Genomic DNA, 53745 nt, shown 5'->3' on the forward strand with positions numbered 1-53745 from the left:
CGCGGATGTCGTCGGGCAGGGGCTCGGCCAGCAGCAGGCCGAGGTTGGAATTGAGCTCGTCGACGTCGCCCATGGCCTGCACGCGCAGGTGGTTCTTGGGCACGCGGCTGCCGTCGGAGAGGCCGGTCGTGCCGTCGTCGCCGGTGCGGGTGGCGATCTGGGAGAGGCGGTTGCCCATGTGGCGGTCTGCAAGGGTTGGGAGGCCGCCATTGTCCTCAGTGGCGTCTGCCGCTGCGATGGAAGCCGGGCTTGCGCGCCGGCGCGGCGTGCGGGTGCAGGCCGGGGTTCTCGGGCAGCTGTTCGACGAGGGGGCCGGCCCGCGGGGGCTCTTGCCCGGCCTGTGGCTGGCCCATCAATTCACGCCAGCGGGCCACCAGCATGTCGAAGCGCAGGGCGCCGAGCGCGATCAGCGCGACGGCCAGGATCAGCAGCAGCCAGGTCAGGGTCATGGAAGTTGCTCCCGGTGTGGACAGCCCGATGCTGGCACCGTCGGCGCCGCGCTGCAACACAATCGGCTGATCTGCATCAGGAGACCCGCCGATGAACGCGCCCGCCCACCCCGTCGCCGTCGCGCCGCCGCTGCCTGAAGGCCTGCTGTCCGCGCTGCATGCCGAATTCGCCGGGCGCTGCTCGACGGCCCTGGCCGTGCGCGAGCAGCATGGCCGCGACGAGTCCGTCTTCGACATGCCGCCGCCGCAGGCCGTCGTGTTCGCCGAGAGCGAGGCCGAGGTCGCGCGCGTCGTCGCGCTGTGCGCGGCCCACCGTGTGCCCGTCATCCCCTATGGCGCGGGCTCGTCGCTGGAGGGCCATCTGCTGGCCGTGCGCGGCGGCATCAGCCTGGACGTGTCGCGCATGAACCGCATCCTGCGCATCGCCGCCGAGGACCTGACCGTGACCGTGCAGCCCGGCGTCACGCGCAAGGCGCTGAACGAGGCCTTGAAGCACGAGGGTCTGTTCTTCCCCATCGACCCCGGCGCCGACGCCAGCCTGGGCGGCATGGCCGCCACGCGCGCCAGCGGCACGAACGCGGTGCGCTACGGCACGATGCGCGAGAACGTGCTGGGCCTGCGTTTCGTCAATGCGAACGGCGAGATCGTGCGCAGCGGCTCGCGGGCGAGGAAGAGCAGCGCCGGCTACGACCTGACGCGCCTGCTGGTCGGCAGCGAAGGCACGCTGGGCGTCATCACCGAGCTGACGGTCAAGGTGCATCCGCTGCCCGAGGCCGTCTCGGCGGCGATCTGCTTCTTCCCCGGCATCGACGCGGCCGTGCGCACGGCCATGCAGATCATCCAGATCGGCGTGCCCATCGCGCGCTGCGAGCTGCTGGACGCGAACGCGCTGCGTGCCGTCAACGCGCACGACAAGCTGGGACTGAAGGAAGCCTCCATGCTGCTGATGGAGTTCCACGGCAGCGAGGCCGGCGTGGCCGAGCAGGCGGCCGTCGTGCAGGACATTGCCGCCGACCATGGCGGCGAGGCCTTCGAATGGGCCACGACGCCCGAGGCGCGCACGCGGCTGTGGACGGCCCGCCACCATGCCTATCTGTCGGGCCTGCAGATGCGACCGGGCTGCCGCGCGGTGACGACGGACACCTGCGTGCCCATCTCGCGCCTGGCCGAGAACATCAACGCGTCCATCGATGAGGTCGAGGCCGCCGGCCTGCCCTATTTCATCGTCGGCCATGTCGGCGACGGCAATTTCCACATGGCCTATCTGCTGGACCCGGCCAAGCCCGACGAACTGGCGACGGCCGAGCGCCTGAGCGCGCAGATGGTGGCGCGGGCGATTGCGCTGGAGGGTACCTGCACCGGCGAGCACGGCATCGGGCTGCACAAGCAGGGCTTCCTGCTCGACGAGGCGGGGCCGGAGGCCGTGGCGATGATGCGGGCCGTGAAGGCGGCGCTGGATCCGCTCGGCATCTTCAACCCGGGCAAGGTCTTCGCCTCCACAAACTGAACGAGGCCGAAGCCGGGCCGGATTCCTAAACTCGGCCGGATGGACAGCACCACCGCTCCCTGCGCGCTGCGCCGCTTCGACGACCTGCCCGGCCCGCGCGGCCTGCCGGTGCTCGGCAATCTGCTGCAGATCGACTCGCCGCGGGTGCACCAGCAGGTCGAGGCCTGGTGCGAGGAGTTCGGGCCGCTGTTCAAGCTCAGGCTGGGCAAGCGGCGCGTCGTCGTCGTCGGCGACCATGAGCTGATCGGCATCGCGCTGCGCGACCGGCCGGATGGCTTCCGGCGCACGCAGAGGCTGGAGGACGTGGGCCGCGAGATGGGGCTGAGCGCGGGCCTGTTCGCGTCCAACGGCGAGGTCTGGAAGCGCCAGCGCCGCATGGTCATGGCCGGCTTCGACCCGGTGCATGTGAAGCGCTACTACCCGGCCCTGCTGCGCGTGGCCGGGCGCCTGGTGGGGCGCTGGCAGGACGCCGCCCGCGCGGACCGCCGCATCGAGCTGCAGGCCGACCTGATGCGCTTCACGGTGGACGCCGTGGCCGGGCTGGCGTTCGGCGAGGACGTGAACACGCTGCAGTCCGACGAGGACATCATCCAGCGCCACCTGAACCGCATCTTCCCGATGCTGTCCAAGCGCCTGTTCCTGCCGCTGCCGATCTGGCGCTGGTGGCCTTCGGCCGAGGACCGCGCGCTGGTGCGCAGCGTGGCCGAGATCGATGTCGCCGTGCAGGGCTTCATCGCCAAGGCGCGGGCACGCCTGGCCGCCGACCCGGGCCTGCACCGCGAGCCGGGCAATCTGCTGGAGGCCATGCTGGTGGCGGCCGACGAGCCCGGCAGCGGCATCGACGACGAGCAGGTGGCCGGCAATGTGCTGACGATGCTGCTGGCCGGCGAGGACACGACGGCCAACACGCTGGCCTGGCTGATCTGGCTGCTGTCGCGCCATCCCGCGGCCCTGGCCCGCGCGCGGGCCGAGGTGGACGGCGTGCTGGCCGGCGCGGCCCTGCCGGACCTGGAGCAGCTGGGCCGGCTGGACTTCGTCGAGGCTTGCGCCCACGAGACGATGCGGCTGCGCCCGGTCGCGCCCATCAACACGATGCAGGCCGTGCACGACACGCAGGTCGGCGATGTGGCGGTGCCGGCCGGCATGATCGTCATGGCCGTGATGCGGCGCGATGCCGTCAGCGAGCGCCACTTGCGCGATGCGGCCGAATTCGACCCCGACCGCTGGCTGGCCGACGCCAGGCAGGCCGGCGCGGCCAAGCGCCTGTCCATGCCCTTCGGCGCCGGGCCGCGCATCTGCCCGGGGCGCTATCTGGCGCTGATGGAGATCAAGCTGGCCTGCGCGCTGCTGCTGCGCCATTTCGACATCGCCGCCGTCGACACGCCCGACGGTCAGGCGCCGCGCGAGCGCCTGCAGCTGGCCATGGGGCCGGTGGGGCTGTCGATGCGGCTGGGCCTGCGCGGCTGAGCGGCCGACCCGGGGATTCGGCCGGCGCGCCATGCGGCCCGCCCGGATTGCCCACAATCCGCCCGTTCCAACCGTTCCGAGGAGAACAAGCGATGTTCAACCACATCATGGTCGGCAGCAACGACATCGAGCGCAGCAAGCGCTTCTACGACGCGGTGCTGGCCGTGCTCGGCGCCCCCGCGGGCTTTCCGAACACGGGGCCCAAAGGCCACCAGCGGGTGTTCTACCGCCATGCGGGCAACAGCTTCGCCATCAGCCAGCCCATCAACGGCGAGCCGGCCTGCCATGCCAACGGCGGCACCGTCGGCTTCAAGTGCGAGTCGGCCGAGCAGGTCAAGACCTTCCACGACGTGGCCGTGGCCCACGGCGGCCAGCCCATCGAAGAGCCGCCGGGCCTGCGCGAGAGCGCGATGGGCGCCATGCACCTGGCCTATGTGCGCGATCCGGACGGCAACAAGCTCTGCGCGGTCTACCGCGTGCCCAAGACCTGAGAGCTTGAGACGCTTCGTTGCGCGCCTAAGCGTCCGCGCCCCGGCGCGCCGCACAGTGACGGGCATCGCAACAGGAGCCGCCATGCCCGCCATCACCTGCTTCATCCGCTACGAGATCGATCCCTTCCAGCGCGAAGCCTTCCGCCGCTACGCCGGCAACTGGGGCCGCATCATTCCCCGCCTCGGCGGCCGGCTGCTGGGCTACTGGCTGCCCTGGGAGGGTACGAACGACGAGGCCTGGGGCCTGGTCGGCTTCGACTCGCTGGCCGACTACGAGGCCTACCGCGCGCGGCTCAAGGCCGACCCCGAGGCGCGGGCCAACTTCGAGTTCGCGCAGCAGCAGCGCTTCATCCTGCGCGAGGAGCGTACTTTCTGTGAGGATGTGCGCCCATGATCGCCGTCATCTTCGAAGTGCAGCCCACGGCCGAGGGCCGTCAGGCCTACCTTGACCATGCCGCGGCCTTGAAGCCGCTGTTGGAGCGCATGGACGGCTTCATCTCGGTGGAGCGCTTCCAGAGCCTGGCGCAGCCGGACAAGCTGCTGTCGCTGTCCTTCTGGCGCGACGAAGAGGCCGTGCGCGGCTGGCGCGAGATGGAACGCCACCGCGAGGCCCAGGCGGCCGGCCGCGGCGGCTTGTTCGCCGACTACCGGCTGCGCGTCGCCCATGTCGTGCGCGACTACGGCCTGAACGAGCGCGAGCAGGTGCCGGGATGAGCGCGGAGCCGCGTCTTGCGCGCGTTGCCGCGGCCATTGCCGACCCCACGCGGGCACGCACGCTGGCCCGGCTGCTCGACGGCCGCCTGCACACGGCCGGCGAGCTGGCCGCGCATGCGGGCGTCAGCGCCGCGACCATGTCGGCCCATCTGAAGCTGCTGGTCGACGAAGGCCTGGCGCGCGTGCGCCCGCAGGGGCGGCATCGCTACTTCGGCCTGGCCGATGGCGACGTGGCCCATGCGCTGGAGGCGCTGCTGCGCGTGGCGGACCGCCGCGACGGCGGCGACGAGCCGGCGGCCGACCTGCGGCGCTGGCAGCGGCCCGCGATGCGCGGCCTGCGCCATGCGCGCAGCTGCTATGGCCATCTGGCCGGCGAGCTGGGCGTTCAGTGGCGCGAGACGCTGCTGGCCAGGGCCTGGGTGAAGGCGGCGCCGGACGGCCGCTACGAGCTCAGCGAAGCGGGGCGCGAGGCCCTTGCCGAGCTGATGCCCGAGGGCTTCGCCGCGACGGGGCGGGTGCTCTACGACTGCGTGGACTGGTCCGAGCGCCGCGACCATTTCGCGGGGCCGCTGGCCGTCGCGTGGCTGGACGCGATGGTGGACAAGGGCTGGCTGCGGCGCAGCGCGGCGTCGCGCGAGCTGGCGCTGACGCCGGTCGGAACGCTGAAGCTGAAGGCCTGCGCGGATCTCGTCTAGGGATTCGCCTCGGTGCCGGCGGGCCGGAGCTGCCTAAGATCGGCCGGCCGCGCTTGCATGACGGGTGCGGCGCTTGTCGAGCTTTCTCCCTGCAACCCTAGGAACGAGAGGTTTTCATGCTGCATTACCTGTGGATGTTCATCGTCGGCGTCGTGGTCGGCGCGATTGCCCGGTTCATCATGCCGGGCTCCGAGCATCTGGGCCTGCTGATGACCGGCGTGCTGGGCATCGCGGGCTCCTTCGTCGGCGGCTTCATCGCGCGCCTCTTCAGCCAGCCGGCCGATGGCGCCATCGTGCACCCCGCGGGCCTGATCCTGTCCGTCGTCGGTGCCCTGATCCTGCTGTACGTCTGGAACCATTTCGTGCACTGAAACAGAACCCGGCCCGGCGGATACGCCGGGCCGCAAGACCCCGGTATTCAGCCCACCTGGGCCGGCACGTTCCAGCGCCGCGTCACGTCGCCGCGGCCGTTCACGCTTTCGAGGTTGACGGCAAAGCCCCACAGCCGGCCGACGTGCTTCAGCACTTCCTGCGCGCTGTCGTGCAGCGGGCGGTTCAGGTGCTGCTGGTGGCGCAGCGTCAGCGACCGGTCGCCGCGCAGGTTCACGTTCCAGACCTGGATGTTGGGCTCGCGGGTGGACAGGTCGTACTGGCGCGACAGCGCCTGGCGCAGGTGGCGGTAGCCGCCTTCGTCGTGAATGGCGGAGATCTCGTACTCGTTCTTGGTCTCGTCGTCGAGGATGGCGAAGAGGCGGAAGTCGCGCATGATCTTCGGGCTCAGGTACTGGCCGATGAAGCTCTCGTCCTTGAAGTTGCGCATCGCGTGGTCGAGCGTGGGCAACCAGTCGCAGCCGGCGATGTCGGGGAACCAGGCGCGGTCCTCGTCGGTCGGGCTCTCGCAGATGCGCTTGATGTCGGTGTACATCGCAAAGCCCAGCGCATAGGGGTTGAGGTTGGCGCCCGGCTGCTGGTAGATGACATTGGTGTGGGACTTGAGCCACTCGATCATCATGCCGTCCGACAGATAGCCGTCGTCGTACATCTGGTTCAGCAGCCGGTGGTGCCAGAAGGTGGCCCAGCCCTCGTTCATGACCTGGGTCTGGCGCTGCGGATAGAAATACTGCGCGATCTTGCGCACGATGCGGACGATCTCGCGCTGCCAGGGCTCCAGCAGCGGCGCGTTCTTCTCGATGAAGTAGAGCAGGTTTTCCTGCGGCTCGTCGGGGAAGCGGCGGCTCTCGGCCGCCTCGTCGGGGCGGTCGGGCTTCCTGGGCAGCGTGCGCCAGAGGTCGTTGATCTGCAGCTGCGCGTGGTGCTCGCGGTCCTTCAGCCGCGCACGCTCCTCGGCCAGCGACAGCTTGGCCGGCCGGCGGTAGCGGTCCACGCCGTGGTTCATCAGCGCGTGGCAGCTGTCCAGCAGCGCCTCGACGGCGTCCAGCCCGTGGCGCTCCTCGCAGTCGGCCACGTAGTTCTTCGCGTAGACGAGGTAGTCGATGATGGACGAGGCATCCGTCCACATGCGGAACAGGTAGTTGCCTTTGAAGAATGAGTTATGTCCGTAGCAGGCATGGGCGATGACCAGGGCCTGCATGGCCAGCGTGTTCTCCTCCATCAGATAGGCGATGCAGGGGTCTGAGTTGATGACGATCTCGTAGGCCAGACCCATCTGGCCGCGCTTGTAGCTGCGTTCGGTGGCGATGAACTCCTTGCCATAGCTCCAGTGGCGGTAGTTCACCGGCATGCCGACCGACGCATAGGCGTCCATCATCTGCTCGGCGGTGATGACCTCGAGCTGGTTGGCATAGGTGTCCAGGCCGAAGCGCTCGGCGGTCTTGCGGATGACCTCGTGGTATTCGTCGATGAGCTCGAAGCTCCAGTCGTTGGGCGAAGGCAGGGGCTGGCTCGGCCGCGCCTGCAACGGCTTCATCTGGCGCAGCGGCTGGCGCTGGCGGCGCTCGGTCACGCCGGGCGGCGGCACCGCGGCACGCTCGATCTGACGGCGATCCTCCTTGCAGCTCATGCCGCGGCCCCCTCTTTCTTGAACAGCTCGCGGAAGACCGGGTAGATCTCGGACGCCTCGACGGCCTTGCGCATCGCGAAGTGGCCGACCTCCTCGCTGAGCTTCTGGTATTCCTCCCAGAGGTTCTGCTCGGGCTCGGCCACCTGCACATAGGCGAAGTAGCGGCACAGCGGCAGCAGCTTGTCCTGCAGCAGCTCGCGGCAGCGACCGCTGTCGTGGTGCCAGTTGTCGCCGTCGCTGGCCTGCGCGCCGTAGATGTTCCACTCGGTCGGCGAGTAGCGCTCGCGGATGATCTGCTCCATCAGCACCAGCGCGCTGGACACGACGGTGCCGCCGGTCTCGGTCGCGTGGAAGAAGTTCTGCTCGTCCACCTCCTGGGCCTGCGTGTGGTGGCGGATGAAGACGACGTCGATCTTCTCGTAGTGCCGCGTCAGGAAGAGGTATAGCAGGATGAAGAAGCGCTTGGCCAGGTCCTTGCGGCCTTCGTCCATCGAGCCGGACACGTCCATCAGGCAGAACATGACGGCGCGCGTCGTCGGCACCGGGATGCGCACGCGGGCGCGGAAGCGCAGGTCGATGGGGTCGAGGAAGGGGATGGCGTTGATGCGCTCGCGCAGATGCTGGATGCGCGCGCGCGTCTCGGCCAGCAGGCGCGGTGTCTCGGGGCGGTCTTCCTTCAGCAGCTCCTGCTCGCGGGCTTCGAGCTCGTGCAGTTCGCGGCGCTTGTCCATGCCCAGCGCGATGCGGCGGCCGAGGGCGCCGCGCATGGAGCGCACGACATGCAGATTGGTGGGCGTGCCGTCGGACACGAAGCCGGCGCGCTGCGAGCGCCACTCAGGCGTGTCGGCCAGCGTCGTGCGGGCGAGGTTGGGCAGGGCCAGGTCCTCGAAGAAGACCTGCATGAATTCTTCCTTGCTGAGGTGGAAGACGAAGTCGTCCTCGCCCTCGCCCTGGTCGCTGGCCTGGCCGCCTCCGCCCTGCCCGCCTTGTCCACCCTTCGGCTTGGCGATGCGGTCGCCCTTCACATACTCCTGGTTGCCCGGCCGCACGACCTCGCGGATGCCGCCGTCGCCATGGCCGAAGACGGGTTCGCTGAGGTCGCGCTTCGGGATGTGCACGTCCTCGCCGCGCTCCATGTCGCGGATGCCGCGGCCGTCGACCGCGCGCTTCACCGCCTCGCGGATCTGCTCCTTGTGGCGGCGCAGGAAGCGCTCGCGGTTGCCGATGGACTTGTTCTTGCCCGACAGCCGTCTATCGATGATTTGCTGAAGCGACATCGAGCGACCTGCTTTCTGCTCAGCTGGACTTGCGCACCCTCAAATACCACTCGCACAACAGCCGCACCTGCTTGGCCGTGTAGCCCTTGTCCACCATGCGCTGCACGAAGTTCTCGTGCTTCTTGGCGTCCTCGGCGCTGGCCTTGGCATTGAAGCTGATGACGGGCAGCAGCTCCTCGGTGTTGGAGAACATCTTCTTCTCGATGACGGTGCGCAGCTTCTCGTAGCTGGTCCAGTTCGGGTTCTTGCCGGCGTTGTTGGCGCGCGCGCGCAGCACGAAGTTGACGATCTCGTTGCGGAAGTCCTTGGGGTTGGAGATGCCGGCGGGCTTCTCGATCTTCTCGAGCTCGGCGTTCAGCGCCGCGCGGTCGAAGACCTCGCCGGTGTCGGTGTCGCGGTATTCCTGGTCCTGGATCCAGTAGTCGGCATAGGTCACGTAGCGGTCGAAGATGTTCTGGCCGTACTCGCTATAGCTTTCCAGGTAGGCGGTCTGGATCTCCTTGCCGATGAACTCGGCGTAGCGCGGCGAGAGCTGCTCCTTGATGAAGCCGACGAACTTCTCCTCCTGCTCCTTGGGGAACTGCTCGCGCTCGATCTGCTGCTCCAGCACGTACATCAGGTGCACCGGGTTGGCGGCCACCTCGGCCGGGTCGAAGTTGAAGACCTTGGACAGGATCTTGTAGGCGAAGCGGGTGCTGATGCCGCTCATGCCTTCGTCGACGCCGGCGTAGTCGCGGTACTCCTGGTAGCTCTTGGCGCGCGGGTCGGTGTCCTTCAGGTTCTCGCCGTCGTAGATCTGCATCTTGGAGTACAGCGACGAGTTCTCAGGCTCCTTCAGGCGCGTCAGCACCGCGAACTGGCTCATCATCTTCAGCGTGCCCGGCGCACACTTGGCCTCGGCCAGGGACGAGCCGCGGATCAGCTTCTCGTAGATCTTGACCTCCTCGCTGACGCGCAGGCAGTAGGGCACCTTGACGATGTAGACGCGGTCGAGGAAGGCCTCGTTGTTCTTGTTGTTGCGGAAGGTCTTCCACTCGCTCTCGTTGCTGTGCGCGAGGATGATGCCGTCGAAGGGAATCGCGCCGAAGCCCTCGGTGCCCTTGTAGTTGCCCTCCTGCGTGGCCGTCAGCAGCGGGTGCAGCACCTTGATGGGCGCCTTGAACATCTCGACGAATTCGAGCAGGCCCTGGTTCGCCAGGCACAGGCCACCAGAGTAGCTGTAGGCGTCGGGGTCGTCCTGCGCATAGGTCTCGAGCTTGCGGATGTCGACCTTGCCGACGAGGCTGGAGATGTCCTGGTTGTTCTCGTCGCCCGGCTCCGTCTTGGACACGCCGATCTGCTTGAGCACGCTCGGGTAGCGCTTGACGACCTTGAACTTGCGGATGTCGCCGCCGAACTCGTCGAGGCGCTTCACGGCCCAGGGGCTGAGGATGCGGTTGAGGTAGCGGCGCGGGATGCCGTAGTCGCGTTCCAGCAACGGGCCGTCCTCGACGAAGTCAAAGAGGCCGAGCGGGCTCTCGTTCACCGGCGAGCCGGCCAGCGAGTAGAAGGGCACCTGCTCCATCAGCTGCTTGAGCCGCTCGGCGATGGAGCTCTTGCCGCCGCCGACCGGGCCGAGCAGGTAGAGGATCTGCTTCTTCTCTTCGAGCCCCTGGGCTGCGTGGCGGAAGTAGGAGACGACCTGCTCGATCGCTTCCTCCAGCCCGTAGAACTCGGCGAAGGCCGGGTAGATCTTGATCGTCTTGTTCGCAAAGAGGCGCGACAGCCGCGGGTCGTTGCGCGTGTCGAGCATCTGCGGCTCGCCGATGGCCTGCAGCATGCGCTCGGCGGCCGTCGCGTAGGCGAGGGGGTTCTTCTTGCACTCGGCGAGGTAGTCCTCCAGGGAGAGTTCCTCGACCTTGCTGCGCTCGTAGCGCGCTGCGAAATGGCTGATGACGTCCATGCCGACCTCCTGCGGTTTGAACTCCACAGGGCGCGAGCACGATCCGTGCCCGGGCTGGCTGGGGGGTTCTGATCGCGCCTCAACTGCAAGGCGTCATCAGAACTCTCCGCTCGGCTTGCCGCCAGCGTGCTGCCGCCGGCGACAGGGCGGTCTCAAGAATAAGCCGCCCTACACCCACCAACAAACGAGCTCGGCTTTTCGTTGACAGGTGCCGGTCCAGCATACGCCCGCCGGCCAGGCAAGACCTGGCACTTTTCGGGCAAACCACACGAACGTGGGGGCCTTGTGGCCGTGCGCAGACAGGCCTGCGCAAGGGCCGGTTTCAGCCGCCGCGCAGCCGGTCGAGGATGCCCGAGAGCGCGTCCAGCGAGTCGAAATGGATGGCCAGCTCGCCGCTCTGGCCGCCGCGCTTGCTGCGCTTCTTCACGCGCACCTCGACGGTGGCGCCGAGGGCGTCGGCGAGTTCCTCTTCCAGCCTCAGCACGTCGCGGCTCTTGTCGCCCTTCACGCGCAGCAGCGGCGCCTGGCGCGCGGCGCCCTGGGCCTTGGCGACCAGCTTCTCGGCCTCGCGCACGCTGAGCTTCTTGGCCGCGATCTCGCTGGCCGTCGTGATCTGGGCGGCGCCTTCCAGCGGCAGCAGCGCGCGGGCGTGGCCCATGTCCAGGTCGCCGGCCATCAGCATGTTCTGCACCGGCGTGCTGAGGTTGAGCAGGCGCAGCAGATTGCTCGCCGCGCTGCGCGAGCGGCCGACGGCCTGCGCCGCCTGCTCGTGCGTGAGGCCGAACTCGTCGGTCAGGCGCTTCAGGCCCTGGGCCTCTTCCAGCGGGTTGAGGTCCTCGCGCTGGATGTTCTCGATCAGCGCCATCGCGGCGGCGGATTCGTCCGGCACGGCCTTCACCAGCACCGGCACCTCGCGCAGGCCTGCGAGGCGTGCCGCACGGAAGCGGCGTTCGCCGGCGATGATCTCGTAGGCCACGCCGCCATGAGGCGCGATCGGGCGAACCAGGATCGGCTGCATGATGCCCTGGGCCTTGATGCTCTCGGCCAGCTCGTACAGCGAGCCCTCGTCCATGCGCGTGCGCGGCTGGTATTTGCCGGCCTGCAGCTGTTCGAGCTTCAGCGTGCCGGGCGCGCCGTCGCGCTCGGGCGCGGGGGTGTCGCTGACTTTGGGGCCGAGCAGGGCTTCGAGGCCGAGGCCGAGGCCTTTGGGTTTCTTGGTCGCCATGGGCGCGGATTGTCCTTCAGCGCCTGGCGAGCTCTTCCAGCAACTGGCGGCCCTCGGACCAGTCGCCCAGGCCGGACTCGGCGTTCAGGTGGCCGCGCGGGCCGGCCATGACGACCTGCGAGCCCCAGTCCTGGGCCATCTGCAGCGTGCGCTCGGCCGCGCCGTAGGGGTCGTCGCTGCTGATGACGGTGATGCTGGGGAAGGGCAGGCGCGGGCGGCGGATCGGGCGCCAGTTGTGCAGCTGCGGCGGCATGGCCTCGTGCTCGGTGTCGGGCGGCGCGACGAGCAGGGCGCCCTTCACGCGCGCCGTGTGTTTCGAGTGCTCGGCCCAGCTGGCCACCAGCTGGCAGCCCAGCGAGTGGGCCACCAGCACGGCCGGCGCGTCGTCCTGCAGCAGCACCTCGTCCAGGCGCGCCATCCAGTCGCCGCGGCGCGGCCAGTCCCAGTCGTGCTGCTCCACGCGCTCGTCGCCGTGCAGGCGTTCCCAGCGGCTTTGCCAGTGGTCGGGGCCGGAGTTCTGCCAGCCGGGGAGAAGCAGTACGCGCTCTGACTTCATGGTTTGCCCTTATCCTGCACAGTTGGATTTTCAGCCAGTGGAGCAGCGGCGATGACGTTCAAGGTGTTTGTGGATGGCCAGGAAGGCACGACGGGCCTGCGGATTCACGACTACCTCGCGGCGCGGCGCGACATCGAGGTGCTGAAGATCGCCACCGACAGGCGCAAGGATCCCGCCGAACGCGCCCGCCTGCTGAACGCGGCCGACGTGGCCTTCCTGTGCCTGCCGGATGCCGCCTCGCGCGAGGCGGCGGCCATGATCGACAACCCCAACACCTGCCTGATCGACGCCAGCACGGCCCATCGCACGGTGCCGGGCTGGACCTTCGGCCTGCCCGAGCTGGCCAAGGGCCAGCGCGAGGCCATCCGCGCGTCCAAGCGCATCGCCAACCCGGGCTGCCACGCCAGCGCCTTCATCCTGGCCGTGCGCCCGCTGGTGGACGCCGGCCTGCTGCCGCGCGAGGCGGCCGTCGGCGCCACCTCCATCACCGGCTACTCGGGCGGCGGCAAGAGCATGATCGCCGAGTACGAGCAGCAGCCGCTGCCGGCCCCTCTGCAGGCGCCGCGGCCCTACGGCCTGGCGCTCAAGCACAAGCACCTGCCGGAGATGATGGCCCACACCGGCCTGGCCACGCCGCCGGTCTTCATGCCCATCGTCAGCAGCTTCTACAAGGGCCTGGCCGTCAGCGTGCCGCTGCAGCTGGGCCAGCTCAAGCAGGGCACGACGCCGGAGCAGGTGCAGGCCGCGCTGGCCGCGCACTATGCCGGCGAGCGCTTCATCGACGTGAAGCCGCTGCGCGACGCGGCCACGCTGGAGAGCGGCTTCTTCGACGTGCAGGCCTGCAACGACACGAATCGCGTCGACCTCTTCGTGTTCGCATCGGACACGCAGCTGCTGCTGATGAGCCGCCTGGACAACCTCGGCAAGGGCGCCAGCGGCGCGGCCGTGCAGAGCATGAACGTGCACTTGGGCGTCGAGGAAAGCCTCGGCCTGGTCTGAACGTGAAAGGTGGCGTTGCGCGGGAGCGTGGCGTCGCGATACTGCGGTCCGTCTCGACGACTTGAGGACCGCTCCGTGGGCAAGACCCGAACGCTGCCCGAGCACGCGCAGCTGCTCGAAGGCGTGCGCATCGCCAGCGCCGGCAACGCGCTCGGCGTGCCGCTGGCCGGCATGGACCCGCGCTCGCGCCAGAGCATGGCCCAGCAGGCGCTGCGCTGGACCTATGTGCTGCGCTCGCGCCAGCGCTGGGTGCGCGACGCCAAGGTGCGCGAGCAGCACCAGGCCCTGGCCCGCGAGACGCTGATCGACAAGCTGGGGCTGGACGACCACGAACTGCAGGCCCTGGGCCGGGCGCCGATGCTGGTGGTGCGCGTGCCCTACCAGCACGAGGCGGTCTGCTGGGAGGGCCGCATCTTCCCGTGGGAATACGTGCTGGCCGCCGCCACGCGCGAGCAGCGCCGCAGCGCCGCCGAGGGCCTGCGGGCGCTGACCATCATCCGCGAGCTGCAGGTGCAGCACGAGGTCGAGGGCCGCTGGCAGCCGCTGCCGCGCCAGGCCGTCGTGCTGCCGCCCTGGAAGGCGCTGCGCGTGCTCTTCGTCAACGCGCTGCCGACCGAACTGGGCGAGCGCTGGACGGTGGAGGGCGAGCTGAAGAACCTCGCCGCCGCGCTGCCGCCCGAGGTGCCCGCGCCGCGCGTGCTGAACTATCCCAGCCTGCAGGAGCTGGCCGCCGAGCTGAGGCAGCGGCCGCCGCATCTGCTGCACTTTGCCGGCATGGACAGCCACCAGGGCCTGCGCGAGCTGGGCACGCTGCTGGGTAGGGCGGCGCTGGTCGACGCGCCCGATTCGGACGAGGCCGGCGCGTCGAGCCGCGTGCAGCCCATCGACGAGCTGCTGGCCGATTCGCACCGGCTGCTGGACGGCCTGCTGCTGCGCGGCGCCGGCGGCTACCCGCAGCTCGTGCACGCCCAGGCGCTGGCCCGGGCCGTGGCCGAGGCCGTGGGCCCCACGCCGCCCTATCTGACGACGCTGAATGTGTGGAACAGCGCCGCGCGCCTGGCCCCGATGCTGATCGCCGAGGGCGCGACGCGGGCGGCCCTGGGCTTCCAGGACGCCTTCGACGACTCGCTGGCCGAGTACGCGCTGGTGCAGCTGCTGCGCCAGCTGTTCGCCGGCGGCTTCGACCTGCCGGCGGCCTTCCGCAGCGCCTGGGAGGAGGTGAGGGCCCTGCCCGAGTCCGTGGACGCGACCGGCGTGACGCTGTGGCTGGACGGCCCGGTCTTCGTCGACGCCGCCACCCGCGCCGCCCACGAGGCCCGGGGCCATGCGCTGGCCGCGGCCGAGGTCGCCGCGCCGGCGCCGGCCTCGCCCGAGGTGCGTTGCGCGATCGAGCCCTTCCCCGAGCTGAACTATGCGGTGCTGCACAACGCCCAGCCGCTGTTCAAGCGCTTCGTGCTGAGCTGCGACGCGCCCGCCGCGGCCGAGCCGCTGGACATCGAGGTGGCCGTCCACATGGGCGACGAGGAGGCGCGCTTCGAGCGCCGCGTCGTCATGCAGCACGAGCGCGAGAACCTGACGAAGGACATCCATGTGCCGCTGACGGCCGACGTGGCCCGCGGCGTGCACGAGGCCATCAACACCAGCCTGCAGGTGCGCGTGCGCCAGGGCGGCGCGCTGCTCTACCACGACAGCCACCGGCTGCGCCTGCTGCCGGTGGACCAGTGGCGCGACAACCGTCGCGACGGCCAGTGGCTGCCCTCCTTCGTGCTGCCGCGCGACCCGGCCGTGGTGCGTGCGGTGTCGCAGTCGCAGCGCTACAACCGCGTGCTGCGCGACGACCCCACGGCCGGCTTCGAGGGCTACCAGTGCGTGCCCGACGGCGCCGTGGCGGCGGACGGCCGCATCGACGAGGAGCTGCTGCGCGGCGTGGACCGCCAGGTCGAGGCCATCTGGGCCACGCTGCTGCACGACTGGCAGCTCGGCTACGTCAACCCGCCGCCCAGCTACAGCCGCCAGCTCGACTCGCAGCGCCTGCGCATGCCCTCCACCGTGCTGGCCGACCGTGCCGGCACCTGCATCGACCTGGCCCTGCTGTTCGCGGCCTGCCTGGAGCTGGTGGACATCTACCCCGTCGTCTTCCTGCTCGACGGCCATGCGCTGCCGGGCTGGTGGCGCCATCCGTCCTTCCGCGAGGCCTATATGCAGATGACCGGCAACTACAGCGGCGCCGTGCAGGCCGATGCCGGCGGCAGCTCGGCCGCCAATGCGCAGACGGTGCCCTGGCATGCCGGCCGCGCCAGCTGGGACGAGGTGCGCCAGCTGATCGCCGAACGCAAGCTCGTGCCCATCGAGACCGTGCGCCTGACCGAGCACTGCGGCTTCGTCGAGGCCATCGAGGCCGGCGTCGACGCGCTGAACGACCGCGCGGACTACGACTCCATGCTGGACATCATCACCGCGCGGCAGCGGCAGATCACGCCGTTGCCGCTGCTGAGGGATGAGCCATGAACAGCGTCGCGAGCCAGGCCCTGTGGGCCCAGGTCGGCGAGCAGTTCGACGTGCCCGCGCCCGGCGGCGACGCGACGCGCGCGCCCATCCAGCAGCGCCGCCGCCGCGGTTTCGACCCGCGCGCCGCCGACGGCCGCGCCGCCGTGCGCCTGGTGCGCGACGATGGCCTGCTGCGCTGGGTCTACGAGCCGCCGCTGCGCCAGCTCGGCACGCAGGGCCGCCGCGGCTGGCGCAGCTACAGCGCCGAGTCGCGCGAGACGGTGCAGCGCATCGCCTTTCCCGAGCTGGGCGAGAACGCCGTCACGGCCGGCCTCGTCAAGCTGGACCGCCACCTCAACCCCGTGCTCGCCGACCTGGCCGCGCCGACCGACGGCCTGCGCCGCTGGGACGGCCAGGCCTGGGCGCCGCTGCCCGCCGGCTTCCTGGCCGGGCTGAGCGGCCGGGTGCTGGTGCTGGTGCACGGCACCTTCAGCGCCAGCGCGATGTATGCGAAGGAGTTCAACGCGACGGCCGAGGGCGAGGCCCTGCTGCAGCGCCTGGCCGACGCGCGCGGCGCCTACGCCGCCGTGCTGGCCTTCGACCACCCGACGCTGTCCGTCGGGCCCTGGCTGAACGCGCTGGCCCTGCGCGACGCGCTGAGCCCCTGCCCGGCCGAATTCGACTTCGTCGGCCACAGCCGCGGCGGCCTCGTCATCTCCTGGCTGCTGCGCATGGCGCCCGGGCTGCGCGCGCGCCAGGCCCTCTTCGTCGGCGCGCCGCTGGCCGGCACCTCGCTGGCCGCGCCGGACAAGCTGCGCCAGGCCCTGGACACGCTGGCCAGCTTTGCCGACGCCGTGGCCGAGGCGGCCTCCCAGGCCCGCAAGATCGCCCCACCGGGCCTGGACGCGCTGGCCCTGGGCGTGGGCGGCCTGGCCTGTGTGCTGGGCAAGGTGCTGCAGCTCGGCGCCCGCACGCCGCTGGCCGACGCGGGCGTCGGCCTCGTGCCGGGGCTGCTGGCGATGGGGCGGGTGGACAACAACCTGGAGCTGGCCCAGCTCTGGCCGCTGCAGGGGTCGGCATCGGGCGTCGACATGCGCGCCATCGGCGGCAGCTTCCGGCCCGCCGAGGTCAACGAGCCGCTGTGGAAGCTGTGGAAGCGCGTGACCCACGTCAAGGGCCAGGCCCTGTACTACGGCGCCGACCTGATCTTCGACCAGCCCAACGACCTCGTCGTCGACACCGCCGCGATGAACCGGCTCGGCCCGCTGACGCTGGCGGCGCCGCAGTGGGAGGACCTCGGCGTCAGCGCCGAGACCCACCACACCAATTATTTCCAGGACCTGCGCGTGCTGAACTGGCTGGACCGGCGCCTGCGCTGAGCCCGCGGGCCGGCCCGGTCTACGATCTGCGGCGCAATTGCCCTCCCCCGCTACGTTGACGACCCCAGGAGCGCAGAACCATGTCGCGCAATCCCGGCCTCGAGGAACTCATTCACGACGAGCTTCGCGCCGTCGCGGGCATCACGCAGAAGTCGATGTTCGGCGGCCGGGCCTGGCTGCTCCACGGACATCTCCTGTGCGGTGCGCGTTCCGACGGCTTGCTGGTCCGGCTCGGCAAAGGCGGCGATGCCTGGGCGCTCGGGCTGGACGGTGTCCAGCCCATGCTGTCGCGCGGCAAGGCCATGGCCGGCTGGGTCCGCGCGGATGGCGGGGTCTGCGGCGACGACGCGCTGCGTCGTCGATTGATCGCCGGTGCGCTGGCCTTCGTCCGCACCCTGCCGCCCAGATAGCGCTCAGGCGATGCCGACCACCTTGTGCATCTGCACCGACAGCCGCCATTGCGGGTGCTTCATGCAGTAGTCCACCGCCGCCTTCGTGTGCTCGCGCTGCAGCACGGAGTCCATCGGCTGCAGGAAGAAGTGCTGGAAGTCCAGGCCGGCAAAGCGCTCGGGCCGGGCCAGCGGCTGGGGGTAGACCAGCTTCAGCTCGTGGCCCGAGGTCAGCAGCAGCGGCGCGTCGGCCTTGGGGCTGACGCAGATCCAGTCCAGGCCCGGCGGCGCGGGCTGGGTGCCGTTGGTCTCGACGGCGACCTCGAAGCCGCGCGCATGCAGCGCGGCGATCAGCGGCGCGTCCAGCTGCAGCAGCGGCTCGCCGCCGGTGCAGACGACATACGGCCTTCCGCCGCCGGGCCAGGCCTTCGCGATCGTGTCCGCCAGCGCATCGGCCGTCGCGAACTTGCCGCCGCCCTCGCCGTCCGTGCCGACGAAGTCCGTGTCGCAGAAGCTGCAGACCGCCGCTGCGCGGTCCTGCTCGCGGCCGGTCCAGAGGTTGCAGCCGGCAAAGCGGCAGAACACGGCCGCGCGGCCGGCCTGGGCGCCCTCGCCCTGCAGCGTGTAGAACAGCTCTTTGACGGAATAGGTCATACGGGAATCAGCTCTTCCGAGTCGGCACGGCTGACGATGGCGCCCGAGCCGCGCGTCTCGTAGACGTCCACGCGGTCGATCTGCGGCAGCGCGCCGCCGCCCTCGCGCAGCACCCAGGCCGCGATGCTCGCCGCGTCGCCGTCGTGAAGCCCCTGCAAGTTGGCGTTGTCGAACAGCGGATGGTGGTCCAGCCGCTTGAAGATCGGGTTGAACAGCGTCTTCACATCGCCGAAGTCCACCGTCCAGCCCATGACCTGGTCCAGCGGCGCGGCCAGGTGCAGGCGCAGCGTGAAGGTGTGGCCGTGGATGCCCGCCAGCGGGTGGCCGCCGGGCGCGTGGCGCATGCGAACGGCGCTGTCGAGCGTCATCTCCTTCCAGATGCGATAGCTCTGGCCGTTGAAGTTGGCGCCGCTGGAGCCGGTCTCGTAGACGGTCACCCAGCTCAGCTCCGGCAGCGCCGGCTTCAGCCGCGCCCACAGCCAGGCCGAGATGTTCTCGCTGGTCGGGTTCTGCAGGCCGGCGATGTCGTTCAGGCAGCGGTAGTTCAGCTCGAAGTGCAGCGGCGCCCAGACCTCGTCGAGGTGGTCGTAGTCGATGGCCAGGTCGCGTTCGCCGAGGTCGGCGTTGGCATGCAGGATGACCTCGAAGCCATGGCCGTGCATGCGCCCGCACTGGTGGCCGGCCGGCACATGGGGCAGCTGGTGGGCGGCCTGGAAGCGGTAGCGGCGCCAGACATGGGCATGGCCGGCACCGTCCAGGTCGACGCCGCTGTGCGGCGTGCTCTGCACGCCGACCTGCACGATGCCGGTCACCTCGGGGCTCAGGCGGCCGCGCACCCAGCGCGCGAGGTTCTCGTCGGTGGGCTCGGCCAGATGGTCGTTCAGCAGCGCGTGGTCCAGCGGCGCGACCGTGTCGGCCATGCGCGCGCGCAACGCCTCCACCTCGCCGCCGGGGAAGGCCGCCCAGCCGGCCGGCAGTGCGGCGCGGACGGTCGCGAAATAGCCGTGGCCGTGCAGGCCATGGCTGCGGTGAGCGGCGGGCAGGGCGGGGATGCGGCAGGCCGACTCGAAGCCGGCCGAGGCACAGTGCAACACGGAAACAGACATGCCCCGATTGTCCCCTCCACCCTCGATGCCCGCTTGACTTGAAGTGGGCTTGAGCTTTTACGCTCCGACAAATGCTGATTCCCGCACCCGCTTCGCCGGCCGACACCGCCCTCTTCGCCCCGGGCCGCCGCGCCGCCTGCGTGGGCGCCGTCGCGCTGATCTCCATGCTGGCCTTCGAGTCCATCGCCGTGGCCACCGCGATGCCGGCCGTGGCCGCGGCGCTGGACGGCCTGCCGCTCTACGCGCTGGCCTTCGGCGCCACGCTGGCGACCTCGGTGCTGGGCATGACGGCGGCCGGCCAGCTCTGCGACAAGCGCGGCCCCTACCGTGCGTCGCTGGCCGGGCTGGCGGCCTTCCTCGCCGGGCTGCTGCTGGCCGGCTTCGCACCCGACATGAAGGCGCTGGTGGCGGGCCGGGCGCTGCAGGGCCTGGGCAGCGGCGTGCTGGGCGTGGCGCTGTACGTCGGCGTGGGCCGGGTCGTGCCCCAGCCCCTGCATCCCAAGCTGTTCGCGATGTTCGCCGGCGCCTGGGTCGTGCCCGGCCTCGTCGGGCCGGCGCTGGCGTCCTTCCTCGTGCAGGCCTTGAGCTGGCGCGCGGTCTTCCTGGCCGTCGCGGCGGCCGTGCCGCTGGCGGCGGCGCTGATGCTGCCCTCGCTGAAGCGGGTCGGCACGGGCACTGGCGAGGAACTGCGCTGGGGCGCCATGCGCTGGGCGCTGCTGGCCAGCCTCGGCGCGCTGGCCCTGCACGCCGCCAGCCAGCAGGCCGGCCCGGGCGCGGCCCTGCTGTTCGCCACCGGCCTGGGCCTGGCCGGCGTGTCGGCGTGGCGGCTGCTGCCGGCGGGCACGCTGAGCGCCGCGCGCGGCCTGCCCTCGGTCATCCTGCTGCGCGGGCTGATCGCGGCCACCTTCGCCAGCGCCGAGGCCTTCCTGCCGCTGCTGCTGACCCAGCGCTTCGGCTGGAGCCTGACCGAGGCCGGCGTCGCGCTCAGCGCGGGGGCCGTCACCTGGAGCCTAGGCAGCACCCTGCAGGCCCGCGTGGCCGGGGCCGAGCAGCGCCGCCTGCTGCTGCCGGGCGGCTTCGGGCTGACGGCGCTGGGCCTGCTCGTCGTCATCGCGCCGCTGCTGTTCGCGCTGCCCTCGGGCTGGGTGTTCGCCGGCTGGTCCACGGTGGGCCTGGGCATCGGCCTGTCGTTTCCGATGCTGTCGGTGCTGCTGCTCAAGCTGTCGCCGCCGGCCAGCCAGGGCAGCAACACCTCGGCGCTGCAGCTCAGCGATGCGATGACCAGCAGCGCCGCGCTGGCCGGCGCCGGCCTGCTGTTCGACCCCGCCACGCGCGAGGTCCTGCCCGTGCTGCTGCTGGCCCTGGCCCTGGTGACGCTGGCGGCCCTGCTCAGCCCGCGTGCGCTGTGAATGGAGCCCCCGGCCCAGCGAGTACGCTGGTCCACCCCCCGCGGGGGTGGCGATTCCTGCCGGATTGACCGGCCGGTATCGCCAGGTGGGCCGGCTTGGCGAACTGGAGTCGGACACAAGCAGTCCCTGCGGACTGCTTGTGCCTACGGAAGGCCAGGGGCCTCTGGCCCATGGCAGGCCCGGCGCTCGGCCCGAATGCCGAATCGGCCGGAGCCCTCAGCCGCCGGCGCCGGGGCGAGCGTCGGTTGCCCGCCGGGCGCGGCGCGCGGCGGCCGAGCGCAGATGCGTCAGCGACTGCACGCGCTTGAGCAGTTCGCGGTCGCTCCAGGGCTTCTTGAAGATGCCGTAGACGCCCTCGATCTGGCCGACGCGGCCGTGCAGCTCGTCGTGGCCGGTGATGGCGATGACGGGCAGGTCCTCGGTGGCGATGCTGCCGTGCACGTCGGCGATCAGCTCGAAGCCGTCCTTGTTGGGCATTTCCAGGTCGGTGATGAGCACGGCGATCTCGGGCCTGGCCTCCAGCTCGGCCAGGGCCTCGTTGCCGTCGTTGACCTGCAGCACGACGAAGCCGGCGCCCTCCAGCAGCCGCTTGAGCTTGGTGCGCACGACGGCCGAGTCGTCGGCGATCAGGATGGCGGGCGGGCCCTCGGGGATGACCGGCGGGGCCTGCGGCGGCTGCATCGGCGACGGCGCCATGACGAAGGCGCTGGCCATGCTCGGGCCGGCATTGGGCTCGATGGGCAGGGGCGGCAGCGCGACGGGCGGCTGGGCGGCGCGCGCTGCCTGCGGCGGCACGGGCGGGCGCGGCGGCGGCGCGTAGTCGCGCGATGGCCGGTAGTCGTCGCGCTTGAAGGCGGCGATGAGCACGATGATGGCCAGCGGCACCGCGATCAGCACCGGCATCAAGTACGCGCCCAACAACTCCTGCAGCTCCTGAAACATCTCCATCCCCGACGTGCAACTGGGCGGCAGCCTAACACCCGTCTCCGGGCCGCACCACCGAGGAAAGCCGGCATTCGCCGGCGGTGGCGGGGGCCGGGCCTTGCCCTTGAGTTTCACGTTCGGAACGTCGGCAGGGCCGTGGGCCCGGCCGCCAGCGCGGGCCAGGGCAGCAGGGTCAGCAGCAGGCGGCGCTGCATGGCGGCTTGTCGGACACTCGGCGCATGAAGACCCGGCACCCTCTCCGAAGCGCCGCCGCGCTGCTGCTCTTCACCTTTGCCGCTTCGGCCTGGGCCGGTGGCCTGGACGCCCAGGAGCAGCAGATCGTCGCCCACGTGAAGCGCCACACGCCCGAGGCGCTGCGGCTGCTGGAGCGCAGCGTGCTCGTCAACAGCGGCACGCTGAACCCGGCCGGTGTGCGCGAGGTCGGCGCCCTGTACGCCAAGGAATTCGAGAGCCTGGGCTTCGGCACGCGCTGGGTCGACATGCCGCCGGCCATGCAGCGCGCCGGCCACCTGGTGGCCGAGCGCAGGGGCACACAGGGCCGGCGCCTGCTGCTGATCGGCCACCTCGACACCGTGTTCGAGAAGGACAGCCCCGTGCCGCCCTGGCGCAGCGACGGCAGCCGGGTCAGCGGCCAGGGCGTGAGCGACATGAAGGGCGGCGACGTCATCATCCTGCTCGCGCTGCGGGCGCTGCACGAGGCCGGCGCGCTGGACGGGCGCACGGTGCGCGCCGTCTTCACCGGCGACGAGGAGCGCGTGGGCAGCCCCGTGGAGGTCGCGCGCGCCGCGCTGGTCGATGCCGCCCGGCAGAGCGACGCGGCGCTGGCCTTCGAGGGTGCCACGCGCGACGACCAGGGGCGCGACGCCGCCACCATCGGCCGCCGCGCCTCCGCTGGCTGGCAGCTGCAGGTCACGGCCCGCACGGGCCACTCGGCCGGCGTGTTCGGCCGCGACGGCTTCGGCGCGCTCTACGAGGCGGCGCGCGTGCTCGATGCCTTCCGCACCCGGCTCATCGAGCCCGACCTGACCTTCAACGCCGCGACCCTCGTCGGCGGCACCAGCGCCAGCTGGGACGACGCCCAGAGCCAGGGCCAGGCCTATGGCAAGAGCAACGTCATCCCGCGCGACGCGCTGGTGCGCGGCGACCTGCGCTATCTGACGCCCGAGCAGGGCGCGAAGGCGCGCGAGCGCATGCAGGCCATCGTCGAGCAGGCGCTGCCGGGCACGCGCTCGCGCATCAGCTTCAGAGAGGCCTATCCGCCAATGGCGCCCACGCCGGGCAATCTCAAGCTGCTGGAGGCCTACTCGCGCGCCAGCGCCGATGCCGGCCTGGGCGAGATCGCGCCCTTCCCGCCGGGCCAACGCGGCGCGGGCGACGTGCAGTTCGTCGCCTCCTTGGTGGACAGCCTGGACGGCCTCGGCGCCGCGGGCGGCGGCGCGCACACGCCCGACGAGTGGCTGGACATCGCGTCCATCGAGCGCGGCGCCATCCGCGCCGCCCTGCTGATCTACCGGTTGACGCGGTAGAGCGCTCAGCTCAGCAAGTCATACGGCCCGCCGCGCTCCAGCGCCCGCTTGTACGCCGGCCGCGCATGGATGCGGTCCAGGAAGGCCTTGATCTTCGGGTAGCCGTCCATCGCGCCGCCGCGCGCCGCGGCGGCTTCCAGCGGGAAGCTCATCTGCACGTCCGCCGCCGAGAACTCGGCGCCGGCGAACCAGGGGCGCGCGGCCAGCTCGCTCTCCAGGAACCTGAGCTGCGCGTCGATGTTGGGCTGCACGAAGCCGGCGAGCACCTTGTTCGCGATGCCCCTGGCGACGGGCTTCACGAAGAAGGGCATGGGCGCGCGCTTGACCTTGTTGAAGACCAGCTTCATCAGCAGCGGCGGCATCGCCGAGCCCTCGGCGAAGTGCAGGTAGTAGCGGTAGTGCAGCAGGTCCTGCTCGCCCGTGGGCTTGAGCCGGCCCTGGCCGTAGCGGTCCACCAGGTATTCGAGGATGGCGCCGCTCTCGGCCACCGTGAAGCCGCCGTCCGTGATGACGGGCGATTTGCCCAGCGGGTGCACGCGGCGCAGCTCCGGCGGCGCCAGCGAGGTCCTGGCGTCGCGCTGGTAGTGCTGGATCTCGTAGGGCAGGCCGAGTTCTTCGAGCAGCCACAGCACGCGCTGCGAGCGGGAGTTGTTCAGGTGGTGGACGGTCAGCATGGGGGCGAGTCTAGGCAGGCCGGGCTACACGGGCTATGCGGCCTGGGCGGCCGGCGCTTCGTCGTCCGGCGCCAGCAGCCGGCCGAACAGCAGCTTCACGAGCAGCATGCCCACGCCCGCGCCGCCCACCAGCGCGGCGTGCAGCAGCCAGAACTGGGAGCCCGGCAACACCTCCAGCAGCCCGGCCAGCCAGCCGACGAACATATTGCCGAGGAAGAGGTGCAGGTAGTAGATGCCGATCATGACGCCCTGCAGGCCGCGCGGCGCGGCGCGCGAGTACAGCGCCAGGCCCACGGGCAGGATGTTGGCGAAGCCGATGTCGTTGACCAGCGTGTAGGCGAAGGTCCACAGGATGCTGATCTTGGCGCCGCCGGCCTCGATGGACAGGGCCGGGATCAGCAGCAGCGCCGGCGCGCCGGCGGCGAGGAAGCAGCCCAGCGCGATCTTGGTGACCTCGTCGGGCTCGCGGCGGCCGGATTCTGGCTTGGCCCACCAGCGCCAGAACGCGATGGAGCCCAGCATCGTGACGAAGCTGACCGTGGCGTCCACCGCCTGCAGCCAGGTCACCGGCACCTCGAAGCCGCCCACCGTCATGTCCATGAACTTCTGCGACCACAGCGGGTAGGCGTTGTTGAACTGCTGGTTGCCGACGATGGACAGCATCAGCAGCGGGATGATGGCCACGAGCAGCAGGACCTGCAGCAGGCCGCGGCGGCCGAGCGGCGGGTGCGCCTCGGCGTCGGCCCTGGCGGCCTGGCGCGGCGCCTCGGGCGGCAGGTGGCGCCGGCCGCCGAGGTAGACGAACAGGCCGATCAGCATGCCCACGCCGGCGGCGCCGAAGCCCCAGTGCCAGGCCACCTTCTCGCCCAGCGTGCCGCAGACGATGGGGGCGGCGATGACGGCGATCTGCACGGCCAGCATGAAGATCTGGAAGGCGCTGGCGCGGCGCTTGTCGCCCGGCGCGTAGAGGTCGCCCACCTGGGCGGCGATATTGCCCTTGAAGCAGCCCACGCCCAGCAGCAGGCAACCGAGGGCCGGCAGCAGCGCGGCCTCGAAGGCCATCAGGAAGTGGCCCAGCGCCATCAGCAGCGCGCCCAGCACGACGGTGCGCGTGCGGCCCAGCACGCGGTCGGCCAGCAGGCCGCCGAAGATGGGCGTGAGGTAGACGAAGCCCGTGTACAGGCCGAACACCGCCGAGGCCAGCTGCAGCGTCGAGCGCGGGCCGGTCACGCTCTCGATGGCGGCGCGCAGCGAGCCGATGCCGGCCACGCCGCCGATGTGCTCGGGCAGGAACAGGTAGTTGCCCAGGTAGAGCACCAGCAGGGCCTGCATGCCGTAGTAGGAGAAGCGCTCCCACAGCTCGCAGAAGGACAGCCAGCCGAGGCCGGCGGGGTGGCCCAGGAAGGCGCGGTCGTGGCGGGCGCGTGCGGCGCTTGTGGCGTCGGCGGCCGCGGTCAGGGGGACGGTGGTCAAGAGAAGTCCTGAGAAATCCGGAAAAGCCGCGACTGTCCCTTGCTCCGTGCCGGCTGGCAATGCGCACTCGCCCTCGGGTGCCGTCGGTCATGGCAGGCCGGCGCGCCCGGACAATGCGGCGCATGGCCTCTTCCGCGCCCTCTCCCCGCATCCTCGTCACCGGCGGCAGCGGCTACGTCGCCGGCGTGCTGATCCGTCAATTGCTGGCCGGCGGCTGGCAGGTCAACACCAGCGTGCGCGACCTGGCGCGCGAGCCCGAGCTGCGCCAGCTGCTGGGCGTGGCATCGGGTGACGACCAGCTGCGCTGCTTCGCCGCGGACCTGACGGCCGATGCCGGCTGGGCCGAGGCCGCGGCCGGCTGCAGCCACCTGGCCCATGTCGCATCGCCGCTGCCGGCCGGCGTGCCGCGCGATGCCAACGAGCTCATCGTGCCGGCCCGCGATGGCGCGCTGCGCGCGCTGAAGGCCGCGCGCGATGCCGGCGTCCGGCGGGTGGTGATGACCTCCTCCGTCGCGGCCATCGCCTACGGCCACGGGCCGGGCGAACACCATCTCACCGAGGCCGACTGGACGAATCTCGGTGCGCCCGGCATCCCGCCCTACGTCCAGTCCAAGGCCGTCGCCGAGCGCGCCGCGCGCGACTGGGTGGCGCGCGAGGGCGGCGGGCTGGAGTTCTGCACCGTCAACCCCTCCGTCGTGCTCGGGCCGGTGGCCAGCGCCGACTACTCGGCCAGCGTGCTCATCGTGCGCCGCCTGCTCGAAGGCCGGCTGCCGGCCCTGCCGAATATCGGCTTCGGCATCGTCGACGTGCGCGACGTGGCCGAGCTGCACTGGCGCGCGCTGACGGCGCCGCAGCGCATGGCCGACGAGCGCTTCATCGCCTGCGGCGGCTTCCTGTGGCTGCGCGAGATCGCGGCCATCCTGCGCGCCGAGCTGGGCGATCAGGCGCGCAAGGTGCCGACGCTGGCGCTGCCGGACTGGAGCGTGCGGCTGTTGGCCAGGTTCAGCCCGACCGTGCGCGCCGCGGCCAGCGAGCTGGGCACGGCCCGGCACCAGGATTCCAGCCATGCGCGCGAGCGGCTGGGCTGGGTGCCGAGGGCGCCGCGGGAGGCGATCGTGGCGACGGCGCGGGACCTGATGGCGCTGGGGTCGGTGACCCGCTGACCGGCGCCGCGCGGGTCCGGGCCTATGCCGATCGCGTCCGCCGCGCCGCCCGCCGGGGCCGGCCAGGCCCCGGTGGATGCGCCCGTCAGAAGGCGCCGGAGAAGGTCAGGAAATACTGGCGCGGCGGGATCGGGAAGGTGTTGTAGGTGCCCGCGGCCGAGCCGACGACGACGTTCAGGTCGCCCCTCCTGTTGGCCAGGTTGCTGACGGTCAGCCGCAGCCTCGCGTCCTTCAGCAGCCCGCCGGACTCCAGCATCGGCAGCCGCGTGCCGACCATGGCCGAGGCGAGGAAGTAGCCGCTGACCCAGAGGTCGTTCGTGTAGGTCGCGTAGCGCCTGCCGACGTAGTCGCCCATCAGCTGGGCCTCGACGTCGCCGTAGTTCATGCTCAGCGTGAACTTCTCCAGCAGCTGGGGGCTGCCGGGCACGCGCTTGCCCGAGGTGTTGACGGTCGTGTTGTTGGAGCCGGTCTGGTAGTCGGCCGTGTAGACCGAGCGGTTGTAGGACAGCGCGTTGTAGAAGGACCAGTGGCTGCCGAAGTGCAGCGTCGCCGCCAGGTCGATGCCGTCGGTGCGCACGTCGCCGACGTTGGCCAGGATGGGGTTGCCCGGGTTGATGACTCCGATGACCGGCGTCGACGAGATCTGCAGCAGCCGGTCGTGGAAGTCGACGTGGTAGACGCTGAGCTGGCCCTCGATCGCGCTCAGCGGGCCGAGGTCGAGCGCGCGGCGGCCGCGCAGGCCGGTCTCGTAGGTCTCCGAGGTCTCGGGCTTGGCGGTGGCCTTGAAGAGGTCGAAGCCGGCCTGGCTGGACAGGCTCCACGGCGACAGGCCGCCGGCGCCGTAGGTGACGAACTGGCGCAGGTTCTTCTGCACGTTGGCATAGACCTGGGCCTGCGGCGACAGCGTCCAGACCAGGCCGGCCTGCGGCAGGAACCAGCGCTTGGTGTCGATGCGGCCCTCGGGCAGCGCCGGCGAGCCGCCGGTGATGGAGCCCGCCTTCTGCTGCACCGGGAAGCGGCCCTCGGCGAACTGCAGGCTGGACTTGAAGCCGGCCTGCAGCAGCAGGTCGGAGCGCACCTGCCAGCTGTCCTGCAGGTGCAGCTGCACGACGCGGTTCTGGATCGTGCTGCCGTACTGCGTGATCAGCGCGTCACCGTTGGGCCGGTCGTAGGGCGTGCCGGGGTTGTTGACGTCCACCGGGTACCAGCGCCGGTAGGCGTCGGCGCGGTTGTGCTCGAACCAGTAGCCGGCCTGCAGCTGGTGCTCGCCCAGCTCCAGCTCGAACTTGCCGATCAGGCCGCCGCGGTCGATCCGGTACTCGGTCGTGCGCAGCGCCAGGCCGGAGTTGCCGAACACCTGCTTGAGGTTCTGGCCCGGGAAGTAGACCGAGAACAGACCGGGCAGGCCGGCCACGCCGATCGGGCCGGCCACCAGGCCGGCGCCCTTGTCGTGGTGCCAGTAGAGCTGCTGGCTCCAGCGCAGCGTCTCGCTCGGCTGGGCCTCGTACTTCAGATAGCCCAGCGTGTCGTCGCGCTGCGCAGCGCTGTAGTAGTTGTTGTAGTTGGCGCCCTGGGCCGTCGGTGTCGCGCTGGTCTTGGGGTCCAGATAGGCCACGTAGGCGGCGAAGTCGGGGTAGTAGAACGGCCGCGTGTAGGGCTGGAAGACCTGGCTGGCCGAGTGCACGGTCGAGTCCTCGTTGGGCTCGATCTTGTGGCTGTAGCTCAGGTAGGCGGTCAGCCGGTCGTCGCCCATGCGGCGCACGAACTTGGCGTTGTAGTGCTCGCCGCCCTGGCTGCCGTCGAAGTCCCAGGCGCGGGCGCGCAGGCGCATCGCCGACACATAGGCCGAGTTGCCCTCGCCGAAGTCGCCGGTGTCGTAGCGCACGAAGCTGCGCGTCGCGCTGTAGCTGCCCAGCGTCTGCTCCAGCGACAGGCGATGCTGGCTGCGCGGGTCGCTGCTGAAGGTCTCGATGGTGCCGCCGAGGTTGCTGGTGGACGCGGTGGCGAGGTCGCCCGCGCCCGAGGACAGCACGACGCTGCGCACGTTCTCGCTGCTGATGGCGCGCTGCGGCGACAGGCCGTTGTAGTTGCCGTACTGCTGGTCGCCCAGCGGCACGCCGTCCAGCGTGTAGCCGAGCTGCTGCGCGCTGAAGCCGTGGATGAACAGCTGCGCGTTCTGCTCGTTGTTGCCCCAGGGGTCGGCGGTCTGGTAGCTGACGCCGGGCAGCGACTGCAGCGCCTTCAGCGGGTTGACGCCCGGCAGCTGGGCCTGCACGTCGGACGCCTGCAGCGATGTGGCCGAGCGCGTGCGCTTGGCCACCACTTCCACGGCCTGCAGCGAATGGGTCGTGGCGGCGCCGCCCTCGGCCGCGTCAGACGGGGCCGGCGCGACGGAGGCTGCCGGCGCGGCGGTGTCGGCCCAGGCGGCCTGGGCCGCCAGCAGCCAGATGGCGGCGGCGACGGCGCAAAGACGGTGGGCGGAGAAACGGAATGGGGAAGGGAGGCTCGGGGCGGTCATGGCAAGGGGACATTGCTGGGAGCGCGCAATGTCGCCGCCGCGCATGACGTCCGAATGAAGAATCCCGCCGCGGCGCCCGGCGCCCGGCGCTGGCCGCGGTCAGCGCCCGCGGCGCTGCCAGAGCGGCTTTCTGCCTTTCAGCTGCCTTTCAATGCCGTCATTGAGCCGCCCGCGCAAGTCGATGACGGCCTCCACCTCGCCGTAGACGCCGGGGAAGCGCAGGTCCAGCCACAGCCACAGCGTGCAGATGCGCAGCGCCTGCTCCATGCGGTCCAGGCGGCCGTGCTGGTCGTAGTCGTCGAGGAAATAGGGCTGACCGGCCTTGCCGGTTCGGGCGTGCTGGGTGGCCCAGCTTTCGTACTGCTCCACCAGCATCGGCAGCCGCGAGTCCACCGGCGCCTGCGCGTAGCGGAAGCGCTCCTGCAGCGGCAGCGTGGCCGCGTTGCGGTCCAGCATCTCGGCCAGCTCCAGCATCTGCTCCAGCTCGGCCACGGCGAAGTGGGCGTCGTCCAGGCGCAGCTGCTGCATGAAGATGCTCAGCACCGCATGGAGCTTGTTCACGCCCATGCGCTGCGAGATGGTCTGCACATGGCGCCAGTTCGGCGCCACCGGCGCCTTGAAGTCGCGCGGCGCGCGCGGCTCCTTGGGCAGTTGCTGGCGCAGGATCTTCATCGCGTCGGCCTCGGCCTCCTTCAGCACGGACACGAAGCCCTCGTCGTGCATGCCGTAGCGGCCCGCGCGGCCCGCGATCTGGTGCACCTCGCTGACGCTGAGTTCGCGGTCGCCCACGCCGTCGAACTTCTCCAGCGTCGAGAACAGCACGCGGCGGATCGGCAGGTTCAGGCCCATGCCGATGGCGTCGGTCGCGACCAGCACGTCGCTGGCGCCGACGGCGAAGCGCTCGGCCTCGCGGCGCCGCACCTCGGGCGGCAGCGCGCCGTAGATGACGCTGACGGAGTGGCCGTCCTGCGCGATCTGGTCGCGCAGCATCAGCACGTCGCGGCGGCTGAAGGCGACGACCGCGTCGCCGGCCTGCAAGTGCGACATGGGCACCGGCGCGGGCATCAGCTGCACCTGCTGCTTGCGCTCGAAGAAGCGCTTCTCCGGCTTCTCGCCGCACAGCTGCAGCAGCCGCTCGATGGCCGGCGCCGCATAGGCCGAGCCGATGATGATGAGCTCGCGCGCCGGCACGCCGACGATGGCCTGCGTCCAGGCCCAGCCGCGCGAGTCGTCGAAGATCATCTGCGCCTCGTCGATGACGGCCACGTCGATGACGTCGCGGGTGTTGACCATCTCGATGGTGCTGCTGACGACGCGCGCATTGGCCGCCGGCACGTTCTCCTCGCCGGTCAGCAGCGAGCAGGGCACGCCGCGGCCGACGAGCCGGTCGCGGCCCTCCAGCGCCAGCAGGCGCAGCGGCGCGAGGTAGGCGCCGTCCAGCGCCTGCGCCAGCCGCTCGAAGGCCGAATACGTCTTGCCGCTGTTGGGCGGGCCGAGGTAGAGCGTCACCTTGCGGCCCAGCTTGCGCGCCGCGTCGAAGCTGTCCGGATAGCCCTGGAAGGCCAGCTCGCGGCCCAGGCTGGCCAGCGTGCTCTGCTCCTCGACCTGCTGCTCCCAGCGGTCCTGGGCGCGGGTCAGCGCGGTCTTCAGGTCGCCGAAGGACATGGGCACGCCGCACTCGGCCTGCAGGCGCGGCAGCAGCGACGCGAGCTGGGCGGAGTCGCCCATGGCCTCGCTGCGCGCGACGAGGTGGTTCAGGTGCAGGGCCAGCTCGGCGGTGTAGGAATACTCGGGTGCCTGGCCCAGCGCATGCCGCAGCGCGGCTGCGTCGCCGTCGCGGAAGAAGGCCCAGACGGGCGCCTCCGGCACCGGCACGCGGTGCGACAGGTCGATGCGCCAGCCCTCGTGCGCGAGCGTGATCGGGTGCACGCACAGCCGCGTGAACACCAGGCCCTCGCGGCGCAGGCCGAGCGATTCGAGCTGGTGCAGGCGCTGCTGCAGCTGCGAGCGCAGCGTGTTGGCCAGCGGCGTCGCGTCCAGCTGGGCCAGCGCCACGGGGATCTGGGCCGGCAGGATCCAGCGGCTCGGCCGGCCACCGCCGGCGGCCTTGGAGATCTGGATGCAGCCCAGCCGGTCGAGCGCGTCGTCGCTGCCGTCGTCGAGGTCGGCCGGCACCAGCACCTGGGGCAGCGCATGGGCGGCCTGGCGGATGCGGGCCCAGTCTTCGGGCGACAGGTCGGCCGGCAGGCGCGAGGCGTGGCGCGGCTGGGGAAGGGGAAAGGCCGGCGGCGGCGCTTTGGCCGGCTTGGCGGCTGGGGAGACTTCGGGATTCACGGCGGAAGTGGAACACAGGCGGGTTGGCGCCTATCCGCCGCCCCCGGGCGGCCTCAGCGCAGAGATCGCCCGTCGCCGCGGTTCAGCAAGGCCGTGAGGTGTTTGCACAGGTTCTCGCCGGTCGTCGTCAGGCGCAGCGTGCCGCCCTGCCATTCGAGCCAGTGCAGGGCCACGTAGTCATCGATATAGCCCTCGGCGATCTCGGCCGCGCGCCGCTGCTTGAGCAGGTCGACGGTGGCGAGCAACCGGTCACGGAGCACGTCGCGTCGCGTTGCAGCGGGGGACGAGGCGGATGGGGTCATCGAGATCTCCGGCAAGGATCAACGCGGACGGGGCTTCTCGGCCGAGTGGAACACAGCTGGGAGGCGGGTTGATGTCGGTGGCGGGAAATTGGCGTGGCGACTGCGGCCAAACGATGGGCTCCCGCATGCCTACACTCGAGCCATGCATCTCAGCATCGCTCAGGCCCGCGAAGCCCTTGCCGCCCTGTGCCGCCGCCATCACATAGCGCGGCTGGAGGTGTTCGGCTCTGCGGCACGCGGTGACGACTTCAGGCCGCAGAGCGACGCCGACCTGCTGGTCGCCTTCGAGCCCGGCTTCCGCGTCGGCCTCGACGAATGGGACGCGGCCCGGCGTGATCTCGAGTCCGTGTTGGGGCGTCGGGTCGACCTTGTGCAGGCGGACGCGGTGCGCAACCCGTTCGTGCTGCGCCAGATCGAGCGGGAGCGCGAGCTGCTCTATGCGGCGTGATCCGCGAGCCTTCCTGTGGGATGCGCTGAGCGCCGCCGAGGCGATACAGGGTTTTGTGCAGGGCCGGGATGCAGGGTTGTACGCGGCTGATGAGCTGCTGCACTCAGCGGTGGAGCGCAAGTTCGAGATCATTGGCGAGGCTCTGGGCCAATTGGCGAGGGTCGACGCCGAATTGGCCACACACGTGCCGCGCCTGGCCCAGATCGTGGCTTTCCGGAATGTGTTGATCCACGGATACGCCGTCGTGAATCATGCGACGGTGTGGAACGTCGTCCAGGACGCGCTGCCAGAGTTGACCGCCACGTTGCGACGACTGCTCAGCGAGGCAGATCCCGGCTCTTGAGACGCGCCAGCCTTTGGGGAAGAAAGACGAAGTACGGCGAGTCGGATTTCACCCAGGCGGGTTTGGCTTTGGCAACGGCACGGGCCATCGCCTCTTCCAGCGCCGAATCCGTCGCCAGACTCTTCAGCAGCGGCGTGAATAACCGCTCAAAGTCCGCCGCCCAAACGTGAATGTTCGGCTTGTTCGTGTCATGGCCCAGGGTCATGGCCCAGCTCGGGTTGATGCTGTCTTCCCTCTCGCACCATTTCAAATGCGAGAGGCAATAGCCAATGCAGGGCTCGAAGCCCTCAAATAGCGCACTCTTTGTCCCGCTCATCCACGGGTCCGAAGGTTCACTCACCTCGTGAAGCGTCTTTGACCTGATCACCGCGCGGCAGCTGAACGTCGCGTAACCGTTGTCGGCGCTGACGGCGCTCAGGCCGACGCTGGCCTTGATCGTCGGCCCCAGCGCCATCGTGAATGGGACAAGGGCACCTTCTTTCCACGTTGTTGGGCCATCGCACCCTTGGCGTTGCAAGAAGTCAATGGCGAAGTCGAACGCGGGGGCGGACTGCAGTCCCCACCAACGCAGCGTGGACTTGGGAGCGTTCGAAAGCGATTTGATGGGCTTTGGCATCTCACAACGCCTTCGGCCTCGTCCCCTCCGACGGATTCGCAATCCACCCCTGCAACTCCGCCGCCCGCGCATGCCTGGGCGCCAACTCCAGGAAGGTCTTGTAGGCCGCCATCGCCTTGGCGTCGTCGCCGGCCTGCAGCCGCGCATCACCCAGATTGAGCCAGGCCAGCGCGCGGCTGCCGTCCATGTCGACGGCCTTCTCGAACCACGCGGCCGCATCGGCGGGCTTGCCGCGGCGGTAGAGCACAAAGCCCAGGTTGTTGGCGGCAAGAGCGAACTTGGGTTGCAGCTGCAGCGCCTCCTTGAACGCGGCCTCGGCCTCGTCGTAGCGGCGCTCGCGGTAGAGCTGCAGGCCGCGGTCGTTGGCGCGCTGGGCGGCCACGCGGGCGCCGGGGTCGACGCGCACGGTCGGCGCGGCAAGCGCCTGGTCCTTGCCGTCCAGGCCCTTGATCGTCACCTGCACGGCGCTGGCCGCGGTCGCCACCTGGCGGCCGGCGCTGCTGGCCTCGTCAACCTTCAGCGCGAGCCGGCTGGCCCTGTCGTCCAGCTGGGCCACGGCGCCGCTCAGCGCCGGCTCCTGTGCCACCGGCAGCTCGAAGACGAATTCGCCGCCCTCGCTGCCCGGCAGGCTGCCGAAGGCGGGGGTCTGGTGGGCGATGGCCGACACGGCGGGCGCGACGTAGGCGGCCAGCTCGGTGGCGGTGATGAGGCCGTCGCCATTCAGGTCGGCCTTGCCGGACAGCGCCTGCAGCAGCGTCCACGTGAACACCGAGTGGCCGCCGGGGCCGTCGTCGGCGACCTGCTGGTCGGCGCCGCCGGCGGTCATCATCTGGCGGCCGATGCGGCGCGCGTTGGTGCGGGCGAAGTTGCTGTCCGCCGCCGCCGAGCCGCCGCGGGTCAGGCCCAGGCCGGAGTAGCAGGCGTCGATGACGAAGAGGGCGTGCTTGGCGGTGATGGCTTCGGCCACCTCCTGCAGCTGCGGCATCGCGATGGCGTCGGCCTGCAGGTTGTTCAGGCCGGCGTCCACCGGCACGATGTAGCCGACCTCGCGGCCGCTGGGCAGCTTGCGCGTGCTGCCGTGGCCGGCGAAGAAGACGAAGACGCGGTCGTCGCGCTTCACGCGCTTGGGGTCGCCGAAGCGGTCGTTGAGCGCCTTCAGGATGTTGGCGCGCGTCGCGTCGGCATCGGTCAGCAGCGTGACGTGGTCGGCCGCGAAGCCGAAGCGCGTGACCAGGGTGTCGCGCATGGCCTGGGCGTCGCGCACCGCATGCGACAGCCTGGGCCAGGCCGTGTATTGGTTGATGCCGATGACCAGTGCATGGCTGTCGCGGTAAAGCTCGCCCGCGGCGGGTGGCGGCGCGGCGGCGGCCTTCTCGGCCGAGACGACGAACTGGCCGCCCTGGTAGCTGGCGAAGCGCCAGCCCTCGGCGGCGAGCTGGTCCAGCACCAGCGGCAGGGCCTGCACGGTGCGGGCGTGGATGTCGTGGAAGAGCACGATGCCGCGCTGCTGCCTGTCCAGCTCGGCCATCACGCGGGCGGCGATGCTCTTGGGGATGGGGTCGCTCCAGTCCAGCGAGTCCACGTTCCACATCATCGAGCGCAGCTTCAGCGTCTCGATGGTGGTCAGCGCGCCGTCGTTGCGGGCACCGTAGGGGAAGCGGAACAGCGCGTCGCCGTTGCGGCCCGCGGCGTCCAGCAGCGCCTCCGTGTTGGCGGCCTCCTCCTTGACCTTGGGCAGCTCGAACTTGCTCATCAGCCCGTGCGTGAAGCTGTGGTTGGCGATCTGGTGGCCGGCGGCCAGCACCCGCTTGGCCACCGCGCTGCCATTGCCGGGCTGCACGGCGCCGGCGGCGTCCACCTTGCCCAGGTTCTGGCCCAGCTCAAAGAACACGGCCGGCGCGTTGTAGCGCTTCAGGATCTCCAGGATCTCGTCGGTGTAGTGCGGGTGCGGGCCGTCGTCGAAGGTCAGCAGCACGGTCTTGGGCGGCAGCTTGTCGCCGAAGACCTCGCGCTCCTTGGCGGCCACGCCGCGCAGGCCGCCCGAAGCGGCGGAGGCCGGCGGCTCGGGCGTCAGGTCCGCCGCCGCGGGCAGCTGTGCGCCGTACTGCTTCATGACCGCCTCGCGCGTGTGCAGCACCTTGAGCTTGGCGACGTAGTCGGCCCACTTCTCGCGCTTGAGCGCCATGCCGCGCTTCGCAAAGCCGCCGAAGACGTCCTTGAGCTCCTGCTCATAGGCCTTCTCGACTTCGGCCAGCGTGTCCAGGTCGTCCTGCGCGCGGCGCGCGAGCTTGATGCCCTCCAGCGTCTGCGCCGTCTTCAGCCCCGTGGCGAGCTGGCTCAGCACCTCCTTGAACGCGAGGCGGTCGGCGTCGAACCAGCCCGGCTCGCTCTCGATGCGCGTCAGCAGCGCGGCCGTGGCCTCCAGCGCGTCGGGCTTCAGCGCCGCGTCGGCCAGGTGCTGCTGGCCTTGCAGCAGTTCGTGGAAGAGCTGCTGGCCCAGGGCCTGCACCTCGCTGCGCTGCACCGGCGGCAGCGCGGCCTCGCCGTCCATCAGCACGATGATCCGGCGGTGCAGGGCCAGCAGGCCGTCGGCCTCGTCGCGCAGCTGGGCCGTGGCGCCGGCGTCCTGCGCGGCGGAGGCGGCGGGCAGCGCGGCGGGAACATCGTTGACGCGCTGGCAGGCGCTCAGCGCGAGGGCAGCGGTCAGCAGCAGGGCGGTCTGGGCGTGGCGCAGGGCGGGCATGGTCAAGCTGGGGCCGGGGACGGGCGTGATTGTGCTGCCCGCCGTCCGCGCGCTTGCCGGTATTTGTCACTTCGAGTATTCTGGAAATATGGATGAGCAGGACGTCGTCAAAGCCCTGGCCGCGCTGGCCCAGCCCGTGCGGCTCAAGGTCTTCCGCGCCCTCGTCGTCACCGGCGATGCCGGGCTCACGCCGGGCACGATGGCCGAGGGCCTGGACATCCCGGCCAACACGCTGTCCTTCCACCTGAAGGAACTGGTCAACGCCGGCCTCGTGACGCAGGAGCGGTCCAGCCGCAACCTGATCTGCCGCGCCGCCTATCCGCGCATGAACGCGCTGCTGGGCTATCTGACCGAGAACTGCTGCCAGGGCGCCGATTGCGGCCTGCCGGCGGCCCGCTGCTGCTGAACGCATGACCACCCACGTCCTCATCCTCTGCACCCACAACTCGGCCCGCAGCGTGCTGGCCGAGGGCATGCTCAACCACTGGGCCGGCGGGCTCGGCGTCGACCTGCGCGCCCACAGCGCCGGCAGCGCGCCCAGCGGCCGCATCCATCCCTTCGCGCTCGAGGCGCTGCAGCGGGCGGGTGTCGACACCACGGGCTGCCGCAGCAAGAGCTGGGACGAGTTCATGGCGCCCACGGCGCCGCCGCTGTCCATCGTCATCACGGTCTGCGACAGCGCGGCGGCCGAGGCCTGCCCGGTGTTCCACGGCGGCGCGGGCGGCGCGCCCCTCAGGCTGCATTGGGGCTACCCGGACCCGTCCAACGCCGAGGGCGGCGACGAGGGCCGGCGCCGCGCCTTCGAGCTGACGCGCCAGGCCATCGGCTACCGCATGCTGCAGCTGCTGAGCCTGCCGCTGGCCACGCTGGGCCGGGCCGAGCTGCAGCAGCGCCTGGCCGAGATCACCGCGTCGTGACGGCGGAGCTGCGCCGCCGCCTGTTCGCCGAATGCCTCGGCACGGCCCTGCTGCTGGCCGTCGTCATCGGCTCCGGCGTCATGGCCGAGCGCCTGGCGGGCGGCAATGCCGCGCTGGCGCTGCTGGCCAACACGCTGGCCACGGTCGGCGGCCTCTACGTGCTGATCGAGGTCTTGGCGCCGGTCAGCGGCGCGCATTTCAACCCGGCGGTGTCGCTGGTTATGGCCGTGCGCGGCCGGCTGGCCGCCGGCGCGCTGGCGGCCTATGTCGCCGCCCAGCTGCTGGGCGCCGTGCTGGGGGCCTGGCTGGCCCATGCGATGTTCGACATGAGCCTGCTGCAGTTCTCCGCCAGGCCGCGCGGCGGCACGGGGCAGTGGGTCGCCGAGGCCGTGGCCACGTCCGGCCTGCTGCTCGTCGTGCTGCGCGCGCCGGCCTCGCGGGTGGCCGCCATGGTGGCGGCCTACATCGGCGCGGCCTACTGGTTCACGTCGTCCACGGCCTTTGCCAACCCGGCCGCCGCCTTCGGCCGCATGTTCAGCGACAGCTTTGCCGGCATCGCGCCGGCCAGCGTGCCGGGCTTCGTCGCGGCCGAGTTGGCCGGCGCGGCGCTGGCCCTGGCCGTGCATCGCGGCCTTGGGGCCGGCTCGCGCGACGACTGACGCCGCCCGCTTCCCTACCCCGGGCGGCGTGCCCGCGCCCATCCCCGTGGTACCGCTAATCCAGCGGCCAGGGCATGGCCTGCGGCAGCTTGCCCGGGTCTTTCTCCGGCTCGGCCGGCTTCGCGCGCCGGTGCGAGGGCAGGTCCGCCGCGCGCCACCAGGGCGTGGCGGGCTCGCCGTGGGCCGGCTCCACGGCCTCGCCGAGCCGCGGCATCAGCAGCCGGGCGCCCTGCCGGGGGCCGAGCTTCAGCAGCGTCTCGGCCGGCTGGTCCCAGTCGTGCAGGGCCAGGCTGAACGTGCCCCAGTGCACCGGCAGGAAGGCGCCGCCGCCGAGCAATTGCAGCGCCTTCAACGCGTTCTCCGGCCCGAGGTGGATGTCGCCCCAGGACGGGTGGAAGGCGCCCACCTCCAGCATGACGAGGTCGAAGGGGCCGAAGCGCTCGCGGATGCCGGCGTATTCGCCCGTCAGCCCGGTGTCGCCGCTGAAGAAGACGCGGTGCCGCGGCGTCTCGATGACGAGGGACGACCACAGCGTCGCGTTGCGGTCGCCCAGCGAGCGGCCCGAGAAGTGCTGCGACGGCGTGGCGTGGATGCGCAGCCCGGCCGCCGGGTGCTGCCAGTGCTCCCACCAGTCCAGCTCGATGATGCGCTCGGCCGGCACGCCCCAGGCCTGCAGATGGGCGCCCACGCCCAGCGAGGTGATGAAGGGCATGTTCTGCAGCTTCACCAGCTCGCGGATGCTGCCGTGGTCCAGGTGGTCGTAGTGGTCGTGCGAGATGACGACGGCGTCCAGCGGCGGCAGGGCCTTCAGGCCCAGCGGCACCGGCTGGAAGCGCTTCGGGCCGGCCAGCTGCGAGGGCGACGCGCGCCGGCCCCAGACCGGGTCGGTCAGCACGCGCAGGCCGTCGATCTCGACCATCACCGTGGAGTGGCCCAGCCAGGTCGCGCGCAGGCCGCTGCCGGCCGGTTTGAGCCAGGCGTCCAGCGGGTTCACGGAAGGCAGCGGCCCCGGCGGCGTGCGCCGGCCCTCCGAGCACAGGAAGTCGCCCAGCGACGGCCGCTCGCTGCCGTCGCGCAGCCCGGGCTGGATGGGGTGGACGTTGCGAAAGCCCTCGCCGGCGTCGGTCTTCAGGTAGCGGGGCGAGGCCCGCATGCGTTCCAGGCGCAGGCCGGCGGCGCGCTTGCCGAGTGATTTCATCGAGGCTGCGGGGCCGGCGCCGGCCCCGGAAAGCGGGAGACCCGAGGAAGTGGCGGTGGGGGCGGCAGTTTCAAGGCGCGACGCCGGTCAGGCCGGCCGGTGCTCGGTGCCGGCCCCCATCGTGATGAAGAGCATGCGGCTGGGCCGGAACACCTTGGCCGTGTGCCAGACGCCGCGCGGCACGACGACGGCGCCGCGGCCCGCGATGCGCTGCGCGGCGACGCCCTCGGGCGTCTCCAGCCGGAACTCGATGTCGCCGTCCAGCAGGTAGACGAACTCGTCGCCGTGGGGGTGGATCTCCCAGCTGCCCCAGTCGGCCTCGCATTCGAACTCCGACACCAGCCAGTCGCGGCCGAGCGCGTCCATTGCCTCTTCGGGCTGGGACCAGAACTCGGCGCCGCCGGCCTGCCGGCGGATGCCACCGCGGGCGTCGAGCAGCGCATAGATCGCATCGGGCAGGAATGTCATGGCGGGTCTCCCTGTTTCGGCAGCAGCGGCGCCCGATTGTGGCCAGGGCCGATCAGGCCTGGCGCAGGCCGATCTCGAACACGACGCCATCCGCGACGTTGCGCGCCGCGATGCTGCCGCCCATCTTGGCCAGATAGGTCTTGGCCACGAACAGCCCCTGGCCACGCCGCACGCCGTCCTCGGGCTCGGCATCGCTGACGCCGTAGTCGAAGATGCGCGCGAGCTGGTCGTCCACGATCCGCGGGCCCTGATTGTGGATGTCGATGCTGGCCAGGTCACCGTCCACGCGCAGCGCCAGCGTGATCGGCGTGCCGGCCACGCGGTAGCGGTCGGCATTGCCCAGCACATGGGTGATCGCGTCTTCCAGCGGGTATTCGTCGGCCTGCACCCAGACGGGCTCGGCGGCCGGCGCGTAGGCCACGTCGGCGATGCCGGCATAGGCCGCGTTCTCGGCCACGCCGCGCAGGAAGGCGTCCAGGTCCAGCCGGCCCACGGCCAGCGTCGCGGCCGCGAGCGCCTCGCTCGGCGAGGCCTGGCCGTACAGCACCTTGACGGCCTGCTGCATGCGCTGCACATAGCGCCGGCTCGGGTCGCTGTCGGCCGCGTGCAGCAGCATCAGCGACTGCAGCGGCGACATGATCTCGTGGCCCACGGCATGCCACTGGTCGTGCTCGCGCTCGGCGCGCAACTGCTCGCGGCGCAGGCTGTCGCGCGCATGCTGCAGCAGGTCCGCGAGGCTGCCGGCCAGGATGCCGAGCTCGTCGCGCCCGCGCAGGTCGGCCACGTCCAGCGTGCCGAGGGCGAAGCGCTGTTCGGGCGCCTGCAGCTGGTGGGACAGGGCCGCGGCGCGTTTCGTCAGCGTCGCGATGCGGCGGATCAGGCCCATCTCGATGATGAGCCAGGCCAGCGCGATGGCCGCCAGCATCGCACCCACCGGCCAGGCCAGGCGGGCGGCGCTGGCGCTCAGGGAACGGTCCAGGCCCTGCAGGTCGCCGGTCAGCACCACGTCGAAGCGGCCGGCCGGCGTCGTCACCGTGTCGCGGGCCTGCAGCGCGTGCGGCATGGCGGGCGCCGGCAGGTGCCGGATCAGCGCGGTCAGCCAGGGCGAGGGCGGGGCGCCGGCCGCGTCGGCGCCCTGCAGCAGCGCCACGACATTGCTGCCGCGCGTGATCTTCAATGTCTCGCCCGGCGCCAGCGCGCGGGACAGCCGGGACAGCGTCAGCGGCGGCTGGGCGCCGGGTGCCGCGCTGTCGAACAGCGTCGTGCCGCCGGGGCCGAGCAGTGCGAGGCGCAGGCCGGTGCGGGCCAGGTCGGCCGGCGGCCACTGCGGCCCGCCGGGGCGGAACAGCGCCTCGCGGAAGGCCTCGACCGGCAGCCGGATCGAGATCGTCGTGCGGCGCACGCAGTCCGCCGCGCCGGTGGCGGCGTTCAGGCAGGGGCCCTCGCGCCAGACCCAGCCGCGGAAGTCGCGCTGCGGGCGGGCCTTGGCGCGCAGCGTGTCGGTGACCGTGGCGTCGACGGCGAAGCCGGGCAGCTGGCCGTGCTGCGCGTCCAGCGCCTCGAAGGGCGCCAGCCAGTGCGCCTGCGCGCCGTCGTGCAGCAAGCGGATGCGCACGCGGTGCAGGCCCGCCAGGTCCAGCGCGCCATGCTCGCGGGGCACCAGGGGCGGCGCGTCCACGTTGGCGACGAGGTAGACGAAGCCGCCCGCGTAGGCATTGCTGCCCACCGCCGCGCACAGGCTGGCGCCGCCCGGGTATTGCAGCGCGCAGCCGGCCATGTCGACGGCCCGCTGGGCCTTGGTCGCGTCGTCGAAGTCGATGGCCGCGAAGGGCAGCAGCAGCGGCGCCACCCAGCCGGCCTCGACCTGCGGCGGCTCCGGGTTGAGCAGCGCCAGCTGGCCCGAGGGATGGCGCAGCTGGGCCACGATCTCGGCCAGCGACTTGGCGAAGCTCTGCTCGTAGCGCTGCGCATTGCGCTGGCGCTCCTCGTTCAGCAGCGCCAGCGCGAGGGCCAGCGTGGCCAGTGCCAGGGCCACGAAGACGAGGTGGAAGACGATGCGGTTGCGAAAGGCCGCGACGCCGAGGCGCGGCATGTCGACGCGGCCGAGCTTCATCCGCCGCGGGTCCAGCGGAAGCCGCGCATCGGGATGTTCTCGATGCCGTCGAAGCTGGCGTCCACGTCGCGGAAGGCGTCGCGAATGGTGGCCACATGCTTGCGCACGTTGTCGCGGTTGCGGCCGCTCTTGACGACGTCGAACAGCTCCTCGTAGCTGACCACCTCGCCGGTGCGGGCGTGCAGCGTCGCGAGGATGCGCTGGGCGGTCAGCGGCAGGTTGATGCGCTGGCCGCGCCACATCGGCGTGCGCTGCTTCAGCGGGTCGAGCTGCAGGCTGGCGTCGGCCTGCTTTGCTGCCGGCTTGGAGGCCGGCCCGCGCTGGCGGGCGGTGCGCAGGATGTCGAGGAAGGTCTCGACGAACTCGGCCTCGTCGAAGGTGGTCTTCTGCAGATAGTCCCAGGCGTCCAGCGCCTTCATGATGCTGCGGTAGATGGCCGCCGGCATCGCCGACACCACCAGCACCGGCGTGCCCAGGCCCTGCTTGTTGATCTCGTTGATCAGCGCCACGCCGGCATTGCGCTCGCGGCCCAGCTCGATGTCGAGCACGACGAGGTCGTAGCGTTCGCGCCGCAGCGCGGCCTCGGCCGCGTCACGGTCGAAGTGCTGGTCGACGCTCAGCTCGGGGCGGGCGGCGCGGATCCAGCCGGCCAGCTGGGCGCTGGTGGTGGGGTCGTCTTCGATGACGGCGATGCGGGGCATGGCGCGGATTATGTGGAGGTGGGTCTGGTGTGGCGTGGGAAGGAATCTTCCGGTGGCTCGTTGCTTTGGGTTGATGGCAAGGCCCATGCCGGGAGTTCGCCCCGGCGGGCGACCTACTTTCTGAGCGACCAGAAAGTAGGCAAAGAGTCGCCCCCGAACCGCCCGGCCCTTTGCTGCGCAGCGGGCTGCCCTGCGGTGCTCGGTCCTTGAGGCCCCGCGCAAAACTCCCTTCGCTGCGCTCCGGTCAAACAGTTGCGCGGAGTCAGATGTTGAAGCGTGCTGCGCACGCGGCCTCAAGGCCCTGCGCTCCTCGGCGGGCTCAAAGGGGGAGTGAAGGAACAGCCGGCGCCAGCCGGCTTTCGGGTTTGACTGTTGGCTGTTGCGGCTGCTGGCTGTTCGGGGTCTCCCCTTCTAAACCGCCGAGAAGCGCAGGAGCCCGGGGCGCGTGCGCAGCACGCTTCAACATCTGACTTCGCGCCCCTTTGTTTGAACGGAGCGTAGCGAAGTGAGTTGGGCGCGGCCCCGGGTTCCGAGCATCGCAGGGCACCCCGCAGGGGCGGTTTTGCAGGGGCGCTTTCTTTGCTTACTTTCTTGCGCGCACAAGAAAGTGAGTCGCCCGCGGGGGCGAAATCCCCGCACGGGCCTCGCCATCAACCTACTGCAACGAACCACCGGAAGAATTCCTCCGCCCCAACGGAAGACTCCCACCCCACTCCTCCCTCGTCCCTTCCCACCCAACCGGGAACCATGGCCGCCATGCACCGCACAACCCCACGACGCGATGCAACCACCGCCAAGGAGCCCGTCACCATGCTGCAACGCCTCAAGACCCTCGCCGACGCCATCCGCAATGCCTTCAGTCGCGGGGCCAGCCGCGGCCTGGAGGCCACCGTCACGGCCGCGCCCGGCGCCGCCCGCTCGCTGCGCCGCGTGCTGCCTCCGCTGCTGCTGCTGACGGCGGTGACCGCTGCCGGCTATGCCGTCCTCACCCACCCGCCCCTCCAGGCCGTGCCGCACGGCCAGGCCGCGCTGCGCACCAACCAGTTCAGCGGTGGCAGCAGCGAGTTCCGCGAGGGCAGCTTCCTGCGCATCCCGGGCCTGCACGAGGTGCGCCTGTTCCCGCTGCGCGACCAGAGCTTCCACCCGGCCGCGCTGGCCAGGGCCGGCGGCCCGTCGCCGCTGCAGTCGGTCGAGGGCCTGTCCCTGGGCCTGGACATGAATGTGCGCTGGGCCGTCGACGACAAGCGCCTGGCCGAGCTGTCGCGCAGGCTGCCGGACGACATCGAGGCCGACGTCATCGCGCCGGCCGTGCAGGCCGTCGTCTACAAGCAGATCGCCAGGCACACGGTGCGCGAGATCTTCTCCAGCCAGCGCGCCGAGATCGCAGCGGCGCTGGAGGCCGAGCTGCGCGCCAGGCTGGCGAGCGACGGCATCCTGCTCAGGGGCGTGCAGATCGGCTCGGTGGACCTGCCGCCCGACTACCGCCGCGGCATGGACAACCTGCTGGCCGACAGCCTGGCCAGCGAGCGCATGCGCTACACGCTGGAGATCGCCGACAAGAAGGTCAGGGAGACCGAGCTGGAGGCCGCCGCCGACAAGGTGCGCCGCGAGACCGCGGCCGAGGCGGCCGGGCGCGAGCAGATCATCGCGGCCAAGGCGCAGGAGGAGGCCATGAAGCATGTGCTGCCCTTCAAGCAGAAGCAGATCGAGCAGCGCGCGCTGGAGGCCCAGGCCGACAGTGCCGCGCGCATCCAGCAGGCCGAAGGCGCGGCCAAGGCGCGCCGCATCGAGATCGACGCCGAGGCCGCCGCGCGCCAGAAGCTGGCCGATGCCGAGGCCTACCGCCTGGCCCAGGTCGGCAAGGCCAACGCCAGCCAGATGGCGACCGAGGGCGAGCTGCTGACCCGCCACCCGCTGCTGGTGCAGAAGGCCATGGCCGACAAGCTCTCGGACAAGGTGCAGGTCATCATCGCGCCGCCCGGCTCGGGCGGCTTCATCGGCAGCGCGCTGCTGGCCGGCACGACGACCAAGGCCGCCGGCCAAGGCGACGAACCGGAGAAGGAGTAAGCCATCATGCGTCGCCTTCTGTTGATCGTGATCGGCGCCGCGGTGGCGGCCGTCGTGATGACCCAGGCGGACGCCGCGCCCGCCGCCGACTTCCCGCGCGCCGGCCTCGTCGTGCAGGACGCGCCGCTGCGTGGCGCGCCGCGCGATACGGCCTCGCTGCAAGCCCAGATGGGGCGCGGCGAGGCGCTCGAGATCCGCGCCGAGCGCGGCGACCACTGGCAGGTCTGGGACTACCGCCGCGAGCGTGGCGGCTGGATGCGCAAGGGCCAGGTGCTGCTCATGCCGAAGGGCGACGGCGCGAGCGCCGAACTGCTGGCCCAGCTGCGCCTGGCGCGCCAGCAATGGGGCACCGAGGGCCTGGGCCTGGGTCTTGCGGCGGCCTATGTGCAGGCCGCGACGCCGGCCGAACTGGCCGGCCCGGGCGGCGCGGAGGCGCTGGATGCGATGGGCACGTTTGCCGAGCGCATCGCCGACCGCGCGTCCCTGCCCAACGCCAAGCCCGGCGAGGGCCAGCTGGCCGCGCAGATCGACGTGGCCGCGCGCTACGGCCTGAAGTTCCAGCAGGTCGAGGCGGAGGACGGCCGCGTGCAGGTCTGCTACGACGGCGAGGCCTTCCGCCGCGTGCTGGCCGTGGCCGCCACGCCCGAGCAGCGTGTGCGCGCCGCGCTGGCGCTCACGCGGCCCGACTGCCTGGACCCGCGCGCCACGCCGCGCGAGGCCGAGGCGCGCGACCAGTGGCGCCAGCAGCTGCTGGCCCAGGTGGACGCCGCCACGCTGCCCGCGCACTGGAAGAACCGGCTGCTGATGCGCCGCGCCTCGGTCAGCGCCAGCCTGGCGTTCGCGCAGGCGCGGCGCGGTGCCGGCGGCGAGGCCGCGCCGGCCCTGGCCGAGTTCGCCGGCATCCTGCCCACCGAGCTGACCGAGGACGACCAGGCCGCCTATGCCGATGCGGCCATGCGCGTGAATGCGGCGCGCTGGCTGGGCACGGGCACGGCGGCGCGCGACTTCGGTGCCGTGCAACTCGTGCTCGAACCCGGCGCGGACGGCGAGCGCTGCGTCGCGCTGAAGGAGGCCGGCAAGCTGGCCGTGCGCCGCTGCAGCTTCGGCCAGGTGGCGCTGGCCTCGGCCTCGCTGAACCGCGAGGGCCGCGCGCTGGCCCTGGCCGTGCAGCCGCTGGATGGCTGGCGCGAGCTGTGGCTGTTCATCAAGAGCCCGGGCCGGGACGGGGGCTGGCGCATCGAGGTGATGCCGCCCGCATCGGCCCAGCCCGGCCTGGGCGTGGCCGAGTTCGCCGGCTGGGTGCCGGGCGGCGCGCTGATGCTGCTGGCTCGCGAGTTCCGCGCCGAGGGCAAGTACCGCCGCAGCTTCGAGGTCCTGTCCCTGGCCACGCTGGCCACCGAGCGCCAGTCGCCCGAGCCGGCGCTGCTGGGCGCCTTCCAGCGCTGGGCCGACGCCTCTTGGCGGTCGAACTCGCCAGTGAGGCGGTGAGGCATGCGGGCCGGGCGAGGGACCCTGCTTACGCAGCCAGCCTCAGCGTGTTCAGCGGCGGCAGCTCCAGTCTGACCGTGGTGCCCTTGCCGGGCTGGCTGTCGAGCTGGATGCTGCCGCCTTGGCCGAAGGCGGTGGTGAAAAAGGGTTCGAAGGCGCGCTCGACGTCGGCGCGCGGCATGCCGGCGCCGTTGTCGCGCACCTCGAGCACGAGGCGGTTCGTCGGCCCCGGCGCGCTGCCGATGCGGATCTGGCCGGCGCTGCCGCGGAAGGCGTGCAGGCAGGCGTTCTCGATGAGCTGCTCCAGCACCTGGTGCAGCACCTCGGGGTAGCCGTCGAGGGCGAGGTCCTCGGGCAGGTCGCAGACGAGCTGCACATGGCGCACCCGCAGCCTCGCCCGAACGCGGGCCCAGGCCTGCTGAACCGCGTCGCGCAGCAGGAAGCGCGAACGCATGGCGCGGCCGCTGTCTTCGGTCAGCTGCTTGAAGCGGTTGATGAGGCGCAGCGCGCGGTCGACGTTCTGCTGCACGAGCTCGGCCGCGCCCGAGGTCTGGCCGAGCAGGTCGGCCAGCTCCTTGCGCTTGAGCGGCGCGTTGCCGGCGAGCTTGTCGGCCAGCACGCGGCCCTGGCTGCGCAGCACGTCGGCGGCGAGCAGCGCATTGCCCAGCGGCGTGTTCATCTCGTGCGAGATGCCCGACAGCATCTGCCCCAGCGCCGCGAGCTTGCGGCTGTTGACGAGCTCGTCCTGGGCGGCCAGCAGCTCGGCGGTGCGCTTCTCGACCTGCTCCTCCAGCCACTGCGCCTCGCGCAGGCGCTCCTGCTCGCGGCGGTCTTGGTCGATGGCGATGCCGGCCAGGTGGCTGGCGGTGCGCAGCGCCGTCAGCTCCTGCTCGCCAGGCGCGCGGCATTCGCGGTAGTACATCGCGAAGCTGCCGATGACGCCCTGGCCGGCCGCGTGGATGGGTTCGGACCAGCAGGCCCGGAAGCCGTAGGGCAGTGCGAGCGCCTTGTAGGGCGCCCACAGCGGATCGGTCTCGATGTCGGTGACGATGACGGTGCGGTCGTCGTGCATCGCCGTGCCGCAGCTGCCCATCGTCGGGCCGATCTCGTAGCCGTCCAGCGCCTTCATGTAGTCGGCCGGCATGCGCGGGCCGGCGCCGAGGCGGATGTGGCGGCCGTCCAAGTCCAGCAGCAGCACCGTGCAGAACAGGCCGTCGAACTGCGCCTCGATCAGCGCTGTCAGCCGCGCCAGCACGGTCGCCAGGGGCCGGCCGGTGGCCACCATCTGCAGCAGCTCGTTCTCGGCGGCGCTCATGGCCTCGATGAATTTGAGCCGGCTCAGGTCCACGAGGCAGGCGGCCACCAGCGGCTCGCCGTCGCGCTCCATGCGCGTCAGGTGAAGCCCGTGCGGGCGGGCGACGCCGTCGTGGGTCAGGAAGGTCCAGGCCAGGCTGCGCGAGCCGCCGCTCAGCACTTCGTCGAAGAGGCGGGCCAGCGTCTGCGCCGAGTCGCGGCCGTCGGGCTGCTGGGCGGGGCACAGCGACGCGAAGCCGCGCCCGCGCAACTCGAGCGGCGCGTGGCCGAGCACGCGGTTCAGGCTCGATGCCGCCGCCACGATGGGCAGGCCGGGCACGGCGCGCAAGGAAAGCATCGCCACCTGGGGGCTGTCGTTCATCCCTGACCTCTGAGGGCGCCCCGGGGCGGGAGCCGATACCCCGACTTTGCACCAGCCGGGCGCGGCCAGTCCAGAATGGGCATTGTTACTTTTCTCGCTTTGCGGACTTAAGCCATGCCTCAGATGCTGCTCATCGTCGAACCCCTGGGCCAGCGCGCGGCGCGTGGCCGCGTCGCCGGCGAGGCTGTTTACCAGCGCATGCTGGACTTCGCCGCCGAACTGAAGGCCGAAGGCCTGCTGATCGGCACGAACTCCCTCGGCACCGCGGCGCGGCGGCTGAGCAAGCGCGACGGCGGTGCCCAGGTCTGGGACGGGCCGTTTGCCGAGGCCAAGGAGATGGTGGGCGGCTACTTCCTGCTCGACACCGAGGACCCGGTCGTTGCGCTGGCCTGGGCCGAGCGCTGCCCGGCGGCGGAGTGGGCGACGGTCGAGATCCGCGGTGTGGGCCCCTGCTATACCTAGGGGTTTCTAGGTAATTTCCCGAAGTCTGTCGAAGCCGGGTCGCGTAGATCGTCGTGGGGATGGAGGCAGCAAAAGCGCTGCCCGACCACCCCAGGAGACCCGCCATGCGATTCATGATCCAAGTCCGCGCCACCGCCACCAGCGAGCGCGGCGACCCGCCCGGCCCCGAGCTGCAGCCCGTCTTCGAGGCGATGGGCATCTTCCATGAGGAGATGGCGCGCGCCGGCGTGCTGCTGGACGCCGCCGGCCTGCGCCCCAGCCGCGAGGGCTGGCGCCAGCACTACCGGCCCGATGGCCGCCGCGAGGTCGTCGACGGGCCCTTTGCCGAGACCAAGGAGCTCATCGCCGGCTACTCGCTGATCCAGGTGCGCTCCGAGGAGGAGGCGCGGGCCTGGGCCAGCCGCTTCCCCAACCCCTTCCCGGGCCACGACTGCGCCGTCGAGATCCGCCGCCTTTACGACGATGTCGACTTCGCCCCCGGCGGCGACATGGCCTTCCGCAACTGACGGGGAGAACGCCATGAGCAACTTCTCCATCGTGCTGATGGGCCTGGCCGTGGCCATCCTCATGCTGCTGGGCTATGCGTCGACCCGGCCCGACGAGTTCAGCGTCGAGCGCCGGCTGCGCATTGCGGCGCCTGCCGACAAGCTCTGGCCCCTGGTCGGCGAGCTGCGCGGCTTCAACCGCTGGAACCCCTACGAGCGCAAGGATCCGCTGGTCAAGGGCAGCTACGGCGGCGCGGCCAGCGGCGTCGGCTCGCGCTATGCGTGGGAGAGCGACAAGGTCGGCACCGGCAGCCTCGAGGTCACCGGCCAGCAGCCCGGCCGGGCCGTGCAGATGAAGCTGGACTTCGTGAAGCCCTTCGAGGCCCACAACCAGGCCGAGTTCGCGCTGCGGCCCACGGCCGACGGCGCGACCGAGGTGAGCTGGCGCATGCACGGCCCCGCCAACTTCGTGAACAAGCTGATGGGCGTCTTCATGGACATGGACAGGATGGTCGGCCGCGACTTCGAGGACGGGCTGCAGAACCTGCGCCAGCTGGCGGAAGGCGGCCAGGGATGAAGGACTTGCAGTTCGACATCGCCGTCGCGGCGCCGGTCGCGCGGGTCTGGGACTGCATGTTCGACCCCATCGCCTACCGCGACTGGACGCGCGCCTTCGCCGAGGGCTCCTACTTCGAGGGCCACTGGCGGCCCGGCCGGCGGCTGCGCTTCCTGGACCCGCGCGGCTTCGGCATGGAGGCCATCGTCGACGAGTGCCGCACGCACGAGCTGATGGCGCTGCGCCTCGTCGGCGAGCTCCGGGACGGCCGCCCCGTGGCCGACAGCTCGCTGGCCCGCGAACCCGCCCACGAGCGCTATACGTTCGCGCCGACGCCCGAGGGCACCCAGCTCGTCGTGCAGCTGCAGGGCTGGGCCGACGGCTTCACGGACTTCCTGCAAACCACCTGGCCGCAGGCCCTGCTGCGCCTGAAGGCCCTGGCCGAATCCACCCACTGAAAGCACCCGCCATGCACAAGCAGATCTACGTCAACCTGCCCGTCAAGGACCTGGCCGCCAGCAAGGCCTTCTACGAGGCGGTGGGCTACACCTTCAACCCGCACTTCACCAACGACAAGGGTGCCGGCCTGGAACTGGGCGAGAACCTCTACGCGATGCTGCTGACCGAGGACTTCGCCCGCACCTTCACCCCCAAGACGCTGATCGACAACAAGACCTCGACCGGCGGCTGGATGTGCCTGAGCTGCGAGAGCCGCGAGGAGGTCGACGCCCTCGTCGCCAAGGCCCGTGCAGCCGGCGGCAACATCCCGGGCAAGGCCGAGGACCATGGCTTCATGTACGGCCACGGCTTCGAAGACCCGGACGGCCACCACTGGGAACTCGTCCACATGACCGGCATGCCCCCACAGGGATGACCCACCCCCTACCGGCTTCGCCGTGCCAAGGCCAGAGGCCTTGGCCTTCGGCAGGCACAAAGAGTCCTCAGGACTCTTTGTGTCCGGCCTCAGCCCCCCAAGGGGGCGCCCCCAGCCGCCTGGCAAAGCCAGATCGGCGGGGGCCGCTGGATGAGGTCTGCGCGCTGGCACGCCAGACCGCTTAGTTAGGAGAATCTCGATGCAGCTCCAGCACAAGCTCACACCCTTCATCTGGTACCAGAGCGGCGCGGAAGATGCCGTGGCCCATTACCTGCGGGTCTTCGGCGCCGACCAGAGCCGCGTGCTGCACACCCAGCATTGGGGCGAGAACTCGCCCGGCCCGGCCGGCGGCGTCATGCTGCAGCACTTCGAACTGCTGGGGCTGCAGATGACGGCCTTCAACGGCGGCCCCTACTTCAAACTCAACGAGGCCTTCTCGCTGACCGTCGCCTGCGCCGACCAGGCCGAGATCGACCACCTCTGGGAGCAGCTGCCCGCGGGTGGTGGACAGGCCCAGGCCTGCGGCTGGGTGAAGGACGCCTGGGGCCTGCACTGGCAGATCATTCCGGCGCAATGGTTCAGCATGATCCGCGACCCCGACGCGGCCCGCGTGCAGCGCGTGTTCCAGGCCCTCTGGACCATGCACAAGATCGACCTGGCCGCGCTGCAGCGCGCCTACGACGGCACCGACATGAGCGACGCACGCACCCTGGCCACCGAGCGCCTGCTGCCCGCCCCGCCCAAGCGCGTCTGGCAGGCCTTTGCCGACCCCGCGCAGCTCGCGCGCTGGTGGGGCCCGGAGGGCTTCACGAACGAGTTCGAGACCTGCGACTTCCGCGAGGGCGGCGCCTGGCGCTCCACGATGATCGGCCCCGATGGCGCGCGCTACGCGAACGAGAGCCGCTTCGGCGCGCTGCTGCCGCGGCAGCGCATCGTCGTCGACCATGTCTCGCCGCCACGCTTCGTGCTGACCGTCACGCTGGAAGCCGAAGGCGGGGGCACGCGCGTCGGCTGGTCGCAATGCTTCGAGACCGCCGAACTGCGCCAGGCGCTGCAGGCCATCTGCATCCCGGCCAACGAGCAGAACCTCGACCGGCTCGCGCGCGTGCTGGCGGCCGGCGCGCCGTGAGCCATGCAGACCTCGCCGCCGGCGTCTGGCGCATCGAGCGCAGCCGCCTCGTCGGCGCCGCGGCCAGGCTGCTGCGCGACCTCGACGAGGCCGAGGACTGCGCGCAGGACGCCCTCATCGCCGCCCTCGAGACCTGGCCGCGCGACGGCCAGCCCGCCAACCCTGCCGCCTGGCTGATGGCCACCACCCGCAACCGCGCCCTCGACCGCCTGCGCCGCCGCGCGATGCTGGAGCGCGAGCACCAGGCCCTGGCGGCCGACGACGAGGCCGCCCAGGCCCATGCCGTGCCCGACTTCGTCGACCACCTCGACGCCGCCCGTGAGCAGGCCGAGATCGGCGACGAGCTGCTGCGCCTGATCTTCATCGCCTGCCACCCGGTGCTGCCGCGCGAGGCCCAGGTCGCGCTGACGCTGCGCCTGCTCGGCGGCCTGGAGACGGCCGAGATCGCGCGCGCCTTCCTGCAGCCCGAGGCCACCGTGGCCCAGCGCATCGTGCGCGCCAAGAAGGCCCTCAACGGCCAGGCCTTCGAGCTGCCCGGCCCCGACGAGCGCCAGCAGCGCCTAGCCGCCGTGCTGGCCGTCGTCTACCTGATCTTCAACGAGGGCCACAGCGCCGGCAGCGGCGCCTGCCTGCTGCGCCCGGCCCTGTGCGACGAGGCGCTGCGCCTGGCGCGCCAGCTCCAGCACCTGCTGCCGGGCGAGGCCGAGGTGCATGGCCTGGCCGCCCTGCTCGAGATCCAGTCCTCGCGCCTGCCCGCGCGGCTGGACGCCCGGGGCCGGCCCGTGCTGCTGCCCGACCAGGACCGCCGCCGCTGGGACCGCCTGCTGATCCAGCGCGGCCTGGCCGCGCTGGAGCGCGCGTTGGCCCTGGGCGAGCCCGGCCCCTACACCTTGCAGAGCGCCATCGCAGCCTGCCATGCGCGTGCCGCGCGCCCCGCGGACACCGACTGGCGAGCCATCGTCGCCGGCTACGACCGGCTGCTCGCGCTCAACCCCTCGCCCGTCATCGCGCTGAACCGCGCGGTCGCCGTCAGCTTCGCCGACGGCCCGGCCGCCGCCTGGCCGCTGCTGCAGGCCCTGGCCGCCGCGCCGCAGTTGCAGCGCTACCCCTGGCTGGCCGGCGCCCAGGCCGACGTGCTCGAACGCCTGGGCCGCGTGGGCGAGGCGCGCGAGGCCTATCTGCGCGCGGCCGGGCTGACGGAGAACGAGGTGCAGCGGGCGTTGCTGCAGGAGCGGGCGGCGCGGCTCGCGAACTGAGAACAGCCCTCGCCTGCCTTCTCACCGACGAGGACAGCGATGACCGTCACCATCACCGCCTTCGACCGCTCGCCCGACGGCGGCAAGGGCCTGGCGCGCGACATGCGCGTGCGCTGGGCGCTGGAGGAAGTGGGCCAGGCCTACGAGGTCCGCCTCGTGTCCACGCCCGCGCTGAAGGAGGCGGCGCATCTGGCCCGGCATCCCTTCGGCCAGATCCCGACCTGCGCGGACGGCGATCTCGCGCTGTTCGAGAGCGGCGCCATCGTGCTGCATCTCGCCGAGCGCCATGCCGGCCTGCTGCCCGGCGAGCCCCGGGCCCGCGCGCGGGCGATCTGCTGGCTGTTCGCGGCGCTCAACACCGTGGAGCCGCCCGTGCTGGAGCTGTCCGCCGCCCGCCTGTTGGAGCGCGACCGGCCCTGGTCGGCCGAGCGCCTGCCCCTCGTCGAGGAACGCGTGCGCGGCCGGCTGCGTCCGCTGTCGGCCCGCCTGGGCGGCGCCGACTGGCTGGACGGCGCCTTCAGCGTGGGCGACCTGATGATGGTGTCGGTGCTGCTGCGCCTGCGCGCCTCGGGCCTGCTGGACGAGTTCCGCAACCTCGCGGCCTATGTCGCCCGCGGCGAGGCGCGGCCGGCCTACCAGCGCGCCTTCGCGGCGCAACGGGCCGTCAACGGGCGTTCCTGAGTCTGCGGCCCTGCCTCGGCGCCCAACAGAGCATTTCGCGGCGCGGAACGGCGCATGCGGCTGCGCGGTCAAAGCGCGCACCGCGGGGCTTCGCCTTGTCATCACTTGGATCGCAAACCCGTATCAGCGGTCGGGCGCGGACTCGCGCAGCATGCGCTGCATCAGCGTGAAGAAGCGGTCGTAGAACTCGCCGGCCGGGATGGTCTCGGACGCGACCTTGACGAGGGAGTCCTGCGTCGACGACAGCGGCACCGAGATCGAGCCCAGCGCGCTGACGCCCAGGCTCGCGGCCTGCGGGTTCTTCTTGAGGGCGTAGCGGTCCTGCTGGGCGCTGACGTAGGCCGTGGCGACCTGCTGCTTGGGCCCGTCGCCGACGCAGACGACGTGGAAGCTGATCTCGACGTGCACCTCGCCCTCGGGCTGGAAGCTCTTGGCGCCCTGCACCAGGCCGCCGCCGGCCTTGCTGATGACATAGCCCTGGCTCAGCAGCGCGCGCCGCGCGGCCTCGCAGGTGTCGTCCAGGCTGGCGTCGAACAGGCGCGAGAAGGTCTCCTCGGCGGAGAAGCTCTCGCCCTGGTAGACGGCCTTGCGGGGCCTGTCCGGCAGCGAGGGCAGGACGCCACAGCCGGCCAGCAGCAGGGCGCCGAGCAGGACCGTCAGGACTGGGATGCGGGTGCGAAGCATGGCGGGATTATTCCGTCCTCGGGTTGCGCTTGGTTGCTGGCGCCGGCCAGCGGCCGCGATAGCCGGCAACGCGGCAGCGGCCGCTTGCGATGACAGGGGTTTTCAGCGGCTGGCGACCAGCGCCGCCAGCCAGCCGCTGGCCGTGGCCGGCCGCCACACGAGGTGGACCTGTTCGACGCATTCGTAGCGGCAGTCGGGCACGCTCAGCCGCAGCAGGTCCGCGTGCTGCGCCAGCGCGAAGTCCGGCAGATAGGCCAGGGCCTGGCCGCCCCGCACCAGCCCGACCAGTAGCTGCAGGTCGTCCACCCAGAAGCGGATGCGCCGCGGCAGGCGGTCGTCGCGCCAGCCGTCCGCGCGGCTGCCGCGCTCCAGGCCGCAGAACAGCGAGTGCTGCGGGCAGGCGAAGTCGTGCTGCAACACCTCGGCCGTCGGCACCTCGCCGCGGCCGGCCAGCGGGTGGGCCGGGCCGGCGGCCAGCTGC

At 71.3% G+C, this 53745-nt stretch carries 53 protein-coding genes (2 of these 53 running past the window's edge); 29 read left to right on the forward strand and 24 right to left on the reverse strand.

The window, feature by feature from the left end:
• Both NYP07_RS01875 and NYP07_RS01880 read right to left on the reverse strand, forming a co-directional pair.
• Positions 1-178: the start of a cob(I)yrinic acid a,c-diamide adenosyltransferase gene (locus NYP07_RS01875; RefSeq protein ID WP_268146780.1), read on the reverse strand. 407 nt of this gene lie to the left of the window's left edge; only the first 178 of its 585 coding nucleotides appear in the window; its start codon is at positions 176-178; its stop codon lies off the left edge, out of view.
• Positions 179-215: 37 nt separating this feature from the next.
• Positions 216-449, reverse strand: a complete 234-nt coding sequence (locus NYP07_RS01880) for a hypothetical protein (RefSeq protein WP_268146782.1) — start codon at positions 447-449, stop codon at positions 216-218.
• 91 nt (positions 450-540) lie between these two features.
• Between NYP07_RS01880 and NYP07_RS01885 the strand changes: the two genes are divergently transcribed.
• From NYP07_RS01885 to NYP07_RS01915, 7 genes are all read left to right on the forward strand, one after another.
• Positions 541-1956, forward strand: a complete 1416-nt coding sequence (locus tag NYP07_RS01885; RefSeq protein ID WP_268146784.1) for an FAD-binding oxidoreductase — start codon at positions 541-543, stop codon at positions 1954-1956.
• 39 nt (positions 1957-1995) lie between these two features.
• The gene (locus NYP07_RS01890; RefSeq protein ID WP_268146786.1) at positions 1996-3423 is read left to right on the forward strand and encodes a cytochrome P450; all 1428 of its coding nucleotides are present in this window, start codon (positions 1996-1998) and stop codon (positions 3421-3423) included.
• Positions 3424-3515: 92 nt separating this feature from the next.
• Positions 3516-3914: a VOC family protein gene (locus NYP07_RS01895; RefSeq protein WP_268146788.1), complete on the forward strand. Its 399-nt coding sequence runs from the start codon at positions 3516-3518 to the stop codon at positions 3912-3914.
• An 82-nt stretch (positions 3915-3996) separates the two neighbouring features.
• Positions 3997-4308 (forward strand): NIPSNAP family protein, encoded by a 312-nt coding sequence (locus NYP07_RS01900; RefSeq protein WP_268146791.1) that lies wholly within the window; start codon positions 3997-3999, stop codon positions 4306-4308.
• Positions 4305-4628, forward strand: a complete 324-nt coding sequence (locus NYP07_RS01905; RefSeq protein ID WP_268146793.1) for an antibiotic biosynthesis monooxygenase family protein — start codon at positions 4305-4307, stop codon at positions 4626-4628. Before NYP07_RS01900 ends, NYP07_RS01905 begins: the two co-directional genes overlap by 4 nt.
• Positions 4625-5323: an ArsR/SmtB family transcription factor gene (locus tag NYP07_RS01910; protein WP_268146795.1), complete on the forward strand. Its 699-nt coding sequence runs from the start codon at positions 4625-4627 to the stop codon at positions 5321-5323. Before NYP07_RS01905 ends, NYP07_RS01910 begins: the two co-directional genes overlap by 4 nt.
• 116 nt (positions 5324-5439) lie before the next feature.
• Positions 5440-5694, forward strand: a complete 255-nt coding sequence (locus NYP07_RS01915; RefSeq protein WP_268146798.1) for a GlsB/YeaQ/YmgE family stress response membrane protein — start codon at positions 5440-5442, stop codon at positions 5692-5694.
• A gap of 47 nt (positions 5695-5741) precedes the next feature.
• Here NYP07_RS01915 and NYP07_RS01920 read toward each other — a convergent pair whose 3' ends face one another.
• The 5 genes from NYP07_RS01920 to NYP07_RS01940 form a co-directional block, all read right to left on the reverse strand.
• On the reverse strand, positions 5742-7250 hold the full coding sequence (locus tag NYP07_RS01920; protein WP_268146964.1) for a SpoVR family protein: 1509 nt from the start codon (positions 7248-7250) through the stop codon (positions 5742-5744).
• A gap of 89 nt (positions 7251-7339) precedes the next feature.
• Complete coding sequence (locus NYP07_RS01925; RefSeq protein ID WP_268146800.1) at positions 7340-8620, reverse strand: YeaH/YhbH family protein; 1281 nt, start codon at positions 8618-8620, stop codon at positions 7340-7342.
• Between the two features lie 19 nt (positions 8621-8639).
• Positions 8640-10562: a PrkA family serine protein kinase gene (locus NYP07_RS01930; RefSeq protein ID WP_268146802.1), complete on the reverse strand. Its 1923-nt coding sequence runs from the start codon at positions 10560-10562 to the stop codon at positions 8640-8642.
• Between the two features lie 322 nt (positions 10563-10884).
• A complete protein-coding gene (locus NYP07_RS01935) occupies positions 10885-11787 on the reverse strand; it encodes a ParB/RepB/Spo0J family partition protein (protein WP_268146804.1) in 903 nt (300 codons plus the stop codon).
• Between the two features lie 16 nt (positions 11788-11803).
• Positions 11804-12343 carry an RBBP9/YdeN family alpha/beta hydrolase gene (locus tag NYP07_RS01940; RefSeq protein WP_268146807.1) on the reverse strand — a complete coding sequence of 180 codons (540 nt, stop codon included), beginning with the start codon at positions 12341-12343 and terminating at the stop codon, positions 11804-11806.
• Positions 12344-12394: 51 nt separating this feature from the next.
• On the opposite strand from NYP07_RS01940, the gene argC reads away from it, so the two are divergent.
• From argC to NYP07_RS01960, 4 genes are all read left to right on the forward strand, one after another.
• Positions 12395-13342, forward strand: coding sequence for an N-acetyl-gamma-glutamyl-phosphate reductase (gene argC / locus NYP07_RS01945; RefSeq protein ID WP_268146809.1), 948 nt, complete (start codon positions 12395-12397; stop codon positions 13340-13342).
• A 75-nt stretch (positions 13343-13417) separates the two neighbouring features.
• Positions 13418-15850 carry a hypothetical protein gene (locus NYP07_RS01950; protein WP_268146812.1) on the forward strand — a complete coding sequence of 811 codons (2433 nt, stop codon included), beginning with the start codon at positions 13418-13420 and terminating at the stop codon, positions 15848-15850.
• On the forward strand, positions 15847-17208 hold the full coding sequence (locus tag NYP07_RS01955) for an esterase/lipase family protein (RefSeq protein WP_268146814.1): 1362 nt from the start codon (positions 15847-15849) through the stop codon (positions 17206-17208). The genes NYP07_RS01950 and NYP07_RS01955 overlap by 4 nt, the downstream gene beginning before the upstream one ends.
• A gap of 80 nt (positions 17209-17288) precedes the next feature.
• Positions 17289-17618, forward strand: a complete 330-nt coding sequence (locus NYP07_RS01960; protein ID WP_268146817.1) for a TfoX/Sxy family protein — start codon at positions 17289-17291, stop codon at positions 17616-17618.
• Between the two features lie 3 nt (positions 17619-17621).
• On the opposite strand, the gene queE is transcribed toward NYP07_RS01960, so the two are convergent.
• Positions 17622-18251, reverse strand: coding sequence for a 7-carboxy-7-deazaguanine synthase (gene queE, locus NYP07_RS01965; RefSeq protein WP_268146819.1), 630 nt, complete (start codon positions 18249-18251; stop codon positions 17622-17624).
• On the reverse strand, positions 18248-19357 hold the full coding sequence (locus tag NYP07_RS01970) for a 6-carboxytetrahydropterin synthase (RefSeq protein WP_268146821.1): 1110 nt from the start codon (positions 19355-19357) through the stop codon (positions 18248-18250). Before NYP07_RS01970 ends, queE begins: the two co-directional genes overlap by 4 nt.
• 71 nt (positions 19358-19428) lie before the next feature.
• Here NYP07_RS01970 and NYP07_RS01975 point away from each other — a divergent pair, with 71 nt between their 5' ends.
• Positions 19429-20766 carry an MFS transporter gene (locus NYP07_RS01975; RefSeq protein WP_268146823.1) on the forward strand — a complete coding sequence of 446 codons (1338 nt, stop codon included), beginning with the start codon at positions 19429-19431 and terminating at the stop codon, positions 20764-20766.
• A gap of 216 nt (positions 20767-20982) precedes the next feature.
• Here the strand turns inward: NYP07_RS01975 and NYP07_RS01980 are convergent, their stop codons facing one another.
• Positions 20983-21714, reverse strand: coding sequence for a response regulator (locus NYP07_RS01980; RefSeq protein WP_268146826.1), 732 nt, complete (start codon positions 21712-21714; stop codon positions 20983-20985).
• 215 nt (positions 21715-21929) lie between these two features.
• On the opposite strand from NYP07_RS01980, the gene NYP07_RS01985 reads away from it, so the two are divergent.
• Complete coding sequence (locus tag NYP07_RS01985) at positions 21930-23237, forward strand: M20/M25/M40 family metallo-hydrolase (protein ID WP_268146828.1); 1308 nt, start codon at positions 21930-21932, stop codon at positions 23235-23237.
• A 5-nt stretch (positions 23238-23242) separates the two neighbouring features.
• Here NYP07_RS01985 and NYP07_RS01990 read toward each other — a convergent pair whose 3' ends face one another.
• Positions 23243-23911: a glutathione S-transferase family protein gene (locus NYP07_RS01990; RefSeq protein ID WP_268146830.1), complete on the reverse strand. Its 669-nt coding sequence runs from the start codon at positions 23909-23911 to the stop codon at positions 23243-23245.
• Positions 23912-23944: 33 nt separating this feature from the next.
• The gene (locus tag NYP07_RS01995; RefSeq protein WP_268146831.1) at positions 23945-25384 is read right to left on the reverse strand and encodes a peptide MFS transporter; all 1440 of its coding nucleotides are present in this window, start codon (positions 25382-25384) and stop codon (positions 23945-23947) included.
• A gap of 122 nt (positions 25385-25506) precedes the next feature.
• On the opposite strand from NYP07_RS01995, the gene NYP07_RS02000 reads away from it, so the two are divergent.
• The gene (locus tag NYP07_RS02000; RefSeq protein ID WP_268146833.1) at positions 25507-26547 is read left to right on the forward strand and encodes an NAD-dependent epimerase/dehydratase family protein; all 1041 of its coding nucleotides are present in this window, start codon (positions 25507-25509) and stop codon (positions 26545-26547) included.
• A gap of 85 nt (positions 26548-26632) precedes the next feature.
• Here NYP07_RS02000 and NYP07_RS02005 read toward each other — a convergent pair whose 3' ends face one another.
• The 3 genes from NYP07_RS02005 to NYP07_RS02015 all read right to left on the reverse strand — a co-directional run bounded on the left by NYP07_RS02005 (position 26633) and on the right by NYP07_RS02015 (position 31701).
• Positions 26633-29065, reverse strand: a complete 2433-nt coding sequence (locus NYP07_RS02005; protein WP_268146835.1) for a TonB-dependent receptor — start codon at positions 29063-29065, stop codon at positions 26633-26635.
• A gap of 99 nt (positions 29066-29164) precedes the next feature.
• A complete protein-coding gene (locus NYP07_RS24015; protein WP_268146837.1) occupies positions 29165-31399 on the reverse strand; it encodes a helicase-related protein in 2235 nt (744 codons plus the stop codon).
• A gap of 53 nt (positions 31400-31452) precedes the next feature.
• Entirely contained in the window at positions 31453-31701 is a 249-nt protein-coding gene (locus tag NYP07_RS02015; RefSeq protein WP_268146838.1) for a hypothetical protein, read from the reverse strand.
• A 142-nt stretch (positions 31702-31843) separates the two neighbouring features.
• On the opposite strand from NYP07_RS02015, the gene NYP07_RS02020 reads away from it, so the two are divergent.
• A complete protein-coding gene (locus NYP07_RS02020) occupies positions 31844-32149 on the forward strand; it encodes a nucleotidyltransferase family protein (RefSeq protein ID WP_268146840.1) in 306 nt (101 codons plus the stop codon).
• Positions 32139-32492, forward strand: coding sequence for a HepT-like ribonuclease domain-containing protein (locus NYP07_RS02025; protein WP_268146842.1), 354 nt, complete (start codon positions 32139-32141; stop codon positions 32490-32492). Before NYP07_RS02020 ends, NYP07_RS02025 begins: the two co-directional genes overlap by 11 nt.
• Here the strand turns inward: NYP07_RS02025 and NYP07_RS02030 are convergent.
• Positions 32467-33108, reverse strand: a complete 642-nt coding sequence (locus tag NYP07_RS02030) for a hypothetical protein (protein WP_268146844.1) — start codon at positions 33106-33108, stop codon at positions 32467-32469. The genes NYP07_RS02025 and NYP07_RS02030 overlap by 26 nt on opposite strands.
• A gap of 1 nt (position 33109) precedes the next feature.
• On the reverse strand, positions 33110-35851 hold the full coding sequence (locus tag NYP07_RS02035) for a polysaccharide deacetylase family protein (protein WP_268146846.1): 2742 nt from the start codon (positions 35849-35851) through the stop codon (positions 33110-33112).
• An 88-nt stretch (positions 35852-35939) separates the two neighbouring features.
• Here NYP07_RS02035 and NYP07_RS02040 point away from each other — a divergent pair, with 88 nt between their 5' ends.
• From NYP07_RS02040 to NYP07_RS02050, 3 genes are read left to right on the forward strand one after another with little or no spacing between them, the layout of a single operon-like run.
• A complete protein-coding gene (locus NYP07_RS02040) occupies positions 35940-36257 on the forward strand; it encodes an ArsR/SmtB family transcription factor (RefSeq protein WP_268146848.1) in 318 nt (105 codons plus the stop codon).
• Positions 36258-36261: 4 nt separating this feature from the next.
• Positions 36262-36768: an arsenate reductase ArsC gene (locus NYP07_RS02045; protein ID WP_268146850.1), complete on the forward strand. Its 507-nt coding sequence runs from the start codon at positions 36262-36264 to the stop codon at positions 36766-36768.
• Positions 36765-37427 (forward strand): aquaporin, encoded by a 663-nt coding sequence (locus tag NYP07_RS02050; RefSeq protein WP_268146852.1) that lies wholly within the window; start codon positions 36765-36767, stop codon positions 37425-37427. Before NYP07_RS02045 ends, NYP07_RS02050 begins: the two co-directional genes overlap by 4 nt.
• Before the next feature lie 55 nt (positions 37428-37482).
• Here NYP07_RS02050 and NYP07_RS02055 read toward each other — a convergent pair whose 3' ends face one another.
• From NYP07_RS02055 to NYP07_RS02070, 4 genes are all read right to left on the reverse strand, one after another.
• Positions 37483-38625, reverse strand: coding sequence for an MBL fold metallo-hydrolase (locus NYP07_RS02055; RefSeq protein ID WP_268146854.1), 1143 nt, complete (start codon positions 38623-38625; stop codon positions 37483-37485).
• A gap of 87 nt (positions 38626-38712) precedes the next feature.
• Positions 38713-39093, reverse strand: a complete 381-nt coding sequence (locus NYP07_RS02060; RefSeq protein ID WP_268146856.1) for a cupin domain-containing protein — start codon at positions 39091-39093, stop codon at positions 38713-38715.
• Between the two features lie 52 nt (positions 39094-39145).
• A complete protein-coding gene (locus NYP07_RS02065) occupies positions 39146-41206 on the reverse strand; it encodes a sensor histidine kinase (RefSeq protein ID WP_268146858.1) in 2061 nt (686 codons plus the stop codon).
• Entirely contained in the window at positions 41203-41907 is a 705-nt protein-coding gene (locus NYP07_RS02070; protein WP_268146860.1) for a response regulator transcription factor, read from the reverse strand. The genes NYP07_RS02065 and NYP07_RS02070 overlap by 4 nt, the downstream gene beginning before the upstream one ends.
• Positions 41908-42717: 810 nt before the next feature.
• Between NYP07_RS02070 and NYP07_RS02075 the strand changes: the two genes are divergently transcribed.
• The gene (locus NYP07_RS02075) at positions 42718-43974 is read left to right on the forward strand and encodes an SPFH domain-containing protein (RefSeq protein ID WP_268146863.1); all 1257 of its coding nucleotides are present in this window, start codon (positions 42718-42720) and stop codon (positions 43972-43974) included.
• A 6-nt stretch (positions 43975-43980) separates the two neighbouring features.
• The gene (locus tag NYP07_RS02080) at positions 43981-45462 is read left to right on the forward strand and encodes a hypothetical protein (protein ID WP_268146865.1); all 1482 of its coding nucleotides are present in this window, start codon (positions 43981-43983) and stop codon (positions 45460-45462) included.
• A 28-nt stretch (positions 45463-45490) separates the two neighbouring features.
• On the opposite strand, the gene NYP07_RS02085 is transcribed toward NYP07_RS02080, so the two are convergent.
• Entirely contained in the window at positions 45491-47137 is a 1647-nt protein-coding gene (locus NYP07_RS02085; RefSeq protein ID WP_268146868.1) for a GAF domain-containing sensor histidine kinase, read from the reverse strand.
• A 114-nt stretch (positions 47138-47251) separates the two neighbouring features.
• Here NYP07_RS02085 and NYP07_RS02090 point away from each other — a divergent pair, with 114 nt between their 5' ends.
• The 8 genes from NYP07_RS02090 (at position 47252) to NYP07_RS02125 (ending at position 52580) form a co-directional block, all read left to right on the forward strand.
• Positions 47252-47599 (forward strand): YciI family protein, encoded by a 348-nt coding sequence (locus NYP07_RS02090; protein ID WP_268146870.1) that lies wholly within the window; start codon positions 47252-47254, stop codon positions 47597-47599.
• 104 nt (positions 47600-47703) lie between these two features.
• The gene (locus tag NYP07_RS02095; RefSeq protein ID WP_268146872.1) at positions 47704-48105 is read left to right on the forward strand and encodes a YciI family protein; all 402 of its coding nucleotides are present in this window, start codon (positions 47704-47706) and stop codon (positions 48103-48105) included.
• Between the two features lie 13 nt (positions 48106-48118).
• Entirely contained in the window at positions 48119-48661 is a 543-nt protein-coding gene (locus tag NYP07_RS02100; RefSeq protein ID WP_268146874.1) for an SRPBCC family protein, read from the forward strand.
• A complete protein-coding gene (locus tag NYP07_RS02105) occupies positions 48658-49098 on the forward strand; it encodes an SRPBCC family protein (RefSeq protein WP_268146875.1) in 441 nt (146 codons plus the stop codon). Before NYP07_RS02100 ends, NYP07_RS02105 begins: the two co-directional genes overlap by 4 nt.
• 11 nt (positions 49099-49109) lie before the next feature.
• Positions 49110-49514 (forward strand): VOC family protein, encoded by a 405-nt coding sequence (locus NYP07_RS02110; RefSeq protein ID WP_268146877.1) that lies wholly within the window; start codon positions 49110-49112, stop codon positions 49512-49514.
• A gap of 199 nt (positions 49515-49713) precedes the next feature.
• Positions 49714-50643 carry a VOC family protein gene (locus NYP07_RS02115; RefSeq protein WP_268146879.1) on the forward strand — a complete coding sequence of 310 codons (930 nt, stop codon included), beginning with the start codon at positions 49714-49716 and terminating at the stop codon, positions 50641-50643.
• Positions 50640-51899, forward strand: a complete 1260-nt coding sequence (locus NYP07_RS02120) for an RNA polymerase sigma factor (protein WP_268146881.1) — start codon at positions 50640-50642, stop codon at positions 51897-51899. The genes NYP07_RS02115 and NYP07_RS02120 overlap by 4 nt, the downstream gene beginning before the upstream one ends.
• A 39-nt stretch (positions 51900-51938) precedes the next feature.
• Positions 51939-52580, forward strand: coding sequence for a glutathione S-transferase family protein (locus NYP07_RS02125; protein ID WP_268146883.1), 642 nt, complete (start codon positions 51939-51941; stop codon positions 52578-52580).
• A gap of 123 nt (positions 52581-52703) precedes the next feature.
• Here the strand turns inward: NYP07_RS02125 and NYP07_RS02130 are convergent, their stop codons facing one another.
• Positions 52704-53264, reverse strand: coding sequence for a DUF2242 domain-containing protein (locus NYP07_RS02130; RefSeq protein WP_268146885.1), 561 nt, complete (start codon positions 53262-53264; stop codon positions 52704-52706).
• Positions 53265-53366: 102 nt separating this feature from the next.
• Positions 53367-53745, reverse strand: the 3' portion of a protein-coding gene (locus NYP07_RS02135; protein ID WP_268146888.1) for a LysR family transcriptional regulator. Its footprint extends 500 nt past the window's final position; the window shows 379 of its 879 coding nt (coding positions 501-879); the start codon falls outside the window, past its right edge; it ends in the stop codon at positions 53367-53369.

It is taken from the genome of Pelomonas aquatica (genome assembly GCF_026712205.1).
Classification (GTDB): domain Bacteria; phylum Pseudomonadota; class Gammaproteobacteria; order Burkholderiales; family Burkholderiaceae_C; genus Pelomonas; species Pelomonas aquatica.

Excerpts from the sequence above, each read along its gene's own strand:
- NYP07_RS01880 (WP_268146782.1), bottom strand. The coding sequence starts at position 449 with ATGACCCTGACCTGGCTGCTGCTGATCCTGGCCGTCGCGCTGATCGCG.
- NYP07_RS01885 (WP_268146784.1), top strand. The coding sequence starts at position 541 with ATGAACGCGCCCGCCCACCCCGTCGCCGTCGCGCCGCCGCTGCCTGAA.
- NYP07_RS01890 (WP_268146786.1), top strand. The coding sequence starts at position 1,996 with ATGGACAGCACCACCGCTCCCTGCGCGCTGCGCCGCTTCGACGACCTG.
- NYP07_RS01895 (WP_268146788.1), top strand. The coding sequence starts at position 3,516 with ATGTTCAACCACATCATGGTCGGCAGCAACGACATCGAGCGCAGCAAG.
- NYP07_RS01900 (WP_268146791.1), top strand. The coding sequence starts at position 3,997 with ATGCCCGCCATCACCTGCTTCATCCGCTACGAGATCGATCCCTTCCAG.
- NYP07_RS01905 (WP_268146793.1), top strand. The coding sequence starts at position 4,305 with ATGATCGCCGTCATCTTCGAAGTGCAGCCCACGGCCGAGGGCCGTCAG.
- NYP07_RS01910 (WP_268146795.1), top strand. The coding sequence starts at position 4,625 with ATGAGCGCGGAGCCGCGTCTTGCGCGCGTTGCCGCGGCCATTGCCGAC.
- NYP07_RS01915 (WP_268146798.1), top strand. The coding sequence starts at position 5,440 with ATGCTGCATTACCTGTGGATGTTCATCGTCGGCGTCGTGGTCGGCGCG.
- NYP07_RS01920 (WP_268146964.1), bottom strand. The coding sequence starts at position 7,250 with ATGAAGCCGTTGCAGGCGCGGCCGAGCCAGCCCCTGCCTTCGCCCAAC.
- NYP07_RS01925 (WP_268146800.1), bottom strand. The coding sequence starts at position 8,620 with ATGTCGCTTCAGCAAATCATCGATAGACGGCTGTCGGGCAAGAACAAG.
- NYP07_RS01930 (WP_268146802.1), bottom strand. The coding sequence starts at position 10,562 with ATGGACGTCATCAGCCATTTCGCAGCGCGCTACGAGCGCAGCAAGGTC.
- NYP07_RS01935 (WP_268146804.1), bottom strand. The coding sequence starts at position 11,787 with ATGGCGACCAAGAAACCCAAAGGCCTCGGCCTCGGCCTCGAAGCCCTG.
- NYP07_RS01940 (WP_268146807.1), bottom strand. The coding sequence starts at position 12,343 with ATGAAGTCAGAGCGCGTACTGCTTCTCCCCGGCTGGCAGAACTCCGGC.
- argC (WP_268146809.1), top strand. The coding sequence starts at position 12,395 with ATGACGTTCAAGGTGTTTGTGGATGGCCAGGAAGGCACGACGGGCCTG.
- NYP07_RS01955 (WP_268146814.1), top strand. The coding sequence starts at position 15,847 with ATGAACAGCGTCGCGAGCCAGGCCCTGTGGGCCCAGGTCGGCGAGCAG.
- NYP07_RS01960 (WP_268146817.1), top strand. The coding sequence starts at position 17,289 with ATGTCGCGCAATCCCGGCCTCGAGGAACTCATTCACGACGAGCTTCGC.
- queE (WP_268146819.1), bottom strand. The coding sequence starts at position 18,251 with ATGACCTATTCCGTCAAAGAGCTGTTCTACACGCTGCAGGGCGAGGGC.
- NYP07_RS01970 (WP_268146821.1), bottom strand. The coding sequence starts at position 19,357 with ATGTCTGTTTCCGTGTTGCACTGTGCCTCGGCCGGCTTCGAGTCGGCC.
- NYP07_RS01975 (WP_268146823.1), top strand. The coding sequence starts at position 19,429 with ATGCTGATTCCCGCACCCGCTTCGCCGGCCGACACCGCCCTCTTCGCC.
- NYP07_RS01980 (WP_268146826.1), bottom strand. The coding sequence starts at position 21,714 with ATGGAGATGTTTCAGGAGCTGCAGGAGTTGTTGGGCGCGTACTTGATG.
- NYP07_RS01985 (WP_268146828.1), top strand. The coding sequence starts at position 21,930 with ATGAAGACCCGGCACCCTCTCCGAAGCGCCGCCGCGCTGCTGCTCTTC.
- NYP07_RS01990 (WP_268146830.1), bottom strand. The coding sequence starts at position 23,911 with ATGCTGACCGTCCACCACCTGAACAACTCCCGCTCGCAGCGCGTGCTG.
- NYP07_RS02000 (WP_268146833.1), top strand. The coding sequence starts at position 25,507 with ATGGCCTCTTCCGCGCCCTCTCCCCGCATCCTCGTCACCGGCGGCAGC.
- NYP07_RS02005 (WP_268146835.1), bottom strand. The coding sequence starts at position 29,065 with ATGACCGCCCCGAGCCTCCCTTCCCCATTCCGTTTCTCCGCCCACCGT.
- NYP07_RS02015 (WP_268146838.1), bottom strand. The coding sequence starts at position 31,701 with ATGACCCCATCCGCCTCGTCCCCCGCTGCAACGCGACGCGACGTGCTC.
- NYP07_RS02020 (WP_268146840.1), top strand. The coding sequence starts at position 31,844 with ATGCATCTCAGCATCGCTCAGGCCCGCGAAGCCCTTGCCGCCCTGTGC.
- NYP07_RS02025 (WP_268146842.1), top strand. The coding sequence starts at position 32,139 with ATGCGGCGTGATCCGCGAGCCTTCCTGTGGGATGCGCTGAGCGCCGCC.
- NYP07_RS02030 (WP_268146844.1), bottom strand. The coding sequence starts at position 33,108 with ATGCCAAAGCCCATCAAATCGCTTTCGAACGCTCCCAAGTCCACGCTG.
- NYP07_RS02035 (WP_268146846.1), bottom strand. The coding sequence starts at position 35,851 with ATGCCCGCCCTGCGCCACGCCCAGACCGCCCTGCTGCTGACCGCTGCC.
- NYP07_RS02040 (WP_268146848.1), top strand. The coding sequence starts at position 35,940 with ATGGATGAGCAGGACGTCGTCAAAGCCCTGGCCGCGCTGGCCCAGCCC.
- NYP07_RS02045 (WP_268146850.1), top strand. The coding sequence starts at position 36,262 with ATGACCACCCACGTCCTCATCCTCTGCACCCACAACTCGGCCCGCAGC.
- NYP07_RS02055 (WP_268146854.1), bottom strand. The coding sequence starts at position 38,625 with ATGAAATCACTCGGCAAGCGCGCCGCCGGCCTGCGCCTGGAACGCATG.
- NYP07_RS02060 (WP_268146856.1), bottom strand. The coding sequence starts at position 39,093 with ATGACATTCCTGCCCGATGCGATCTATGCGCTGCTCGACGCCCGCGGT.
- NYP07_RS02065 (WP_268146858.1), bottom strand. The coding sequence starts at position 41,206 with ATGAAGCTCGGCCGCGTCGACATGCCGCGCCTCGGCGTCGCGGCCTTT.
- NYP07_RS02070 (WP_268146860.1), bottom strand. The coding sequence starts at position 41,907 with ATGCCCCGCATCGCCGTCATCGAAGACGACCCCACCACCAGCGCCCAG.
- NYP07_RS02075 (WP_268146863.1), top strand. The coding sequence starts at position 42,718 with ATGCTGCAACGCCTCAAGACCCTCGCCGACGCCATCCGCAATGCCTTC.
- NYP07_RS02080 (WP_268146865.1), top strand. The coding sequence starts at position 43,981 with ATGCGTCGCCTTCTGTTGATCGTGATCGGCGCCGCGGTGGCGGCCGTC.
- NYP07_RS02085 (WP_268146868.1), bottom strand. The coding sequence starts at position 47,137 with ATGAACGACAGCCCCCAGGTGGCGATGCTTTCCTTGCGCGCCGTGCCC.
- NYP07_RS02090 (WP_268146870.1), top strand. The coding sequence starts at position 47,252 with ATGCCTCAGATGCTGCTCATCGTCGAACCCCTGGGCCAGCGCGCGGCG.
- NYP07_RS02095 (WP_268146872.1), top strand. The coding sequence starts at position 47,704 with ATGCGATTCATGATCCAAGTCCGCGCCACCGCCACCAGCGAGCGCGGC.
- NYP07_RS02100 (WP_268146874.1), top strand. The coding sequence starts at position 48,119 with ATGAGCAACTTCTCCATCGTGCTGATGGGCCTGGCCGTGGCCATCCTC.
- NYP07_RS02105 (WP_268146875.1), top strand. The coding sequence starts at position 48,658 with ATGAAGGACTTGCAGTTCGACATCGCCGTCGCGGCGCCGGTCGCGCGG.
- NYP07_RS02110 (WP_268146877.1), top strand. The coding sequence starts at position 49,110 with ATGCACAAGCAGATCTACGTCAACCTGCCCGTCAAGGACCTGGCCGCC.
- NYP07_RS02115 (WP_268146879.1), top strand. The coding sequence starts at position 49,714 with ATGCAGCTCCAGCACAAGCTCACACCCTTCATCTGGTACCAGAGCGGC.
- NYP07_RS02125 (WP_268146883.1), top strand. The coding sequence starts at position 51,939 with ATGACCGTCACCATCACCGCCTTCGACCGCTCGCCCGACGGCGGCAAG.
- NYP07_RS02130 (WP_268146885.1), bottom strand. The coding sequence starts at position 53,264 with ATGCTTCGCACCCGCATCCCAGTCCTGACGGTCCTGCTCGGCGCCCTG.